Origin of the sequence: Wolbachia endosymbiont of Drosophila pseudotakahashii (assembly GCF_026015925.1) — a bacterium.
In the GTDB taxonomy this organism is placed as follows: domain Bacteria; phylum Pseudomonadota; class Alphaproteobacteria; order Rickettsiales; family Anaplasmataceae; genus Wolbachia; species Wolbachia pipientis.
Genome location: NZ_CP110359.1, coordinates 1,151,417 through 1,205,000, shown reverse-complemented (window position 1 = coordinate 1,205,000; position 53,584 = coordinate 1,151,417). Strand labels below are relative to the sequence as shown.

The window sequence follows — 53,584 nt, the reverse complement described above, 5'->3', positions numbered from 1 at the left end:
TGGCAGATGATAAAGATGCTCCTGATGTTTTTCGTGAGTTAGCACAATATTTAGAAGTAATGAGCTTACTTCACTCCAACGGTGAAAAAATAAATAAAGACAAAATTGATAATTTAGAATCAAGCACAGTATACCCTTATTCAAGCCAAGAAGCCATCGCTATAGTAAAGATACACAATAACGACGTTAAGGGTGCAACTGAAATATTGCGTTCCCTATTAAATGATAGAAAATGCCCTATCCTAATCAAAGCTAATGCACAAGAATTACTCAGGATATATGGGAGTTAACTCATTAGACTTTTTACATAGCTTTTGGCAGCGCATTGGATGAAACGAAAAACTTCCTTGACAAGCCTCACCAGCGCCCTTATCATGATAGTGAAGCTATTGTATTTGCTTTCGCCAATCTGCAGATTAAAAGGTAAGGATTACTTAATGTATCGGCGTCTTATGTTCAATTTTTTGCAGTATATAGATACTGTATGTCTTTACAAAACTTCATCTACATCTAGGTTTTTATCTAAATAAGCTGAACGCGCTTATAAAGCGTTACAAGACATCAAAAAATGCCAATACTCGACAGAGATAGTAAAAGACTAGCTAACTCGGGGATTCTTTGTCTTTTTTTCTGCTTAGTAAATTTCTTAAACATTTGCAGCGTAAGTTAGTTGCAATTAAAAGCGGCTGAATCTCGCTTGTCAAGCGTTTAAAACATAAAAAACGCCAATATTTTAAAGCGGATAATAACCCCAGGGCTTCTTTTGCCTTTTTTTTCATTTGGTAAATTTCTTAATATTTATGGCTAAACGATAATCGTCATCCCGCAGCGGGATCTAGAGATACCGCGGATGAATCGCGGTATGACGTGTTGAAACAATCCGATAAGCGTAAACCTCGTCATCCCGCTGCTTGTTAGCGGGATCTAGAGATACCGCGAATGAATCGCGGTATGAGGGACTGCTGTTATTCCAGTGCTCCTTTTTTTGTCATCCGAGTAGCTGACACTGGGATCTATTTTGCATGTAACTCCAATTGTGTTTTGGCATAAAACGCGACGCGTATTAGACTTATTTGCAAGTAAAGCTTGCTAGATCCCAGTGTCAAGCACTGGGATGACAGGGGAGGGAGGCTACTTGCATGACACCGAAGGGGCTACTGCCCTCTTGGATGAAAACCAGTGTCAGCTACTTTCATGACACCAACAGTTGATATTGGTTTGTTGCTTTACTGGCAGCTACTAGCTATGCCTCAAGTTTCCTATTCAAAACTTTCAATATTAGATCCAATTCATTTGAATTATTATACCGTATCATAACTTTACCCTTAGAATTGTTGTCATTAATTTTGATCTTTAAACCAAGTTGAGAAGATATAGCGCCTTCTATTACCGTCATATCTTGATTTCTAGTATATTTCTGCTCTTTTTGGTTGTTGCCTTGATGCAAATCTTTTATCAATTTTTCAGTTTGTCTAACGCTTAAGCCTTGAGAAACTATTCTTTCTGCAATACCTTCAGCATTTTCAACATTAATCAACGCTCTTGCATGACCCATAGATAGTTTTTTTTCGTTGATCATTGTTTTCACCCTACAGGGAAGTGACAACATCCGAATCATATTGGTTATGTGGCTGCGGCTTTTGCCTATAGCTGAAGCTAATTCCTCATGTGTATAGAAAAACTCATCTATCAGTTTCTTATACGCTTCACCTTCTTCTATTGGATTAATATCTTGTCTTTGTATGTTTTCAATTATGGATACTTCCAAGCATTCCTTGTCGCTCAGATCTTTTATGATAACCGGTGCACTATTAAGATTTGCAATCTTGCTTGCTCGCCAACGACGTTCCCCGGCTATTATTTCATAACCGTCATCATTTGAATCTTTGCGTACCACGATAGGCTGTATAATGCCACTTTTCTTTATCGAATTTGCAAGTTCTCTTAATGACTCCTCGTCAAAATGTTTCCTCGGTTGAAATTTGCTTGGGTGCAGTAATGAAATAGGCAAATGCTCTTGTCGATCTTCTTTATTATCATAATTATCGCCTATGAGGCCGGCAAGACCTCTGCCGAGGCGTCTATCATCCTTCATACTACGCCCTCGCTTACTAGTTTCTTCTCCTTACAACTGCTCGCGTGCTTTTGTAAAATTTCCCTTGCCAAACTTATATATGCTTGTGCACCAGGACACTTAAGATCATACACAATAGCAGGTTTTCCATGAGAAGGCGCTTCTGATAACCGTACGTTACGTGGAATAACAGTCTCATACAATGGGATGATAGTTTTGTATACTTTATCATTTAAATACTGGCAAATATCGTTTTTAATCTGTTCACTGAGTTTGTTACGCCTGTCATACATTGTTAACACTATCCCTTCTATTGCCAAAAAAGGGTTTAGGTTATGCCTTTTTATCAGCTCTACAGTTTTAACTAAATGGCTTAATCCTTCCAGAGCAAAAAATTCACACTGAAGAGGGACAATAATAGAATTAGCAGCAGTCAAAGCATTTATGGTTAGAAGCCCAAGTGATGGAGGGCAATCGATGATTATATACTCATAATTATCGCGTATCTTCTCTAATGCGCTTTTTAGCACAAATTTTCCTCGCTCAAGTTGCGATAATTCAATTTCTGCAGCTGATAAATCAACTACTGACGAAATTAGTGATAAATTTGGAATTTCCTTTATATTGAAAATTGCCGATTCTATCAATTTATTTTCGCTGCTTAGTAGTATTTTGTATATATTTTTTTCTTCCCTACTACGATAAGAAATCCCGAGCCCGGTGCTAGCATTTCCTTGAGGATCAAGATCTACCAATAAAGTGCTTTTTCCCACAGCAGCAAGGGCTGTCGATAAATTTATACTAGTTGTGGTTTTGCCAACTCCACCCTTTTGATTTACTATTGCAATAATCTTGCTCACGCCTTTTATCTTATGTATAAAATAATTCTATTGTATATATGCAAGAAACTTTTGCATTAGAAAATTTTTTTGTTGTTAACCACACTAAAATTAGACTGTCTTTTTTGCTTTGTGTAACACACTTTGAACCTTGTTTCCTAATTCATTCAGAGTGAATGGTTTTGGCAAAAAGTGAAAATCTTCTATATTGATGTCATCACTCTTTAAAAAAGCATCTTCTGCATACCCAAAAATAAAAATAACGTTGATATTTGGCCTATGGATCAATGCTTCTTTAACTATTTCTGGGCCGCTCACCTCTGGCATGATTACATCAGTGATTATAAGATCTATGTGTTGACTTTTTTTACTGATTATTTCTAGCGCCTCGCTGCCTATGCTTGCTTCTATTACATCAAATCCTTTCCTTTTTAGTGCTTTAGCAATGAATTCCCTTACTGAATCTTCATCTTCAATCAATAAAATTATACCATTACCTTTAATTTCACTTACTACCGGTCTTTCTATTTCTTCACTATCTTCCTCTCTCAGATTTTCATCTGATATGTAAACCATGGGCAAAAATATGCTAAATTTAGTTCCATGATTTACTTTGCTAGCAACATAGATGTATCCTTCAGTTTGTTTAATAATGCCATATACAGTAGAGAGGCCAAGACCTGTACCAGAGGTAATATCTTTGGTAGAAAAAAATGGGTCAAATACCTTTCCAATTGTATCACTTGTCATTCCACATCCAGTATCAATTACTTCAATCACAACATAATTTCCATGTTCGATCGTTTCCTTGTCTGGAGAAAACATATCCTGAGATGTAGAATTTAATGAGTCAATCTTTTGATTAAAGGTTCGTACAGTTAATTCCCCGCCCTTTTCCATAGCAGCACTAGCATTGACTGCTAAGTTAAGTATAACTTGCTCTAATTGCCCTTGATCAGCCCTAACAGCACCCAAGTCTCTACCATAATAAATGTTAAATTTTATATTTTCACCTATTAATCTTTTTATCATTTCATAAAGATTAGCTATAGTTCTATTTACATCAATAATTTTTGGCTGCAAGGTCTGTCTTCTTGAAAAAGCAAGCAATTGTCTTACTAAATTTGATCCACGCTTTGCATTTTGCTGTATCTGTATTATATCTCCAAAAGATGGATCACCAGCTGAATGCTGGAGTAAAAGCAAATCGCAAAATCCTATTATCCCAGTCAATATATTGTTGAAATCATGCGCAATACCACCTGCTAACTGCCCTATAGCTTGCATCTTTTGATAATGCTCAAGCTTTATCTCTAGGTTTTTGTGTTCAGTATTGTCAATAAAATAACAAAGTATGAAGATCATTTTATTATGAAGAAACTTATTGAAATATATTTTTATGTTATTACCGCCGTTGAGCTGTAGATCAAAAGACGCATTATTTATTCTATTACTCGAAAAATATTCACGTATTTTCACATGATAACTATCCAATATCAACGTAAAGATTGAATTATTATCTGACCCTGCAAGCTTTATTAGTGCCGTATTTTTCTTTACAAAGTTGCCGGTTATGTCACATTGTGCAATAGCAATTGATGAATTTGCAAAACAAGGGTGTAATTGATAATCAACAATATTTGATTCGGTTGGTGTTATAAAGCCATATATATAGCTATGGTTGTATTTATCACAAAATATAGCAGTGCTCATATAAGCCTTGAATGGAATACCACTTATAGTAAAAAACAAAATTTCATTATCGGTTGTTGTATTGTTATATTTAGATTGAGATATAAAATCACTGATTGAGCTACCTTTTTCCAGTTTTTTTAGTTCAAATATGTCTAAAAATCTTTTATTTACAGATAAAATCACCCCTTTGGCATTTGCAATGTAAGTTCCTATGCTGTGTTTTTCTATTAACTCTTCATATATCTGCTCCTTGTTTATCTGTGTTGCTTTTAATACAAAATACCCATCTGGCCTTGCTATTGGCACTAATGATAAATTTAAAATCTTATTACTATTTATAGCAATTTGGGGATTATCTGGTATCGGCTCAAAGAGCAAAAGAAAGTTAGATACTCTATTCTTCTTGTTTAAGGAAATGCATACCTGTACAGAAGAGTTATTTTTTAGTGCATGATAGAGTACTTTTTTGTCTGCTTCTGAAACATCTCCTATTTCAAGAATCTTGCCTAACGTAATGTCATTATCTATTATATGATCTTTAAACCTTTCGTAGAACCTTGCATCAGCATAAATAACACCCTCATCTTTATGTAAAATAAGGCAAAATTCTGTATTATGATTTAGTGCATTTGCAAATGTTGCATTTTGAAATTCTATAGTATTAAGCAGGTATCTGTAGCGTTTTACATTATATATCATAAAGAGAGTTGTTAGAATGCTAACTAATAAATTAATCTCTATATTAATATGCTGACTATATATATCAAAAAAGTAGAGTATCGATATTGCTACTGAAGGTAAGAGCATAATAACTGCCATCACAACAATTGACATTCCATAATTTCTTAGTATGAAGTCAACCCTGTTCTCTTTTTTGTTATCTATGTATCTTTTATTCATTATTGTTACTTGGCATTGTTGTACATACGAAAATGTTCTATTATATTGATTTAATTATTATAGATTTATTAACGTCTTTGATAGATAATTACCATCCAAATCTAATTAAGTTCCTTAAGTATCAGATATAACAATGTTAATAAGCTAGCAAGAGGATATTATGGAAAAACAAAAAACACAAGCACTTAAATGGTTCTGTGCACTAAGAGATAAGATCATAGAATCTTTCTTATCAATTGAAAAACAATCATCCGCAGAACCAAAGATCGAAAAGAGAAAGTGGGATCGCCCAGGTGGTGGAGGTGGTGAATCTACAATTATTTTTGGTAATGTTTTTGAAAAAGTTGGAGTAAACGTTTCAAAAGTACACGGAAAATTTGCAGATTCAGCCATTAATGAGATTCCTGGTGCAAGTGAAAGTAACGGAGAGTTTTGGGCAAGCGGTATATCTTTAGTGTCTCATATGCAATCGCCCCTTATCCCTGCAGCACATATGAACACAAGGCTGATATATACTTCAAAACAATGGTTTGGTGGAGGAATGGATTTTACGCCAATATATAAAAATGAAGAAGATTGCAAGTATATCCATGAATCAATCAAAATGACATGTGATAGATTTGACACCGGATATTATCCAAAATTTAAAGAGCAATGTGACAATTATTTTTTCTTACAACACAGAAAAGAGCCACGTGGTATTGGTGGCATTTTCTATGATAATCTGAGTTCTGGCAACTGGGAAAACGATTTTGAGTTCACAAAAGCAGTAGGTGAAGCCTTTTTGGAAATTTATTCGCACGTCATACGTAAACATATGCAAAAATCTTGGACAAAAGAACAACGAGAAAATCAATTAATAAAACGTGGCAGATATGTAGAATTCAATCTGTTATACGATCGTGGCACAAGGTTTGGTTTAATGACTGACGGCAATCCAGATGCAATTATGATGTCAATGCCACCACTTGTTAAGTGGTTATAGAGAGCTGCTATTAGTAGAAAATAAATCATCATAGTTTAAAATTGTACCATGGTAGTGAGCTTTTATATAGGGGGTATAATCGTGGGCATAATAGATAATTTTTTAATTAAATCTGTCAAAAACAATGACATAAAAGGTGTTAAACTGACTCTAATTCTCTATGATGCATTAAATAGTTTTAGAAAATTCTTTTCAAAGACTATGTCTTTCAAGAATACAGGATCATTTGATATAAATAATAATCAAGCTTTAAATCAGGCTTTAGGACATGCTACAGATCACAAAATAATGGAATTGCTGATTAATCGTGGAGCTGATATCCACTCAATAGATGAGAATGGAAAGAATGTTATAATTCGTGTTATTGAGAGTTTAGCAGAATCAAAAAATCTAAAATTGGATAGTGAGAAAAACTTACCAGCAGAGATAATTCTTCACCCCACAGTTTCCTTTTTACTAGGAAAAGGCGCAGAGTATTATTCTACAGATGATTTGAATATTGAAGCTATACAACAAAAACCTCCTAGAACTTTTGAGTATAAGTCAAAGAATACTAGCTATGATGCTTTGCCTTCAAAAGAGCCCATTTACGCTGAGGTGTATGACACTAAAGTTAGTAATTCATTAGGGGAGAATGGTTATTTGAGTGTATCAGAAGAATCTATTTATGCTGAAATATATGATTCACATAAAAAATCCACTGAAAATTTATCATTGGAAGATAGTGGTTATTTGAGTATATCAGAAGAACCTATTTATTGCACTATAGATGATCTTTCAGAACAAAAAAGCCTACTAGCCTAAAACAGAAAGAGCCAGAACAGTCGTCAGAACCTATTTATGCTAGGGTAGATTTGTCCAAGAAAAGAGCAGAAAGAAAAGCAAAAGACATAAAAGCTAATTCTGGAACTTGCCATGGGTTAGTGCAAGATAAAGTGAATGATTGGCAAGTGAAGCTAAATGAGCTAAGTGCTAATAAGTCGATAAGTCAGCAACAGACTAATGATCAAAAAATTAAGACCAAGGCTGGCTTTAGTGTAGAAGAAATAAGGCAGAAATATGAGCGTAGAGATTCTGGCTACGATTCTGGCTATGATTCCGATACAAAAGTTGAACAACAATTAGAATTAGCTCCTAAATCTGAGATAGGTTCAGTGAGTATTGAGCATGGAGTAATAGGAGGCTGTCGATATAAGATTACTGATATATCCCTCTAACTATGTGATTCAAAATAATTGAATTGACTTTATATATGTAATCGATATAACCTAGTTAGATTCAAGTTGACTCTTTCGTCTAGTGGTTAGGACACCACCCTTTCACGGTGGTAACACGGGTTCAAATCCCGTAAGAGTCACTCAAGTAGAATATAATTAAAGTTTTGAATGGGAAAAATTAGGCTCTATGTTGAAGAAGCTTTATCAAAAGGCGTGAGTTTAGCACTTAATCCACAACAAAGTCACTATATTTGCAATGTAATGCGGCTTAAGAAGTATGATAATCTCTCTCTTTTTAATGGAAAAGATGGAGAATGGTTGTTAGGAGAAGTAGTTAATATATCGCGTAAATTGACAGAAGTTACACCCAAAGAATGCACTAAACAACAGCAATATGAGGAAAATTTATACCTGTATTGTGCCATGGTAAAAAGTGCTGCTTTGAATAACATGGTAAGACAGGCAACTGAAATGGGAGTAATCTGCATTCAATTTATTTCAACAGAACGTACAGTGGTAAAAAATATTAACCTAAGTAGAGCAAAATTACAAGCAATCGAAGCAGCGGAACAATCAGGTAGGATAAGTATACCAGAGATTTTGCCTCCTATTAACTTTTGTGAGTTACCTGATTCCCAAAGTAAAAATTTTGTTTTGTGTGATGAAACAGGTAAAGCTGACAAAGTGCTGAAAGGCAAAAAAAATGTTGCTATTATTGTTGGTCCTGAAGGTGGTTTTTCATCTTATGAACTTGATCTTGCCGATAAGTTTTGTCAAAAATTGAGTCTAGGAAAAAGAATTTTAAGGGTCGATACTGCTGTAGTTGCTGCACTCACTTTCACCAATTGGTGTAGCTAGATTTTTAAATATGGCTAAGGTTTGGGTCATAAAGAAATCTGGTTCAGTGTTGCGCGCACAAAAACCCTGTAGACTTTCTACGAAGCAGTCTGTTGTTAAAGAGGAGCTAATAAAAAACATATTCTAAGATAATATTAAATCTCATATTATATTTTTTCTAAAGTAAACAAATGAATCTTGCATTTTGCCTGAGTTATTGATACTCTGAGTAAAGAAGTCGGGGCGTAGCGCAGCCTGGTAGCGCATTTGGTTTGGGACCAAAGGGTCGGGAGTTCAAATCTCTCCGCCCCGATGTTAGTATAATTGTAAGAACGCTGTAACATAAGAGCAATCTCCATCAGTAAGCAAGTAGCTGACACTGGAATGACATTATTTACCATGTAAATTATGGCATATTACATTTTAACGCTCAAGTTTATAAAATAATTGACAATGTTAATTTTCTAATTTATAAATAGATTTTGAAATGATTACCGAAGGAGGTATAGAGTTTGATAGAAGTATCAGTCCATTATGGTGATGTAGACAGAGCTCTTCCAGTATTGAAAAAAACAATTCAAAAGGAAGGAAGAGGGTTGAAAATGAAAAAACAATATCATGAAAAAAAATCAGAAAAAAGAGCTAAAAAGAAAGCTGAAGCTAAAAAAAAGAGGTACCAACAAGAGTGCAGAAGGCAACGTTATGGTTGGTAGTTTGTACTCAAGTTAATAGTTTATCATTGGTTATTTTATGAATATTCACGAATATCAAGCGAAAGAAGTTTTGCATAAATTTAATGTCCCAGTGCCAAAAGGTTTTGTTGCTACATCTGCAGAAGAAGTAAAGACTCAAGTAAGTCAATTAAAATCTGACGTGTTTGTAGTTAAAGCTCAAATTCATGCAGGTGGTAGGGGTAAAGCCGGTGGCGTAAAGCTAGCAAAGTCAGTTGAAGAAGCTCAACAGTTTGTAAAGGACATGATTGGTATGACTTTAGTTACTCATCAAACAGGGCCAAGCGGGCAGCAAGCAAGAAAAGTGTACGTTGAAGAAGGCTCAAGCATTAAGAAAGAGTATTATTTAAGCCTGGTAATCGACCCGAAGCTCAGTAGGCCAATATTCATATTTTCCTCAGAAGGTGGAATGGACATCGAAGAAGTGGCAAAAAATTCTCCTGCAAAAATTGTGAAATTTGATATTGATCCTGCTACAAGTTTTGATAGCAGCAAGTTAAGCAGCAGTTTTCATTTGAGTCCAGAACAAATAGAGAAGATATCGAACATTGCAAAAAAAATATATGATGCGTTTATTGCAACTGATGCGAGCCAAATTGAAATTAATCCACTGGTTGAAACAAATTCTGGAGATTTTATTGCGCTCGATGCAAAAATTAATTTCGATGATAATGCTTTATATCGTCACCCAGAAATTATGGAACTTCGTGATTATGATGAGGAAGTGAAAGAAGAGATAGAGGCTTCAAAGTATGGGCTCAGTTACATCAAAATGGATGGCAGTATTGGTTGCATGGTAAATGGTGCAGGTCTTGCTATGGCAACAATGGATATAATAAAATACTACGGAGCAGAGCCTGCTAACTTTTTGGATGTTGGTGGTGGAGCGAGTAAAGAAACTGTAACTGAAGCATTTAAAATCATATTGTCTGATAGCAACGTAAAAGGAATTCTGGTTAACATATTTGGTGGTATAATGCGTTGCGATATTATCGCAAGTGGAATTGTTGCGGCTGCAAAAGAAATGAGCATTAAAGTTCCTCTAGTGGTTAGATTATCAGGTACTAATTTTGAAGAAGGAAAAAAAATTTTAGAAGAGTCAGGATTAAATATTATTGCTGCAGATGAGCTAGATGAGGCTGCGCAAAAGATAGTAAAAGAGGTAAAATAAAGCATGTCCGTTTTAGTAAACAAAGATACAAGATTAATATGCCAGGGTTTTACTGGTGCACAAGGCACATTTCATTCAGAGCAAGCAATTGATTACGGAACGAAAATGGTGGGAGGTGTAACTCCTGGAAAGGGTGGGAGCACTCACCTTAATTTACCGGTTTTTAATACTGTAGCAGAAGCCAAAGAAAAAACTGGTGCAAATGCTACAGTTATATATGTACCTGCTAAATTTGCTGCTGCTGCAATACTTGAAGCAATAGATGCAAAAATAGAATTGATAATTTGTATTACAGAGGGCATTCCTATACTTGATATGGTGAAAGTTAAGCGTGCGCTTATCGGCTCAAAAAGTCGATTGATTGGTCCCAACTGCCCGGGAATTATTACACCTGAAGAATGCAAAATAGGAATTATGCCTGGCCATATCCATAAGCGTGGACACATAGGAATTATGTCTCGCTCCGGAACTTTAACTTACGAGGCAGTAGCACAAACAACCGCTGTTGGTCTTGGTCAATCCACATGTATCGGAATTGGGGGAGATCCAGTTCATGGTATGACATTTGTTGACTGTATGGAGCTCTTTTTAAAAGATGACGATACTCATGGTATTGTAGTTATTGGTGAAATAGGTGGAAACGAAGAAGAAGATGTATCACATTTTGTAAAAACAGAAAAAACTAAAAAGCCAATCGTTGGTTTTGTAGCAGGCCAAACGGCACCTCCAGGAAGACGTATGGGACACGCTGGAGCAATCATCTCTTCCAGCGGTGGAAGCGCTGGTGCAAAACTAGAAGTTATGCGGAGCGCTGGAATTGCAATTGCTGAAACCCCTGCAGTAATTGGTAAGAAGGTATTGGAAGTAATGCATCACTAGAATTAGGATCACAAAAACCCTATATCACCGGTCATGAATACGTTATTTGCCCATTCGATTAATAACTTGCCTCCTGGTAAATTTACTGAAGTCTGTTGGGCAACCAGATATCCACGTAGTGTGGATGCAACAAGTGCTGCACAGGCTGCACTACCGCATGATGCAGTAATGCCTGTACCTCTTTCCCAAACTCTTGAAGCTATTTCTCCAGACTTTTCAATTTGTGCAATACTAACATTAATTTTCCGAGGAAATAATGCGTGATTTTCTAGCTTTGGTCCTAAATTTCGCAATGGTATTTCACTTATGTTATCAACAAAAAAAACTATGTGAGGATTGCCAATATTTACTGCAACAGGATCTTTTAGCATTTCAAGCTCTATAGGTAAGTGAAGAGTGTCACACTCAGTAGACAAGGGAATTTCATGCCATTTTAGCAAAGGTTTACCCATGTTAACCTTTATGGATTTATCACCCACTTTAAAACACTCTAAAATGCGTTTGCTTGTTAGCTCAATAATGGAGTATTCAGCACCTTTTTCTGACATTATCAAATATCCAACACAGCGTGCTGCGTTTCCGCACATTTCAGCTCGACTGCCATCAGCATTATAGATATGCATAAAACAGTCTGCAGCATTAGACATTGTTATAATTATCACTTGATCACAACTGCTTTGATCAGCAATTTGTCTATGGTTCCAGTCTAAATTGTTTGTTAAACGTGAGTCTATGATAACGAAATTGTTACCAGTGCCGTGCATTTTGATAAAATTTTCAGAATTTTGGCCACTCATCATAAAAAAATATTTCTTCTATTGGTCTTCTTTTCTTCTTACTTGTTTCAGCACCCTCTTCTTCGTAACCAACCGCTATCACTGACATTACGTTAAAGTCATTGGGTATATTGAACTCTTTCACTATTTTATCTCTATCAAATCCACCCATTTGATGGGCCATTAAGTTCATAATTGCAGCTTGTAACATAAGTCCATAATTTGCTGCACCAGTATCATGATTAGCCCAAAGATTTTCTCCTTTACCTTGTTTACGGAAGTTTTTAGCACTTAAAGATATGATTAACACTTGTGCATCTTTTGCCCATTTTTGATTAGATTCATCAAGGCAATTTAGCAGCTTTTCCCATGCGCTTTGATTGTTCTGTTTGTTGCATATTACGTATCTCCAGGGTTCATCACCAAAACATGAGGGAGTCAGCCTTACAGCTTCCATTAAAATATCCATGTCTTCCTGAGATATTGCTCTTGTAGGATCGTATGAACGTCCGCTGTGTCTTGCTTTCATCAACGATAATAGATCTTGTTTACTCATCATTTTTAATTTAATAGTGCATAAATAATTCATTGTAGCACAATATAAGCAAAATTTAAATTGCAAAACCTCTCATACACATATATTACATTTAATAAGTTATTTTTATTGGGAAGGTATGTTTATAACACAATCTAGCAGCAGATCAACACTGGCTGAAATATTGTCTTGCGTTTTACTTTTATTCTTGATGGCTCAAATAAGTATACCATTGCAGCCTGTGCCTATCACATTGCAAACTTTAGGAGTAATGCTTATTGGGCTTAAATTTAACCGCAGAACAGCATTCTATTCTGTGCTTACATATCTATCACTTGGTGCAGCAGGATTGCCTGTTCTTGCGAATTTTTCTGGTGGTTATCACGCTCTTCTTGGACCAACCGGTGGATATTTAATTGGCTGTTTAGCTGCTGTTATGGTAATGAGCAAAGTAAATGAATTACTGAACTCTAAATATAAATCATTTGTGTGTAATTCTTTAAGTTGTCTGGCTGGTACAGTTGTAATCTTTATTTGTGGTGTTAGTTGGCTTGCTGTTTACTTGGGTCTGGGACAAGCAATAATGGTGGGTGTTTTACCATTTATCCTTCCTGGTTTGGTAAAAATTTTTCTACTTGTAGCAGCTTTGCAATATTTGAAAAAATGATAAAATTCCGCCCTCATCATTTCATGTGCGCCCTCGCGTTTCGGGGATATGGGTATTCTCAGGGTTTTGTAGAAAATTATAAAAGGATAGCAAGTAAAGTAATTAGTACTCAAATCGAAGTAGTTGGTAACCTTGATAATATCTGTAGTGCTTGTCCAAATCAGACTAAACAAGGTAAATGCACCACACAAGCTAAAGTTTTAGAGCTAGATAGAAGGCATATGGAAATTTTAGGAATTAAAATTGGCGAGACTTTAACTTGGAATGAGGCAGTAAAAAAGATTAGGGAGAAAATGTCTTTAAAGAAATTCGAGTACGCATGTGAGGGGTGCAACTGGCAGCCATATGGAATATGTAAAAATGCCCTTTTAAATCTACAAAGGTAGTTGACAAAATGTTAAGATAAATTGAAGCATTTTTGTGGAAATAAAGCGAAATATGGAAGACAAAAGATAAATGCATTCTGAAAAGCTACACAGCATGTTCGTCCCGCTAATTAATAATATCTTTATTATTGTATGAGATAGGTAATTTAGCATTTATGAATTTGTAATGTGTTACGCATAGCTCAAAGAAATAAGGTTTACTGGTTACACGCTGCAGCCAATGCCACAACACTAGGACCTATGTTTATCTGCATGTTAATTTGCGTTGTGATTTTATGGAGGTCTTCTGTTACCTATGCTAGTGAAAATTTGGAGATACAAAAGGCCTTCGATAGTGTTGTCAAGCATATAAAAGCTGATAAAAAATATAAAGATCTTGATGTTATTGAGAGAAAAAGTGACAAATTTAATATCAAAATTTCGCAGAATTCTGGCAAGAGTTTTGACATATACTCTACTTTAAAAAAAGCAAAAGATTCCTTCGAATCAGGAGATAATGAAGCAGCTATTTCTCTCCTTAATCAGATTATCGCAAAGTTTCCTTATCATAAAAATGCTTTAATTGGATTGGGAAATATTTATTACACTAATAAAGAATACAAAAAAGCTGTAGAGATTTACACAAGACTGTTAAAAGAACACCCTAGTAACCCTTACATATTAAAAAATTTTCTGACGATAATCTCACAATATGATCCTGATCTGGCGTTGAGTGAAATGTTAAAATTGTATGATATACATAAAAATTATGCTCCTTTATTAGCAAATTTAGGTCTGATCTATATGAAAAAGGAGGATTATGTAAAAGGTAAAGAGTATATGATAACTGCTATTTCCCTCGATGAAAACAATATTTTTTATACTTATAATTTAGCTGTTATTCTAGATAAACTTTCAGATTTTCAAAATGCTACAATATTCTACTTAAAGTTGTTAAACATGGCTACAACTTCGAAAGATGTGAGTGAAAAAATACCTTTATACAAAGTGACAGCAAGACTAAAATTTATAAAACTTCACAGCACGCACCCAAAGATTTCATAAAAGCTTATAGCTTACCTAAAGCTAATTTATCGTATCTGTTCAAGGGAGTGGCTAATGTGCAAATATTGAAGCAAAGTGTGTGACACACAGCTGTACGAACATTTGTTTGCAAAGGTAATTTGCACAACAAATGCATAACTGTACAAACATTGTGATTTTGGCCCATCAGATCCCAGTGGGCTTTGTTGCATCACACTTTATGAGATGGTGATTTATGGTAAATTCATGTAACTATCTCAAATTTAGCCATACCAATATCAGTGAATTTATTAAGCAAATAGCATTTGATTAGCAGTTCTTTTTCTCGATTTATCTCAGATTTATTCCTAAAACTAAATCCGAATATTTGCTTTAATCTTGAGAAAAACCCTTCAATATAAGATCTTTTCCCATAATTTACTTCTTTTTTCCATTCTTTCATGCCATCTTCACCGTATAATTTTATTAACCTAATAGCAGCATTCCTGTCAGACATATAATCTATTTCTGGATGTTCTGCCGCATTGTTTATTGGTGGAATTTTTGTCTTTATATCATATTTGTTACACAACTTATAAAACTTGTGCCTATCACATGCTCTATCTGCATATAGTGCTTTTATGGCATGCTGAAAATCAACTTCTTTTAGCAAATCACAAGCTCCATAGTGATCAGAGTAGACACCATTACTGTATTTTACAGCTATGGCTTTTTTGTTGTTTATATTCAACATTACGTGCAATTTTCTCGTTTGCTCATAGCCACGATATTTTCTGTCAGTGCTATTTTCCTTGCTGTGACCAGGAGTGTTGTTGTATATACTAATTCCTGTACTGTCTATAGCAATTTCGATATCTTCCATATTATTTTTATCAATTCTGCAATCATTTATCTTAATATTAAGTTTCTTAAACCTTCTTGATGCTTGTGAATAGCTGATAACTGCCAAATCTCTTCCTATTTGTTGCAAGTACCCTTTTATAAACCCGACTGTTTGTCTTAAACCAATTCTAAAGAAACTGACGATTATATGCACCAAAATCACAACTTTATCACTATAAATATAGTTGCCGCCCTGCATTTTTGGACAATTCTCGTACCAATTTTCTACGGCGTCATTGATATAACAAAAAATGCTTCCTCTTTCTTGGAGAAATTTGTTATATTCATGGCAGTTACTGACTCTCATTTTTTGTGGCATATTTTTTCTTCAACAGTTAAATGGCTATTTATAATGAATTTTGTCAGTAACTGCCAGTTCTTTTCACTTGAGCGATGCAACAAAGCCCACTGGGATCCAGGAAAAAAAGAGCATAGATCCAGTGGATGCCAGGAATTGGTGTCATGAAAGTAGCTGATGCTAGAATTTAGCTTTTTATGCAGCCTTATCAATTTAGTATAAGATCAGCTATTTTTCATACTCAACAAATCAGTTTACAAGCAAACTTTCCTGGATCCCAGTGTCAAGCACTGGGATGACACCCTCCTTGGCAAACAATGTTCGTACAGCTATGTGCGTGACGCTGGCGCTGGAATCTAGAAAAAAATAGATCCAAGTAGTCAAGCTACTTGGATGATACTGACTGCTAATTTTTTATGCAAGAGGTCCAATCATTCACCGTTCTTGCAAGTGATAGCACTCTCACTTCTTTTGCACCGGAGTTTAAAATTTCCTGAGAGCAAGATCTTACAGTTGCTCCGGTTGTTACCACATCGTCAACTAATATCACGATTTTATTTTCGATAATTTCTTTGTTGCTTATACTAAAAGCCTTCTTTAAATTTTTTTCACGCTGTTTAAGTGAAAGACCAGCTTGAGGCGCAGTATGGCGAAGGCGTTTTATTGCAAATGGCGTATAGGATAAATTAGACAACTTACTCAATTCTTTTGCAAGCAGTGCTGCTTGATTATATTTACGTTTAAACAAGCGCATTTTATGTAACGGTATAGGAATTATGATCTCTGCGTTCTGAAATGTATCCTGATTAGCTTGGTGTATCCACTTTGCATAGATTTTTACGTAATTCAAATTATCAAAAAATTTGAAATTTATAATCATGTTTCTACTATGTTGATCATAAGCAAAAACTGATCTTAATACTTTAAACGGTGGAGGATTGATGATGCACTTACCACACGTATAAATATTGTCTGAGATTACTACGCCACAAACATTGCAGTAATGCTTAGTTAGAAAATTGATTTTTTTGTTGCATTCACTACACAGATTAAGATTTTCATCAATGATACATTCGCAACTTACGCATACGCTTGGAAATATGAGATTTGTAGCTTTTTTTAGTAAGAGAAGGTTCACAACTCATTAAATATATTATAAAATAATTTATATAGTATAGCTAAAGTAACTTAAGCTTACACTCTTTCACTTTTTATTTCATTTCAATATAGTTCAAACTGAGCCACTGCTGAGTGCTGTAGCTAGTGCAAGTCAGGTTTTCCTACGTCATACCACCGCGGTATCTCTAGATCCCGCTAACAAGCAGCGGGATGACGAATTTGTCGTTTATCAAATCGTCGGTAAACCTAAGTCACTTTAGTTATAGTATCAAACATAAAGGTTGCAATATTATGTTGGCTGCTAAAATAGCACCAAGTGCACACAATGAATACACTTTCTCTGCCCTGTGACCCACGTTTATCATTATCTTGATAATACTTGTTATAATTGTCTTTACTCTCAACTCCACAAATTACATCTTTCACAGGTCCTAGCACATTATCAATGTAACGTACAGATTTATAGAAACTATTTTCTGGAACTAGTGTGTTATCTTCTGCTTTCTTAGCAGGTACAACTCCATATTCAACGTACCTTCTAAAGTATCGATATACTGACATTACCCTCTCCAAATCATAAATATGCAACATAGTCAATAATGATTAAGAAATAGTTTATAATAAATATGTTTTAAGATACCTGCCTGTAACACTTTCTGGAATTTTTACCACTTCTTCTGGAGTTCCAGTAGCAATCACTTCTCCGCCTTTTATTCCGCCCTCTGGTCCGATGTCTATTATATAATCTGCAGTTTTTATAACGTGCAAATTGTGCTCGATAACTATAACAGTGTTTCCCAGATCGACTAATCTATGGAGTATTTTTAGTAAGTTATTTATATCTTCAAAGTGTAATCCAGTTGTTGGCTCATCAAGAATATACAATGTTCTTCCGGTAAATCGTTTTGATAGCTCCTTGGACAGCTTTATTCGTTGTGCTTCACCCCCAGACAGCGTTGTTGACGACTGTCCGAGTTTTATATAGCCAAGCCCCACTTCCTGCAAAGAAATCAACTTTTCTTTTACCATTGGAAGGTTTTCAAAAAAATCACAAGCTTGATCTATCGTCATATCAAGGACATCAGAGATTGATTTTTCTTTATAAGTAACTTCCAATGTTTCCCGATTATACCTTCGCCCTTTACACTGCTCACACTTCACATAAACGTCCGGTAGAAAATGCATCTCTATCTTTAAGTGCCCATCACCTTTACAAGCCTCACACCTTCCCCCTCTGGTATTAAATGAAAACCGGCCTATACTATATCCCCTTGCTTTTGACTCCGAAAGACCTGCAAACCAATTTCTTATATGAGTGAACATACCAACATATGTTGCTGGATTTGACGCAGGAGTTCTACCAATTGGCGACTGATCAACTTCTATAACTTTATCTATATATTCAAGGCCTTCTATTCTATCACACTGACCATACCTTGCAGACGAATGATGTATCTTATGTGCTGAATATTTATATAACGTTTCTATGACTAAACTTGATTTTCCCCCTCCTGATATTCCAGTAACACAAATAAGATTCCCTATAGGAAATTTAACGTTCACATTTTTTAAGTTATTTTCACATGCATTTATTACTTTTATGAACTGAGTTGCTTGCTTTCTTCTCCTTGGAATTAAAATTTTTTTCTCTCCACTCAAATATTGCCCTGTTATGCTCCCCGAATTTCTTTGCACCTGGTCTGGTGTTCCTTCTGCAACAACTTTTCCACCATTTACGCCAGCTCCAGGACCAATATCAATCGCATAATCAGCAGCCATTATTGTATCTTCATCATGCTCAACAACGATTACAGTGTTACCCATGTCTCTCAAGTTTTTCAGTGTAGCAATTAACCGATCATTATCGCATTGATGAAGGCCTATCGAGGGTTCATCAAGCACGTACAGCACTCCTGTTAAACCAGAGCCAATTTGTGAAGCAAGTCTGATCCTCTGACTCTCACCGCCAGAGAGAGTGCTAGATTCTCGATCAAGCGTTAGGTAATTCAACCCTACATTCTTTAAAAATGCTAGCCTCTTGATTATTTCATTTAATATTTTACTTGAGATCTGCTTCTGTTGTTCTGTGAGCTTGTCTGGCAAATTTTCAAACCACTTAAGGGATTCATCGATGCTGAGCCTAGATATTTCACCTATATGTTTGCTATCAATTTTTACTGTAAGCGCTTCTTTTTTCAATCTATAGCCAGTACATTCTCTGCAGTGAGTGACAGAGCAATATCGCTCAACAAGTGTTTCATCATAATCCATCTGGTTCTCCAAGATACTGATCAAACCTTGAAATTTATTAGAGCCAAAGAGTATCATATCTTTTACTTTTTGATCTATGTTCTTCCACGGAATATCAAGGTTAAATTTGTAGTTTTCAGCCAGTGATAGAATTGCACTTTTTAGAAATCCATAACCTGTGTGCACTTGACGGAACATTGATCCCACTGGCTTTAAAGCACCCTCAGATATTGAAAGAGTTTCATCCGGTACTATTAGCTTTATATCAACACTTAGTTTTTTACCAAGCCCATTACACGAACCACATGCACCGTAAGGGCTGTTAAAAGAAAATAATCTTGGTTCTATTTCCTCAAGAGTGAAACCAGACTCGGGGCATGCAAAATTCTCTGAAAAAGTTAGAATTTGACCATTTTTATACTCGGAATTATGGTTGTCAGGTAGGTTTACTACTTCTACATACATTAGACCATTACCAAGTGTTAGTGCGGATTCTATACTACTTGGCAGTCGATTTCCTATATCGCCCAATATTGATATTCTATCTGCAACCACAAAAACGTCGTGTTTCTTGTTCTTATCGAGTTTAGGCAAGTCATCTACATTGTACACTTCACCATCTATTTTGAACCTTACGTAACCTTGTCTTTTAATTTCCAATATCTCTTTAAGATGTTCTCCCTTTCTACCACGCACAACAGGGGAAAGTATATATATCTTAGTTTCTAAAGGTAACGCAATTATAGTGTCTACAATTTGAGACACCGTTTGTTTTGTTATTGGTAATCCAGTTGCAGGTGAATAAGGAACTCCTATTCGTGCATATACTAAGCGCAAGTAATCGTAAATTTCGGTAACAGTTCCAACTGTTGACCTTGGATTTTTTGAGATCGATTTCTGGTTGATAGATATTGCAGGAGAGAGACCTGTAATCGACTCAACATCTGGTTTATCCTGAATGTTGAGAAATTGACGCGCGTAAGCTGACAGGCTTTCAACGTACCGGCGTTGGCCTTCTGCATAAATCGTATCAAATGCAAGGCTAGACTTGCCAGAACCACTTAGCCCAGTTATAACAACTAGCTTATTTTTCGGTATATTGACGTCTACACCTTGCAGATTATGTTCCCTTGCGCCCTTAACTCTGATAAAATCGTCCATATTATACCATATAGCGTATTAACCATTATAGCCTCAAAATACGTGAATTTATAGTGATATATTGATTTTCTATTGATTTTTTCAACTGTTACGGAAAATTAGGCAGCGTTTGATAAATCGTCATTCCGCTACTTGTTAGCGGCTGAGATACCGCGACGGTATGAAGGTTAAGTAGGCCAGTGCCCTGATGATGTCATCCCAGTGTCAAGCACATAGCTGTACGAACGTTGTAGTTTAGGAGCAATTCCCACCAGTGGGCCAGTGCCCAGACACTGGTTCTATGCAACTTAATTAAAAACGTTTGTTTTAGCGTAAGACAACTACCTTTAGCTCATCAGCTCAGTTATAAGCAAAATTTCTGGATTCCAGACTGGAATGACACCATTTGCTGTGCAATTTACCTTCAAAAATGAATGTTCGTACAGCTATGTGTCAAGCACTGGGATGACACCATTCTTTTTTCTGGATTCCAGACTGGAATGACACCCCCCTGATAGGCTCAAATCATAGTGTTTGTACAGTTGTGAGTTTAGGCTACCTATAAATTCTAAACTGTTGTTACGTATTAGGACCACCAAATACACCCCCAGGACCCAAAGTCAGTTTAGCTATATCAGAAAACAGGTTATGTGGAAATCTTAAAATACTTCTTGTTCGCCAAGCAAAATAAATACATTCCTACAAACAAGCAGATGCTCAATACTGACACATAAGAAAACTTAAAAATTAAATCTCTAATGTATATTGATAAGCATTTACCTGCAGAAAATTTGTATAGTAATCCAACACATACAACGGCACTATCAACCACTGATGCTATAATTAAAGTAATGAAATTTGCCATATGAAAATTCAACTTGGACTTCAATTTTTCAAAAATAATTATGCTTGAGAGAAGAGATACTAAAATTGCAGTATATGAAATCAATATCATCAAATTAAAACTTTGCCATTTAAAAACACAACATAGCGCTGTACACACTATTAAGTTGTACGTAGCTTTGCTTCTGCCATAAAATTCAACCATTGAATTTACAACTAAAGCAGCTCCCACAAATAAGGCAGCACATATCATCAATTTATTTGAAGTGTTGAGTAAAGAAAGACTGATAAACAGGAGTATCGATAAAATAGACATAATTACCTACCCAAAATTAATAACATACATTCATTCTAAATAAACATTACATATAGTAAAAGAGTTATTTAGCATAATAAGAAAAATATTCTATATTAGCATGCCACATCTTTCAGATCTACTTTTAAAACATCCTTTATGTTTAGCACCTTTTTCTCTGTTACTTTGCCAATACATGAATAAACTGTACCTTCAAACAATTCTTCAAACCTCTTCTGATTTTGTGGTGCAATAGTAACCAAAATTCTACTTTGCGATTCAGAAAACATTATTATCTTGTTTATTATGTCTGTATTTTGTATTTTTCCTATTGGCACTAGTGAAAGATCGATTTCAGCACCAAGGTCTCCTGCAATTAGCGATTTTGCCAGAGCAATAACTAATCCGCCTAAGTTTGGTGCAATTGCAGAGGCAATTATGCCATCTTTTATTGCCTGGTTGTAACGCTCATACAACTTCCTAGCGCTCTTTGCATCAACTTTTGGTACGTTGTTATTACCTATTCCACTATATAACTGATATTCAGATCTACCAAGTTCATCAAGTGTTTCTCCAAGTACATATATCAAGTCTCCCGGCATTTTCACATCAAGCGATACCGCATTTTCAATATTTTCTATAATTCCAATTGCTGAGATGAGTAATGAAGGTGGTGCGGAGATTATCACTTTCTCGCCATTTTCATCATATCCCTTGAAGTCATTGAACATACTGTCTTTTCCGGATATGAATGGTGTTTTAAATGCAGTTGCAAAGTCGTAACAAGCCTCTGCAGCTCTCTTTAGCTGCCATAGCCTTTCTGGATTATAAGCATCACACCAGCAAAAATTGTCGAGCAACGCTAGATGATTTATATTTCCTCCTGCGGCTACATAGTTGCGTATCGCGGTGTCAATTGCACATGCTGCCATGTGGTAGGTGTCAATTTCTCCATAACTTGAGCCAAATCCTTGCGATTTTACAACACCTTTATTTGAAGAAAGAACAGGCCTTGAGACAATAGCTTCGCTGCACATTCTTCCCTTGCCTTGCAGTGGTTTTAACACTGACGATCCTTGAACCTCATGATCATATTGCACCACTATGAACTCTTTGCTGCAAATGTTTGGTCTGCTCAGCATTTCTTTTAGTTCAGTTTCTTGGCTTGATGTCATGCAAGTAGCTGACACGCAAAGGGTGTCATGCAAGTAGCTGACACTGGAATCCATTTCGCATTCAATTCCACCATTAGATGAGTTTTGGCGTAAAATGTTTGCAGGCTTTACCTGCTGGATCCCAGTGTCAAGCACTGGGATGACAGGAAAGGATACAGCAGACTCCTTAGACCACGGCTTTGTCTGTAAATGCACTTTAGGATTACCATCATGCAGAAATTCAGTTCCGATATCCATTATTACTTTCCCTTTAGGACATTTAACAACAGCTTTACCACTCTCATTGAACTCTCCAATCACACAAACCTCCACATCATGTTTTTTCATGATTTGCTTAAACATAGGGAGATTTTCTTCTGGCACTGCTAAGGTCATTCTCTCTTGTGATTCTGATATCCATATTTCCCACGGAGCCATACCATCGTTTTTAAGGAGAACCTTGCTCAAATCAACTTCAAATCCGTCTTTTCCCATTTCACCAATAGATGATGATAGACCGCCTGCTCCATTATCCGTTATTGCATTATAAAGATCAAGATCTCTTGCTTCCAAGGCGGCGTTGGATAATTTTTTTTGTGTTATAGGGTCACCAATTTGCACAATTGTTGAAGGGCTGTTTCCCGACAAAGCCTCTGAGGAAAACGTTGCACCGTGAATTCCGTCCCTTCCAACTCTTCCGCCAATAATTACGATTTTATCGCCGTTTTTAGGCCCTTTGATGTGTGAAGGTGCGTTATTTATGTTGCGTGGAATAATTCCGACACTGCCAACAAAGACTAACGGCTTTCCACAAAATCTATCGTCAAAATATACCGATCCAAGTTGTGTTGGAATACCAGAGCAATTACCAGCAACATTAACACCGTGAATCACTTCTTTCATTATATATTTTGGCGGTAAGATCTCATCAGTGCGCTCTTTATCCCTATAAAACTTGCCTTTTGCTTCTTTGGCAAAGCAAAAGTAATAGGTATTCATTATAGGCTCTGCGCCTTTACCGAAACCAACTATATCACGATTTACTCCAAGCACTCCAGTCATTGCTCCACCAAATGGATCAAGAGCTGAAGGGCTATTGTGAGTTTCAACTTTATCTACAATCAAGTAATCGTCATCAAAAATTACTCCTCCTGCGTTGTCAGAGAAAACTGACACACATATGTCAGAATTTATATCACGCGTTGCACGCTTGATATAATGTGCGTATAGGCCATCTTTTATTTCATCAATGGGAGAGCAAAAGATATTGTGCTTACAATGTTCAGACCAAGTTTGTGCTAGGGACTCAAGTTCAATATCATATGGATTTCTATTAAGTTTTTTAAAGTGATCCTTTATAGCTTTCATTGCTGCCAGAGAGAGCCCTAAAGTGCCATTACCATCGATTCCATCTCTGCTGATCTTTTCAAGCTCTTGGTCACTTACATTGAGGTCAACGGACTTAGTACTATCCTCTGTCATCCCAACCCTACCTTCTGTCATTCCAGTGCTTGACACTGGAATCCAGTTTTCATTATACAATTGCTTGAAATTTTCTGGATCCCAGTGTCTGGGCACTGGGATGACACCTTTTAATTTACCGTAATGCCTCCAATAGCAATTGCCGTTTTCCTTATAAACAAGAATGCAATACTCAGTGATAGGATTAAATTCTTGTTTTATATCATCTTCAGTTGCTTGACTTAGAATCAATTTTGAACTTCTTGCTTTTATACAAACATTTTCATCAATGTAGTCCTTGTTTATTAAATATTCTCTAACAATTTGTTTCGCTGTGTTGCCTACATTGTCAGTCATGCCAGGTAAAAAGCTTATCTCCAAGCCCCACTTTGCTTGTGGTTCTATGAAGTTATATTGAACTTCTTCAAGGTTTTCATTGTAGGAATAATGACGGCAGTCTTGTATGACTTTATTATAAAATAGCCCACAAATTTCTTCATGTAATTTTGATGGTAATTCTTTGCTTATGTAAATCAAGTAAACATTAACTACCCTTCTGCGGCCAACTTGTTCACATTTATTTAAAACTTCTATTCTGATGTTTGCCATGTAATATTGTGAAAGACTTTAATATATCATAGCATAAGAAACTGCGAGCACATTTATATTTTAAATAATTTCTATACAATAAAAGTATTGTATTAATTGTTACTGTTAGTGGGAAGAGTTTTTACTGTTAATGTGGATGAATCCCTTTTTGATGTGCTGGTTCAGCACATATTTTCTGAATATGAAAGAGAAAAAATTCCCGAGATAAAGGTCATACTTCCTTGCAAGAGGGATGTGATAGCGCTGCTGAGTGCATTCAAGAATTATAACGCTGAAAAATGCATAATTTTGCCAGAGATAGTTTCGCTAGAGAACATTGATGAGGAAGATTTAATATTAAATCTTGATAGAGTTAAAGTTATAAGTCCAATAAAAAGGACGCTGCTACTCATTCAATTCATATTGGAATGGAATAGAAAAAATAATGATAATTTCCCAATTGATTTAGCTTATAGCCTGCCATCATTGCTTGATAAAATTCAATCTACCCAAACAACGGATTGTTATCAATTTGATGAACATTCAAAAAAAATAGAGAATTTCATAAGCTTACTCACTGAGACTTGGAGTAAAACTTTAAAAGATTTAGAAGTAGTAGATATATTAAAACATAAGAGTGATTACATAAACAACATGATAACCTCTTTACAAAAAGACCAACATATAATCTTTGTTGGAATTGGAAAGGATAAGTCGTTAATTAAGGCTATATATGATCTGCCATTTGGAAAAATAATTTTGCCTAACCTGAATTTGAAAATTAAAGAGAAAGACTGGAAATTGCTTGATAAAAAACACTATCAATATTGCCTGAAAGATCTACTCGATTATTTAAAAGTGGATAGAAGGGATGTTAGTTTTCTGCCAGAAGCGTGTTCTGGTGTCATCCCAGTGCCCAGACACTGGGATCCAGAAAACTTAACTTTAAATGAGCGCACCAGGTGGCTGTATAATGAAAACTGGATCCCAGTGTCAAGCACTGGGATGACAGAAGAAAGGGCTGGGATAACAGGAAGTCCTGAGGAATATCTAGATTACGTCTTTGATACAACTGCCGATCTAAGCAAAGTTAGTAGTGGACATGTTGGCAATATTGAAGTCATCACTTGTGATTCCAGAGAGGAAGAAGCACAAGTGACATCATTAATTATAGAAAATGAAGGTTATGAAAACATTTCTTTGGTCGTCTTTGATAAATTACTTGCAGCTCGTATAGCATGTTTATCAAGGCAACACAGTGCCATACCGGAAAATTACCCTTATATAACGCTTCTGCTTTATAGTACCGAAGTTTTGACCTCAAATTGGAGCAGTGTGTCATTACTTTCGCTCCTTAAACATAGGCTAGTGACTTTTGGTTACACTCAAGAAGAGTACACTCGGATTTTATCTGAATTTGAAATAGAGATATTACGCAACTTTAGTACAAATGGCCTGAGCGATATTATAAATGCTATCAATGCCCATAAAAAGCTAAAATACAAAGAAGATATATTAATTATTATCAGTAAGTTAGAGGTTATATTTAATCCTTTACTTCGTTCTATAAATTGCTCTATTTTTGATGTGGTAGCAACTCATTTGCAGTGTATTAATATATTATCTGGTATAAATTTTTCAGAGCTAAATAGTGAAATAGGTAATTTTACCTGTAATTTCTCAAATGCATGTGAGGGTGTAGGAATTAAATGCTCCTTAGAGTTATATAGCCAAATTCTGACCTTATTTTTAGAGAAAGAGTTTTTCTCTGTAGTAAGTGACTTGAATAAATTCAGCTTATATCACAACAAAGTTGTAATACTTGCTGGATTTAATGAAGCGCCAAGCTTTCAAAATCCGCTTTTGAATGCATTTACGAGAGAAAAATTTAATCTTCCTTCCGTGCAAGAAGAGCAGGGGTATTTTTTTTATACTTTACACAATTTGTTTTGTGCAAGTAAGGTTTATATTACAAGATCGCTAAGCCATAGAAAACCAATTCTATTGCAGCGTTTGGAAATTCTACTCAAGGAGGGGAAGCAGCCGTATCGTGATTGGCTAAGGATATTAAATACGCCTGAATGTACTGTTCCATGTACTCAGCCTATGCCAAAACCTCAAACCGAAGTTAGAAAAGAAAAAATGCAGGTGATATCTTGCAGTGCAATAGAAAAGCTAATTCGTAATCCTTATTCATTTTACGTTGAATATATACTGGGCCTTAAACAATTAAGAGACTTGAATTTTAAGCCATCGATATTGGAATTTGGCACTATGGTACACAACATTCTTGCAAGATATTTACGCAACAAAAAATCTCCAATGAGCATTGTACGAGAAGCATTCTCGACTAGTCAGTTTAATTTTTCAAATATGTGGTGGGTAAGACTACAAAAGATAATTCAATCTTTTGTCGAATTTGATGAAACTCGAAGCAATTATGTTGAGTTGGAAAAGAACTTTTCCTGTCCGATATTTCATATTCCAGCGCGTGACACTGGTTCTTGTGATCAGTATGAAACTGCTTGGATGACAAATAAGCCACAAGAAATTTCACTGACAGCAAGATGTGATAGAGTTGAGTATCTATCAAGTGGGCAAGTAGCAATTATAGACTATAAACTTGGTTCACCACCTTCCAATGAAGAAGTGATGTCGGGGTTTTTTCCGCAATTAATTTTACAAGCCTTAGCGGTAGAACATATAACAAAAAGAGAAGTCTCAGAACTTGCTTATTGGAAACTTGATTATGATAAAATAAAAGTTATTTCTATACAAAATTATAGATACAAAATGCAAGAATTAAAAAATGATCTGCCTGATTTTTTATCTAACTATTTAAGTAATTCCACACCCTTTATTGCCTCTCCATATTTTGATAAATTCCTGAGATTTAACAGCTATAAACAGCTAGAAAGGGTAGGAGAGTGGTTGTAAATGGTGTCATCCGAGTACCTGATACTGGTTTCTATCCAAAAGGGTGTCATGCCAGTGCGTGACACTGGGATGGCTTTGTTGCATCACACTTTATGAGATGGTGATTTATGGTAAATTCATGTAACTATCTCAAATTTAGCCATACCAATATCAGTGAATTTATTAAGCAAATAGCATTTGATTAGCAGTTCTTTTTCTCGATTTATCTCAGATTTATTCCTAAAACTAAATCCGAATATTTGCTTTAATCTTGAGAAAAACCCTTCAATATAAGATCTTTTCCCATAATTTACTTCTTTTTTCCATTCTTTCATGCCATCTTCACCGTATAATTTTATTAACCTAATAGCAGCATTCCTGTCAGACATATAATCTATTTCTGGATGTTCTGCCGCATTGTTTATTGGTGGAATTTTTGTCTTTATATCATATTTGTTACACAACTTATAAAACTTGTGCCTATCACATGCTCTATCTGCATATAGTGCTTTTATGGCATGCTGAAAATCAACTTCTTTTAGCAAATCACAAGCTCCATAGTGATCAGAGTAGACACCATTACTGTATTTTACAGCTATGGCTTTTTTGTTGTTTATATTCAACATTACGTGCAATTTTCTCGTTTGCTCATAGCCACGATATTTTCTGTCAGTGCTATTTTCCTTGCTGTGACCAGGAGTGTTGTTGTATATACTAATTCCTGTACTGTCTATAGCAATTTCGATATCTTCCATATTAGAGGTTGTCCACAAACCAAGGAATACGTAGTATATAAAGAAAGAATATTGAGGTAAGAGATGAGGAAAAAATATCCAACAGATTTAAGTAAAAGGGAATGGGCAAGAATAGAAAAACACTTCAGAGTATCGTACAAGAAAGGAGGAAGGCCACCAAAATACAGTAAGTGTGAGATAGTAAATGCAATTCTTTATATACTGCGCACAGGATGTCAATGGCGCTATTTACCACACGATTTTCCGCCGTGGAAGGCTGTGCATGAACAGTTTAGAAGATGGAAAAAGCAGGGAATTTTTGAGAAAATGAACTATGATATCACTAAATATAGTAGGTCAAAAATGGGAAGCCGAGCGCATGCATAGTGGACAGTCAATCGGTAAAAACCACGGAAAAAGGGAGGTCAAAGGTTATGATGGTGCGAAAAAGGTAAAGGGGAGAAAAAGACATATAATCACAGATACTCAAGGATTTGTGCTTGGTTGCTATGTAGGAGCTGCAAGCGAAAATGACAGAGATGGGGTGAAGATGGCATTGGACAATATGAAGCAAAAATACAGCAATATTAAGAAAATGTGGGCTGATATGGGATACCAAGGAAAAGATTTAAGGATTACGTAAAGAGAGAATATGGGATAGATATTGAAATTGTCAAAAGGCCTCCATGTAGGTTTTGGGTGCATAAAGATACACCACTAGAACTATTGCCACAACGGGATCCTGGATTTTCAGTACAGCCGAGAAGGTGGGCGGTAGAGAGGACTTTTGCTTGGATCAATAGAAATAGAAGGCTATCAAAGGAGTACGATTTACTTACAACATCTACTGAAAGTTTCATATATCTGGCTATGAGTAAAGTTATGTTAAGTAGGGAATATGCTTGATTTACTGGTTTGTGGACAACCTCTTATAGCTCTTTCCATAAAAGTCCGGATGTGATAGGATAAGGATAGATGATGATGAGGAGGTTGAATGCCAGCAGCATATAGTTATGATTTAAGAAAAAAAGCAATGGAAGCGCTAGACGAAGGAGAAAGCAGAGAAACAGTGGCAGCAAGATTTAAGATTGGACGAACTACTTTATGGGAGTGGCAGCAAAGAAGAAAAGAAACAGGAGACTTTCAATCAAAAAAACTTGGAAATGGGGGTTACAATCACAAAATTACCGACTGGGATACCTTTGCCAAATTTGCCAGAGAACACGGAGGAAAGACTCTATCGGAAATGGCTAAACTTTGGAACAACGTTAGTATCCAAACGATCTATCGAGCCCTTAAAAAAATTGGATTTACGCGCAAAAAAAGACATATGGATACAAGGAAAGAAACGAAGAAAAACGTGCTGAATTTTTGAAAATTATAGCGACAAAAGAACCTAAAAACTTAGTGTATATAGATGAGTCTGGCATTGATAACACCGAAGACTACCCCTACGGATATTGCCAGAAAGGACAGCGGTTTTATGCCTTAAAATCTGGAAAGAAAACTCAACGAATCAGTATGGTTGCAGCCTTAAGTGGAAGAAAGATAGTTGTTCCGTTAACCTTTGAAGGCCACTGTAATATGGATGTTTTTAATGGATGGTTTGAGCAATTTTTGACACCGATCTTGGAACCTGGACAGACTGTCATTCTTGACAATGCTACTTTTCATAAGTCTGATAAGATTATCGAGCTTGCTAAAGGGGTTGGTGCAGAAATTTTGTATCTGCCGCCTTATTCTCCAGATTTCAACAAAATTGAGCATCATTGGTTTGCTATAAAAAACAGAGCCAGGAAAAACATTCCTCTATTCGAATCCTTTCGTCGTGCTGTTGATTCTGCCTTCCTATGACCTGTTTGGACTATTATGAGAAATGCTATACTACATAAGGCCTAATTTCCGGAAGATCAACTTTTTGGTGAACATAAGGTTTTTCGCATATTACAAGCTCTCCTCCGCATTCGCAAATATTAGGCAACTCTATTTTTACTACTTTATCCGCTTCCATTGTAGCATGAAAATTTCCTTTATGCCCAACCTGATCGCCAACATTCCTTTCGCTTTTTGGCTTGTCCTTTTTTGTTTTGTACAATTCTTTAGAGCTCGGTAGAGATGAATTTTTCGAGTTTAAACCAAGCCTTTCCTTTAATTCAGCGTTCTCTATCTTTAAAGCTTTATTTTCTGCTTTTAAGTTTTCTATCTCTGCTTTCAGTTTTTCTATTTTTTGCTGTAAATTTTTGCAAAGTTCTAAAAGGTTTACCACATTACCTCACTTTTGCTCTATGATTATCTTTTTAGATCACTTTGTCTACCTTATTCTACCACTCCGCTGAACGGATACCTTGGGTTAGCTATAGCTAACACCACAATTGTACTAACATTGTGATTTGAGAACAACCTTCACCAGAAAGGGTGTCATTCCAGTGTTAAGCACTGGAATGACGAGAGGTAACGCAAGAAGTTTACTCTTAATAAAAACCTGATGATGAATCATTATTACCAAATTTCGGCCTATTTCTGTTGCTGAAACCAGAACGAGGACGAGGAGGCCTCTTATGGTGACTTCCTCCAGGTTTTCTACTAAATGAATTATTGTAATAATTATCCCTGTCATTTGGACCATCTTTCCTTTCCTCGTTGTAAAGCTCACCTTCAAAAAACTCTCCCGTCTCTTGATCAACCCGACGTCTTGACAACTTTGGACACCCACCTTTTTCGAAGTCAATTACTAGTGCTTTGAAAGTATCATCTTGTTTAAGTACGCTCTCTATAGAATCTATATGTTCATTAGCTACTTCACTTATGTGCATTTTTCCTTTTCTGCCATTAAGAAATTCAAGCTCTACAATAGACTTCTCTATTCTTACAACCTTGACATCAACTATAGAACCTTGTTCTAGTTCTGTTATTGAATCAATCATCATACTCTTTGCAATTTCAGCTTCAGTGCCACTCGTAGCAAAAACAGAAACTTTACCATCATCTCCTATTTCAATTTTTGCATTACTTCTTTCACACACACTGCGTATATTTTTCCCCTTAGAACCTATAGCAGCAGAAATTTTGTCTTTATCTATGTAAAATGATAACATCCTTGGTGCATGGTCTTTGACATCATCACTGTGTTCTGAAATCACTGCATTCATTTTTTCTAAAATATGTAATCTTCCAGCTTTTGCTTGTTCTAAAGATTTTTCAACAATTTCAAAGCTTATACCAGAAATTTTCATGTCCATTTGTAGCGCCGTAACCCCTTCACTAGTTCCTGCTACTTTAAAGTCCATATCACCAAGATAATCTTCATCACCAAGTATATCGGAAAGTATTACATACTCGCCTTTATCTTTGATGAGACCCATAGCAATTCCAGCAACAGGGGCCTTTATTGGCACACCCGTATCCATTAAAGCAAGAGAAGTCCCACAAACTGTTGCCATAGAAGAAGAACCATCAGACTCCAAAATTTCGGACACTACTCTTATTGTATAAGGAAATTCAGACTTATCGGGTAAAACAGGATGAATTGCTTTCCAAGCAAGTTTGCCATGACCGATTTCTCTTCTTCCTGGTGCACGCGCAGCAGAAGTTTCTCCAACAGCAAATGAGGGAAAGTTATAATGCAACATGAAATGCTCACGTCTATCCCCTTCAATATCATCCACAATTTGCTCATCTTGAGTGGTGCCAAGAGCAGTAACAACCAGTGCCTGAGTATTGCCTCTTGTAAATAGTGCAGAACCGTGAGTTTTGGACAGAATATCAACTTCAACTTCTATCTGACGTATCTCATCATGCTTACGACCGTCTATCCTTACACTTTTCTTCCTAATTATTTCACGTACTAAAGATCTTTCAAAGTTTTTTACTGCATACGTAATTAACTTTTCGTCTTTTCCAGTTTCTTTAAGAGTATTCAATATATTCTCTCTGATCGCTTCTAGAGCTTGAACTCGCTCTTGTTTTACTGTTTGCGAATATGCTTTTTCAAAATCTTTACCGTATTTTTCGAGCTCTTGTGTTATATCTGATGCATCAATAGGGGCAAAGCTCTCAGGTTTATTGCCAATTGTATCAGCAAACTCTTTTATGAGCTTAATGACAGACTTAAGGTGTTCATGGCCAAATTTTATTGCATTAAAAACGTTTTCTTCAGAGAGCTCTTTCACTTCTGATTCAACCATTAAAATTGAATTTTCATCACCAGACAAAAACAGATCCAAGCTGCTTGCTTTCATCTCTTGAACAGAAGGGTTGAGTATATAGTTATTATTTTCATCACAACCAACCATCACTCCAGCTATAGTAAAGTGAAAGGGAACACCAGAAATTGCAAGAGCTGCAACAGCACCAATCAATGCTGGCACTTCAGGAGGATTGACTGTATCATAAGTTAATAGATTGCACACCACACTAATTTCATCATGAAATCCTTCTGGGAATAGTGGTCTTATACTTCTATCTATTACTCTTGAGATTAAAGTTTCTCTATCAGATGGCTTGCCTTCTCTTTTAAAAAACCCGCCAGGGATCTTACCCATGGCATAGCTTTTTGCGATAAACTGCACATTTAAAGGTAGGAAATCAACGCTTTCTTCCTTCTTTTTACGTACAACAGTTACTAAAACAGAAGTATCACCGTAATTTACAACTACTGAACCATGAGCTTGGCGTGCTATTTTTCCTGTTTCTAAAGATAAGGCACGACCACCCCACTCTATAGATTTTTTTATAATTTTAAACATATTAAATTCCTCGATTATTTTCTAATGCCTAACTTCTCTATTAATTCCTGATAGGCTTCATTACCAAATTTACGCTTTATATAATTTAAGTGCTTGCGTCTTCTACCTATCAATATAAGTAAACCACGCTTAGAGTGATAGTCATGCTTGTGCACTTTAAAATGCTCAGTTAAGTTACTGATCCTCTCGGTCAAAATTGCACATTGTACAAAAGATGAGCCTGTATCATCTTCTTTAATTGCATATATATTCATCAAACTCTTTTTCTTTTCGGATGTTATCGACATCTAAACCTCATTTTAAATATTAAAAACACGAATAGGTTTCACATAACCATAAATAAAACTGCAGATTGCAATAGGTACACTACCCACCACCGTACAACAAATATCATGATTCTTTAAATTATGCAAGTTATTTAATACAACTTCCTGACCTTTTCTGATTTTCCCCGCATCTTCTAGGGAAATTTCAACTTTGAACATCGATTTTAAAGCCGATTCAATGGGGATGACGAAACTTTTTGTATTACTCCCTGTCACTCCATCATCTTCTGTCATCCCACCCCCCTCTGTCATCCAAGTAGCTGACACTGGGATCCAGCCTATTTCATCACGAACATTGTTTTTGACATATGCTCCTAGAATCTTTTGTCCATTACATGATTTGTAAGTATTTGTATATCTGGATCCCAGTGGGCTTTGTTGCATAGCAACTGAAAAAATCTGGTGGTTACTGACAAAATTCATTATAAAATAGCCATTTAACCTTGAAAGAAAAAATATGCCACAAAAAATGAGGGTCAGTAACCATAGCGAATATAACAAATTTCTAGAAAAAAGAGGAAATATTTTTCATTATATCAACGAAGCCATAGAAAAGTGGTACGAGAATGGTCCAAAAATACCAGGTGGCAACAATATTTATAGCGATAAAGTTGTAATTTTGGTGCACATAATAACTTGTTTATTTAGAATAGGCCTGAGGCAAACAGTTGGGTTTATAGCAGGATACCTTGAGCAAATTGGGAAAAATTTGCAAGTTATCAGCTATTCACAATCATCAAGAAGGTTTAAGAAACTCAATATTAAGATCAATGATTGCAGAATTGATAAAAATAATATGGAAGATATCGAAATTACTATAGACAGTACAGGAATTAGTATATACAACAACACTCCTGGTCATAGCAAAGAAAATAGCGAAGATAGAAAGTATCGCAGCTATGAACAGACAAGAAAATTGCATGTAATGTTGAATACAAACAGCAAAAAAGCCATAGCTGTAAAATACAGTAATGGTGTCTACTCTGATCACTATGGAGCTTGTGATTTGCTAAAAGAAGTCGATTTTCAGTATGTCATAAAAGTACTATATGCAGATAGGGCATATGACAGAGAAAAGCTCTATAAGCTGTGTAATCAATATGGTATAAAAACGAAAATTCCTCCGAAAAACAACGCAGCAGAGCATCCAAAATTGGATTATATGCTTGATAAAAATGCCGCTATTCAGTTAATGAAATTACATGGTGAGAATGGTATAAAAAGATGGAAAGAAGAAGTAAATTACGGAAAAAGATCGTATATTGAAGGATTTTTCTCAAGGTTGAAGCGAATATTTGGGTTTAGTTTTAAGAGCAAATCTGAGATTAATCGTGAGAAGGAACTGCTACTCAAGTGTTATTTGCTTAACAAATTTACTGAAATAGGCATGGCTAAGTTTGAGATAGCTTCATGAATTTATTGTACGTTACCTACTATCCGAAGAGCGATGCAACAAAGCCCACTGGGATCCAGGAATTTTATTAAGTTGGTGAGCATAAAAATAGCTGTTTTACGTTAAAATACAATGTTTTGATGATTATGGAAAGGCTGAATTCCAGTGTCAAGCACTGGAATGACACCATAGGGGCACTGCCATCATAAAGGAACCAGTGTCGGCTACTCGGATGACATCATAGGGGTGCTGGGATGACACCCTGACAATCGTCATCCCGCTACTTGTTAGCGGGATCTGGAGATACCGTGACGGTATGATGAGGGAGAACAGTTAGCGGATGAGATAACGCGAATGAATCGTGGTATGACGGTTCGCGGTGGCATGATGTAGGACTGCTGTGACACCATTATAGAATGAACCAGTGTCAGCTACTTGCATAGAAAATGTTTATGACTAATTTTTAGATCAAACATGGAATTTCGACAAACTTAACTTTTTTGTGAGACTGTTCAGCAATAATAAATAAATTGAGAGGAAAGGTTATGGCAATAAAAAAGGAAAAGTTTTTTGAAATAATAAATGAGGTAAGCAAGAGTGAAGGTTTAAATGAGAATAATTTACTTGAAAGAATAGGGAATAAGCTAAAAGGTGTAAACTCAGGAGTATATGACACTTATAACAAATTGAAGATAGGTAATACAAGTAAGACATTCAGTACATTTAACAAATTGAAGATAAATGAGATAAATAAGATGTTCCGTGTATCAGATTCATACAAAATTGTAAATTATACATTGTTACATCTTGCTGTGGAATGTAACAGTGTACCAATAGTAAAACTCCTACTAGCAAAGGGAGTAAAAGTTAATAAACCAACACATGAACTTGATGGAGTTAAGTCTCAATTAACTGCTTTGCACATTGCTGCTTTGCATGGTCATCAAGAGATAGTTCAGCTTTTATTGAATAATGACGCAAATCCTTTACTAAAAGATAGTCAAGGCCGAACTCCAAGGGATATTGTCGGTGATGTAAAAGGTAAAAAGGCTATAATAGAAATGTTAGAGGAAGGAGAACAACGTTATGCTGAGGCAGGAGCTACGAGAAGACAAAATAGACAAGGCACTTTACCGCAGCCTAATAATAAAACTCCAGGAAATTTAGCTGTGAACGGAAATAACGCAACTGCTGCAGTGCAAGCATGTAATGCAAGAGATCAGGAAGAGAACAACGGAACTACACCAAACAACAGAAAAATCTATGTACAAGATGAGGATGAACAGACTTCTTCAAACTCAATCGTTAATGAAAACAATACAGACAAAGTAGATGATACATTAGAAAGAGAACAGGCTATAAGAGAAAGAGATGCTATGTTGCAAAAGTTGCGAGAGGCAGAGCAACGACTTGCCAATAATCAGAAGCGCATAGAACAAGATTACTTGCACGATCAACATCTAGAGCAGTATACTATACATAATGGTGAACAGACCTTTTTAAATAAAAGTAGTAGTGACGACAGTGGAATATGTTTTGATGGAGATGGATCTGAAGCTTTAGGCCAATCTATATTAGAAAATGGAGAAGACATTGATTCACAAGATAAAGATGGCGTGACCCCTTTACATTGGGCTGTTGCAGATAACAATAAAGAATTAGCAAAACTTTTGATAAAACATGGAGCAGATGTTGATGCACGAAATAGAGATAAACATACCCCTTTACATTATGCTGCTGTGCATGGTTATGTAGAGATTGCAAAGTATCTAATAGATAATGGAGCAAATGTTAATGCACAAGATCAAGATGAACATATCCCTTTATACTTTGCTGTTACAAATGGCAATAAAGAATTAGCAAAACTTTTGATAAAATATGGAGCAGATCGCTCATTGATAAAGGATGAAGACCTAATAGATAGACTAAACAGTATGTGTGATCAGCCATCTGAGGTTGTACCTAGTACCTTTTCTCATTCCAAAACACACAACGCAACGGAAACTCCAGAAAAAGCAGAAAAGGTTGAAAAACGTAAAGCTAAGTTAAAAGAATTACGTACTCAGCTAAAGGATGAGCAGAAAAAGAATGAATTGCTAAAACAAAAAATACAAGATCTAGAAAGTAAAAATACAACACTTAATAGCGAATTAGAAGAAAACGAAAATAAGCATTATAAAACAAAAGTGTTGTTAGAAAAAGCGCAAAAGGAACTAGCAGAATCAAAAAGTTGCATAGTTGGACATGAGACTAAGTTGAAACAATTCAATAAAGAGAATGAATCACTAACACAAAAAATAAAAAGTCTGGAGAATGAAAACACACCACTTGAGGGTGAACTTGGCAAAACTAAAACTAAAACTAAAACAAATGAAGTGTCGCTAGAAAAAGCAGGAAAAAGACAAATGAGTTTCTTAAAAGTTGCTTCTGTGAATCTTGTAACTATGTTAACAGTAGGTGCTACTCTCAGTATTGCTTTCGACTTGTCTGTTCTACCAATAATTGTAGTTTTTGTAACATCTGCTGCATTGCTAGCTAGTTGCGTTACATACGCAATATCAAAACCCATCGCTGAACCAAAACCTACCACTGAATTGAAAGAAGTGGATATTCAAGGTTCAGCACAACGGTGTTTGTAAAACTTAGCACCTATATCTGTACGAACATTGCAGTTTGCAGGTGGCAGATGCAAGTAGCTGCACTGGAATCCCAAAAAGGATGATGTCATTCCAGTGCTTGACACTGGAATCCAGCCTTGCCGTAATCTCATCAAGAACGTTGTGTTTTAACATAAAACGGCTACTTTTATGCTTACCAACTTAATAAAATTCCTGGATCCCAGTGTCAAGCACTGGGATGACAAGAAGAGAGGGTACTTGGATAAGAGTCATTGCCCTCCTGGTAGGCCCAAATTGCAATGTTCGTACAGTTATGAGTTACACAGTAGTGCGAATTTTTTACTTTGGTAGTTTTTTTATTACAGTTATAATCATAAAAGTAGTTGAGTTTAATTAATATGAAAACTTTTACGAAAAGCTCTAAGAGTAAGGGAAAAAAGCTGGAGGAGTTTGATAAGGAAATTGAAGATATAACAACTATAGCTCAAGATAAATTTGCACATGAACTTGAGAACATCGCATATGACAGTGTGCAAAAATTTCGCAGTCTGCTTGCTAAAGAGTTAAACTCCACCTTCAATAATATTCATTCTCAAAATGTCAATCTACTAAAATCCAGCCTAGTTGAATATGCTATAAGTTCAAATTTTATCAACAAAAAAGGAGAAACAGCTTTAATACGTTCTCTTCTTAATATATTCATACGATAAAGCACTCAGAGTTGTTGCTGCGCCAATTTAACTTAATGTTGCATGCAAGCTGCATAGCTAAGGTAAGTAAGATTTGCCCCACGCTGTCACGAGGTAAACCTTACTTATTTTAGCTATATCAAAAAGGAGGGTTATTATGTCAATAAGATCTACTTCACCAAGAATATCTGTGCAACGTAAATCTAAGCCTGAATCTTTTCCAGTTACTTTAGAAGAGGTTAAATCTTTTTTACGCATTGAGAACGACCAGGATGATAAGTTGATTTCAGATCTAATTTTTATGGCAACTGATTACGCTGAATGGCATATGGAAAAGTCACTAGTGAAACAAACATGGCAAGTTTCATATGAAGATTATGTACCTCGTAGGATCTATTTAAGCTATGGCCCTGTGAGTAAGATAGTATTGGCTACTGCAATGATGTCTAAAAATCAAGAGAAGAGTACACTTAAGTATTATTTTAGTGATGTAGGGGGCTACGTTGAGTTTTTCAATTGTTTGAATGCAATAAGAGTTGATGTTGTATACGAAGCTGGTTATGACAATGTTCCTGAGCAGATAAAACTAGATATTATGCGGCATGTTTCTGCTCTTTACAAAAATCGTGAATCGGAGGTAAGTAGCCATTTATCTGAAGTGAAGAAGGTATATTCTCCATTTCGCGAACCAAAGGTTGTTTTGTAGCTCTTTCTGGTCATTCAAACTGGGCTACTACGTCATACCGTTACGGATAGATCCCGCTAACAAGCAGCGGGATGACGAGTTTCTATATATCTTTCGAGGGTTAATCATGGAAAAAATTCAAGCTATAAACGAGTTGTACAATAGCGTTTATGCAGCACTAAAAGCAAATTCTGATTTAAGGAAATATGTTACTAACATTTATGACTACTTACCTAAACAGGTCACCATTCCTTACTTGAGATTGCGCGCAGTGAATTATAATAACCTGCATATGCTGTCCAATTTTGCTACAAAGGCAAGATTTTCATGCGACATATATACTTATCATATAGACAGTATGTTTGCCATTATAAGGCATATTAACTTGATACTTAAGAGCATTGAAGGTTTTAATAATGAGGCCAGTTTAGAAAGTAATTGTGCTATGGATCAGCACGATGAAATTTTACATTCAACAATTAATTTTGATATTTTAATAAAAGGAGGTGATAATGAGCAAATTACAGCTAAAAATTAAAGATCATGACAATAATTTTATTGTGTTAAATAATATAAGAAACCTAAGGTTTACTTTGCGTAATAACAGAGAAGAGGTGAAAGATATTTCTTCTTTTGGCTGGAGGAAAGTGCTCGATTGTGCTGGAAGCAGACACATTACGATAAAAATTAATGGAATTTTAGACTCTGTATTAGCTGATGAATTATTACGTAATTCTGCTGTGCTAAACTCTAATAATGATTATGAAATTAGTTTTAATGCTAAGGAAAAGATAAGGCTTAGGCTTAGATGTTCAGTTGAATTGTATGAGAGGTATTATGATCCTGTTACTTTTGACAGCTTTACTGTAGTTTTAACTAGTGCTGAAGTTGTAAACGCTTTTCATTAATGTTAATTTAATTTTTTCATATACAATAGTAACTGGTGAGAATTTTAACTAAATTAAAAAAAATCATGAACGACAAAGACCTTTTCGAGGAAGACGGTGATGATATTGAAGAAAATAACGATGATAAAAGAGAGAAAAGTTTAGAAAATGAAAATCAGCAAAATCAAGAAGAACAACACAAAGAGGAGGATAAGCAATACATAATACAGTATATTCAAGACTATTTGAAAGTTTTTGAGGATATTCTAAATCAGATCGACGAAGGAATTGATAATTCGGATAGTTACGAAAGGACTATGCAAATAAAGCGAAGCATAGACAGGCTCATAGAGACTTTATATAGTCAGGCTGCGTCCGAAGATATTGATGCAGAATTTGAAACTACCAAACACACTCGCGATAAATCAGAATCTATGAAAAGAGTTAGAGAGAAGAGAAGAAAGCAAGTGATAGAAGAAGTATTAAGTAGCATGTTTGCCCAGCAACAAAAGGAGCTAATGAACGCTAAACACTTAAGTCATGGACATGAAATAGCAAAAGATGGGGATGTCCACGAAGCAAAGGAAAAAGTGAAGTCTTCAATCAGGGGAGTGTTGTTTTCGGTGATTGCTCATAGGATGGATCCAAGAAGGAGGGCAGGGGAAACTGCTGACGGTAACGAAAAGCAAGCTCATATATATGGCAGAGCAGTTGGTGGAGCTTTAGGTGCATTGTTAAAAACGTTTTTAACAGCAGTTATTGCCGTTGTGCGTGAAATTGCTAAGCCACTTCAGAAACCGGAAACATCTTTTGCAAAACAAGTTGAAGAAAGCAGAAACGCAGATTCACAAAAGGGTCGATCTGTGTAGATTTCTCCTTGTAATAATCTTTCGATTCTACTGTCTGTTAATTCAAATTAGGGTTATAAAATTTTAGAAGCCAGCTCTTATATAACCAATTTATAGCAAGAAATTACGATACAAAAATCAGCGTCCGTTAGAAAATAAACATAACACAGGGTGATAGAGTTGCCCCTATCCATAAGCGTCAGTTAAGCTCAAAATTGTAAGCTTAAAATATGGTTGAATAATTATTAATAATAGTATATAATTATTAACGTTTTTCAGGCATTTTTGTTATGGGTGCGCCAAGTAAGCGTTTAGAATACAATTGGTGAAAATCCAACTGACCTTACCCAGAAAAAGTGGAGAGAAAGTGTGGAATGTTTTTTACAAAAAGAATGATGCATCAAATTGTTCTGGAATGCAATAGTTAATAGTGACGTTGTTTGTTATAAAAAATTTCTATGTATTCAAATATTGCAGTTCTAGTTTGTTGAGCAGAGTGTTGTGAAGTATCAATAAGTATTTCTCTTTTCAATGAGCTAAAGAAGCTTTCTGCAACAGAATTGTCGTAACAACAGCCTTTATTACTCATCTATATTCTTTACAGCTAAGAGATATTGATACCCTTGCGCAGTATATTGTGAACCTTGGTCACTGTGCAGCAGTAGATTTTTAACAGGTTTACACCTATTAATGGCCATTAATAAAGAGTTCATAACCAATTGTTTATTTATTGCACTACTCATTAACTACCATACGTGAGAATTATTGCTGCCAAATATAGCCATCCCTCCTTGGTTTTGATGTAAGTAATCCCATACTTTATTTGGTTGATCAACAATAAAGTTTTGATCTAGTATATTGGGAGCTACAGCTCTATTATCTGTTTGTTGTTTTTTAATTTTAAACTTTCTTCTCAGTATAGCCCTGATGTCATTTTTCTGCATAATACTTTGCACCGTTTTCAAATTGCAACTTTTACCCAAAGCCTTCAATTCAGCATGAATTTTAGGAGCTCCATATCTACATTTAGAAGCTTGATATATTTTTTGAATATCTGCTAATAACTCTTTATTTGCTGATTCTCTACTGCTTATTTTTCTTGTGGTCCACTTATAGTAGCCACTAGCAGAAAATCCTACATAATTCCTGTACTTTATAGCAGTTACTATATAAAAAAATATTTTACTCTTTTTGACTGGCCAGGGCTTTTTTTAAAATGTCTCTTTCTCTTGTTACTTTTGCTAACTCTTTCTGTAAATCAAATCTCTCTTTGTCGTAAGGAGCCATGTTACCTCTACCTGGAAATGCATTTGCCGCTGACTTTTTTTCGTTATATTTCTTCATCCATTTTCCTAATACACTATCCCTTATTCCTAGATCTCTTGCTACTTTTGCAACTGGTTGACCTACCTTTCTTTGTTCATTTGCCAGCTTAACAGCTTCCAATTTGAATTCTGCCGTATATTCTCTTACCATTTCTAATCCTCCAAAATTTTATTTTACCCAAAAAAACTCTTTTCTTTCTCTCCACTTTTTCTGGGTAAGGTCAGTCTTTAGGCACCCAAACAAAGGGAAATGCTGGATAAAAAGAAAATACTTTAAAAAGTATAATAACGATAACTGGCGTTTTATGACAAGTAACAAGATACATCTTATTATACACAGCGATCATGATATTAAACGACATATCAAAGTGCAAAAAACCAGATCTCCATATGATGGTGATTGGGTATATTGGGGTAACCGTCTGAGAAAAATACCAGATAAGCCATTAAGAGTAATAAAACTATTGAAGTTACAACAAAGTAAATGTGATAATTGTAGACTATGGTTTAAAAGTGATGATACAATAGAAATACATCACAAAGACCGGAATAGACGAAACAACATGATCAAAAACTTATCTTTGTTACATGGACATTGTCACGATGAATTACACAGGAGGTGTGCATGAAAAGCACCAAATTGGAGAGAAGCCGTATGAGGCGCAAAGTCTCACGTACGGTTTTGAAGTCGAGTGAGGAGGGGCGACCTTCTTCACTTAGACAACAATATGCAGATGAAACTACGGAAGAAGACTTAAGGAAAATAGCAGAAAAAGCACCAATAATAAAGTTAGCCTACGATGAATTAGACAGGTTTAGCTGGAATGAAAAAGATTTAGTAGCATATGAAGAAAGAATAATGGATCTGCGGAAAGAAGAAGGCATCCTCGCTAAAAAACTTGATGAGGGAAAGATTGAAGTAGCAAAAAACCTACTTAAGGCTGACATCTCTATTGATATTATCTCTCAGACAAACGGCCTTCCTCAAGCTGAGATTAAACGACTTCAGGAAGAAATCACCTAAAAGGCTAATGATCAACGAAAAAATTGTAAGAGAGAACTTAAAAAAAGTCATAGAGCAAAAAAGCGGTAAAGATGTGACCGCTCTTGGCATAATATCCTCAATTATTATTAAAGGTCAAGATGTTGGTTTTGTGCTTGAAGTTGCCGGTAACACGCAAGCAAATGAAGAATTAAGAAAAAATTGTGAGCAAGCTGTTAAAGCTATACCGGGGGTGACAAAAGTGACCGTGGTTGCTACTGGTCAAAAACAAACTGGGCAACAAAAAGCTAAATTACATATCGAAGGAGTGAAAAATATAATCGTTGTAGCCTCTGGTAAAGGCGGTGTGGGCAAGTCCACAGTTGCGCTAAATCTTGCTCTCTCATTAGCAAAGTTGAAACATAAAGTTGCGCTGGTTGATGCAGATATATATGGTCCTTCAATTCCTAAAATGCTTGGCGCTGAAAAATTAAAGCCAGAAATACAGGATAGTAAAGCAATGCCTATAGAAAAGTATGGACTGCATACTATTTCAATTGGCTATTTTATCGATAAAGATCGTGCAGCAATATGGCGCGGACCTATGATTACAAAAGCACTTTATAGTCTGCTAATGGGAACAAAATGGTCCGATATAGAGTATTTGATAATTGATACACCACCTGGAACTGGCGATGTGCATTTAAGTCTTATGGAAAATTTTAACTTAACTGGAGCGATAATAGTTTCAACTCCACAGGAGCTCTCTTTAATCGATGCTCGCAAAATTTATGATATGTTTACAAAGCTCAGCGTACCGGTTATTGGCATTGTAGAAAATATGAGTTATTTCATTCAAAGCGGCTCAAAAATATACATATTTGGAAAAGACGGTGCAAAAAAAATGTCTGAGGAGCTGGGCATCAAACTTCTAGGCAGAGTTCCTCTAGATCCACAAATATGCCATGCTTCTGATTGCGGAAATCCTTTAATGCTAAGTGAGGATTTGGCAGAGATTTATGAAGACATTGCTCAAAGTATAGTTAAACAATAGAATAAGCGTGAGAAACATGCGAATCAAAGTCCTCTTTTGTTAGTTACACAATAGACTGCTTGCATAACCATTATTTACATGAAAAATTAGCAGCTTTTGTCATTCCAGCGCGTGACGCTGGAATCCAGAAAAAAAGAAGAATGGATCCCAGTGGGCTTTGTTGCATCGCTAGCTATGATGGATTAAAGATAAAAAAGATGGAGAATATCAGTAGCTTATTATTCTGGTATTTATAACAAGAACGGTCAGTGAATACCTAAATTTGAGTAAAAGAAATTTCACTACCACTCACTAATCCGGCTAAAATTCAAGAATTTCAATGCTTTAGCTATTTTCAATAGAATTAAATTTATTAATGTAAATAATAAATTACTATTCTTAAATTTGATCAGATTGATTGCAAAAAAACAAGATTTTCAATAGGTTACTTATAATCCTAACTATAGTTAGCCTTTCATAAGTAGCGATGCAACAAAGCCATCCCAGTGTCAAGCACTGGGATGACACCTTTATGTTTGAGGCAAAACCGGCCATAGCATTTAACATACTGCCTTCGCAAAATGTTCGTACAGTTGTTCGTTACGTGCTGGAATGACAAGGTGGAGTGTCTTTAGATGTCATCCAAGTAGCTGACACTGGGATCTAAAAAATTTAATTTATATATAAAGTTTGTTTAAACTATTTTCAAAACAGATAAAATATAATTTTACAATTAGCGTAAATAAAATGAATTATGATGTAATCATTTCAGGTGGTGGGTTACTTGGTCTTATTACTGCCATTGGCCTCAGTTGTGACTCTGTGTCTGTAGCTGTGATTGAAAAAAATAGTCTACCACGTGTAGTAGATGATAATCGAGCATTTGCTATTTCTCAAGGCTCGAAAAAAATATTGGAAAAGTTAGGGATTTGGCAGTTTGTGGAAAGTGAAGCTGAGCCAATACTTGATATATGCATATTAGATGCGGTTACTGTGCATTACAATCATAAAATGGTTAGCGGAGAGCCAATGGGTTATGTTATCAACAATGCTACTATATGGAATGCAATCAACAATAATTTTCTAAATAAACTGAATATATACTCTCCACATTCCTATAAAACAATTGCTTGTGATTCAGGATATGTGGAAGTGATTCTTGATAATAACCAGGAATTAATATCATCGCTACTTATCTGCGCTGAAGGCAAAAACTCTAAATTACCAGAGTTATTTTCTATACCGACAGTGAAATTTGACTATAAACAAAGTAGCATAGTATTTAATGTAAAGCATGAACTGCATCACCAAAACTTAGCTGTGGAGCGTTTTTTCTCTGGCGGTCCATTTGCAATTCTACCGATGAAGGGTGGCTATACTTCTTCGATAGTTTGGACAGAAAAATCTGAAATTTCAAAAATGCTAATGGATCTGTCTGAAGAAGAATTTATTATAGAGCTTAAAAAAAGATTTGGTTCTTATTTAGGAGAGATAAAATTAGAGGGTGAAAGAAAACTTTATCCTTTAAGTTTTGCTTTTGCAAAAAAGTTATATAAGGGTAGAGTTTTGCTTATCGGCGATGCAGCACATTCAATTCATCCAGTTGCAGGTCAAGGGCTTAATCTTGGAATTAGAGATGTAGAAAGTGTTATAAAGCACGTAGTTGCTGCAAAAGCGGCTGGTACTGATGTTGGCAGTAGTTATTTATTAAAGAAAATTTCACGTAACAGATACTTTGATAATTTTACAATGGCGCTTGCAACTGATGGATTAAATAGGATGTTTTCCAACAGAATATTCTGCGCTAAAGCACTAAGAAATCTTGGCTTGATTGCAGTTGAAAATTCAAATTTCCTCAAAAAACGCTTCATTCGGCATGCTATGGGATTTATATAAATCACTATTTTATAGCTAATGCAAGTCAGGTTTCCCACGTCATACCGCCGCGGTATCTTGGCCGCTAACACGTAGCGGGATGACGAATGTATCTGTTCAGCAGTTGTCTTAAAAGTCAATAGAAAAATTGATGTAGCTGTGGATAAGTACTTTTATCTGTATAAACGTGCTTATCCACAGCTATGCTGGCTCTTAGATAGAAACAGACAGAGAGTTATATTCCTCAGTAAAAACCCTGTCATCTCTGACTAAAGAGTTAGCAAGAATAAGCAATTTCCTCATGGCAGCAGTGGAAGCAATTTTATATGGCTTTTTATATTGACTATATAATCTAGTAAAGAAAGGTTTGATATAGGAATTAGGGGGGGAGGGGGGGATGTATGGTCCCAGAGTGTGATGGTATGATAAAATATGAGAAAACAATGCCATCAAAGGAGGAATTATGGGACAAATATTACATGGGTGCGCCAAAACAACAGAGACAATTCGTAGAGCAATACAAAATAGTAAAGAGAGCATAGCAAAACTCTCCAGGTACTATAACCTTATCCAAAAACTATCATTAAATGGAGAAAACGGTCTTTTGCCAAAGACGCTGATATGGGTCCGAAGCATGCAAGATCAACTGTTTTAACTTTAGAAGAGGAGGCTGTAATTGTTGCATTTCGTAAGCATACTCTATTGCCATTAGATGATTGTCTCTACGCTTTGCAAACCTCAATCCCACACTTGACTCGCTCTAGTCTACATCGTTGCTTACAGAGGCACAGCATTAGCAGACTACCAGATGTTGATGGCGAAGTTAAACCAAAAAAGAAATTCAAACAATATCCTATAGGCTATTTCCATATTGATATTGCAGAAGTCAGAACAGAAGAAGGAAAGTTATATTTGTTTGTTGCAATAGATAGAACATCCAAATTTACGTATGTTGAGTTGCATAAAAGTGCTACAAAACCTATAGCTGCTGAGTTTCTACGTAATTTGATTAAAATTTTACCATATAAAATCCACACTATTTTGACAGATAACAGTGTACAATTTACCAACCAAAAACGCCATAAATACGCTTTTCAACATATATTTGATAGAGCTTGTGAAGAAAATGACATTGAACACCGTCTAACAAAAGTTAGCCATCCTTGGACAAATGGGCAAGTTGAGCATATGAACAAAACTTTAAAGAATGCCACTGTTAAGAAGTATTACTATCAGTCTCACCAGCAACTCAAAGAGCATCTTTATGACTTTGTTATGGCCTACAATTATGCTAAAAGACTCAAAACTCTTAAGGGTCTTACACCTTTTGAGTTTATATCTTTACAGTGGACAAAATCTCCTGAATTGTTCATACTAAATCCACACCATCACACTCTGGGACCATACACTCCCTGTGTTTCGTAATATTATACAATCAAATTGATAAAAGCTGTATTATCTCCTTGCAGCATTAAGTGTATATTTTTTGCTATTTTTTCCACTAAGGGAGTAACATTATCAAAATTTGAAAATTTTGATAACACATAATCTGCTAAGCTTCTTTGATCTTCAGGTCTACCCACTCCAAATCTCAAGCGCCAATAATCGTTGCCAATAAAACTATCTATGGATTTAAGTCCATTATGTCCAGCAGAACTACCACCTTTCTTTACTTTTATTCTTCCAAGTTCCAAATCAGCGTCATCATGTATGACAACGATATTATCTAGCGATAATTTGTAAAAGTTTCGTATTTTTGCAACAGGGATGCCTGAATTATTCATAAATGAATAAGGCTTTATTAACATGATTTTATTATCATTAATCATGCCAGAGGTTATCAGATAATCGGCTTTTTTAGAGAACAACTGAAAATCCCAATATTTGCAGATTGCATCAACGGTGATGAAGCCGATATTATGATGAGTTAGCTCATATTGACTGCTAGGATTACCAAGCCCAACTATCAGGTGCACTATTCCTCTGTTTCTGCTTGAGGTTCTTCAACGTCACTATCGGCAGCAGAAATTGTAACAATGGTAAAATTTTCTTCTTCATGAGCTACAAACTTAACACCTTCTGGTAATTTTACATCATTAATATGTATAGACTGGCCAATCATTTTACCGGATAAATCAACTTCAATAACCTGAGGTATTTTATCAGGAGAGCATTTAACAGCAATAGAACGACACAAAACATTAAGCACTCCACCTAATTTGATTCCTGGAGCTTTACTTTCATTCACAAATGATAGAGGTATGTCTATTTTAATTTCACTGCCTTTATCAACAAACTGAAAATCAACATGTTGCACAGTATCCTTTACTACATGCAATTGGATATCGCGAACAAGAGCATATTCCTTTTTGCCCGAAATATTCAGCTCTATCAAATGTGCAGAAAGAGAGCCTGACTTATATTGCTTTGTGAATTCCTTTGCAGACAATGTCAAATTTACATTATCATGGCCCTTTCCATATATGATTCCAGGGATGTTTCCTTTCTTCCTTAGAGAATGCATCGCTTTTGTTTTTGTTATATCACGTAACTCTGCATTAATTGTTACTATTTCCTGTTGCGTCATCGGTTACTCCTATTCAGCTAATCCTTTTAATATAATTTAATAATAATATAACATAAAAATATTTATTTCAAACTTCATTCTTTCATACTAATTGTTTGTGAAAGGATTTATTTAGATATATATTTAAGCTTATTTAACAAGAACTATGGGCATTGACGATAAAGTAGTTTTTAGGATTTATAGACCAACAAGAACTGCAACACAATCTGGTTTAGGTAATACAAATTTCTGGCACCTGAAAATTGAATCTGGCTCTTACTACATTGAACCTTTAATGGGGTGGGTTGGCTCAAAAGATCCAAAAAAACAGATTGTATTAAAGTTTGATTCTCTTGAAAAAGCAGTATTCTACGCAAAAAAACGCAACGTTAAATACATAATTGAAATGCCAAAAAATGTTAAGAGGCTGCCAAAATCTTACGCAAGCAATTTCATACTAAAGTAAGTTGCACAACAAATGGTGTTATGCAAGTAGCTGACACTGCTTTCCTTTGTCATCCCAGTGCCCAGACACTGGGATCCAGGAATTTTATTAAGTTGGTAAGCATAAAAATAGCTGTTTTACGTTAAAATACAATGTTTTTGATGATTATGGAAAGGCTGGATCCCAGTGTCAAGCACTGGGATGACACCATTTGTTGTAAACTCACTTTTACTCTATGGTTATACTACCTTGCCGCTATCCTGAACGGATACAAAGTAAGTTTTATTGTGATGTGCTCATCTGTAAAAAATAAGACTTAATCTCACTGTTGATCATGGATTTTAAGTTGTGCTAGCACACTGCGGCCATTTAAAGAGTCAAGATTTTTAACCTGGCTAGCCAGTATTAAAGAGTTATTTTTCAGGTATTTCTTTACAAGGCTTGCAAGTCTTTTTGGATTATTCAAATAGCTCCACTCTGCTTGTAAAACTTTTATATCACTTTGTACTAAATTAATTTCACTTTTTATTTTTATTAGCTCTCTATTTAACGACTGAACATGTAATTTTACCTTAAATAGTCCTACAATGCTAAGAAAAAACATAACTATTGAGATGATGCAGAAAGTTCTCACGACAACCTCTGTATAGCTCTTAGTTTTGCTGAGCGTGAACGCGGATTTGCACTTACTTCTTCTATACTTGCTTCGATCACTTTTTTATTTAGCAGAGAGAATGTCTTGCAATCAGTAGCACATAAATCTTTAAAAAAAGTTTTGACTATACGATCTTCTAAGGAATGAAAGGTGACGACAATTAATTTGCCATTCTCACTTAAAATCTCAGATGCAGCTTTAATACCCTTTTCAAGTTCTCCCAGCTCATCGTTTACCCATATTCTGATTGCCTGAAATGTTCTGGTTGCAGGATCAATTTTGCTTTTTCCACGAAATACCACGGAACGTACAATATCCGCAAGCTCAAATGTAGTTTTGATAGTTTTCTTCTTCCGTGCATTTATTATTGCTCTTGCAATTTTGCGAGAATGACGTTCGCCTCCGTAGTTATATATAGTATTTGCGATTTCTTCTTCGCGTAAAGCGTTAACAAACGTTGAAGCGTTTATATAAGAAGAGTTATCCATGCTCATATCGAGTGGACCATCATGTAAAAATGAGAACCCTCTATCTCCGTTATCAAGCTGCATAGATGAAACTCCGATGTCAAAGACCACTCCATCCACCCCGTTTGATGTCATTCCAGCGCGTGACCAGTTATTTTTTCCAGTATCAAGTACTGGGATGACAGGAGATGGCTCAACGCTGCTTAGTATACTTTTAATATTACTAAACTTCTCAATGAATAGTTTTATTCTATCTGGATATCTAACGCTTAAATCATCATAAAACTTAGTTACCGTTTCATCTCTATCAATTGCATATACTTTGCAATCAGCTGACTCCAATATTGCTTTGCTATACCCTCCAGCTCCAAATGTGGCGTCCACGTATATGCCACCATCCTGCGGTGATAGTAGTGATAGCATCTCTTTTAACAAAACTGGAGTGTGTGTCATATCAAAAAATTTAAGTACAGTTGGTGTAGATATCCTACTCTACTCTACTCTTCACATCAATTTTATTTATGTACATAGATTTTCTTGCCAAAATATGGTATCTTATCGGAATATATGAGCAATAATATTAAAATCAAGGTTTAATATTGTTAATATAATATTCACATAACGTTCACATTTTTTTTTATATATAAGATCAAACAGGCTATAGGGAAATTATGCAGCAAATAACAAAAGTAATATTTTCAAGTTTGATTTGTAACACTTTATTGTGGTATGACCACATGCTTTTTGGCCACTTAATAAACATAATAGGTGGTGTGTTTTTTCCATCGGATGATCAACTAACCAGCGTATTGAAGGCTTTTGGAGTGTTTGCAGTGGGTTTCTTAATGAGACCAGTCGGTGCTGCTATATTTGGTCACATTGGTGATAAACATGGCAGAAGAGTTGCCTTATTGCTCTCGATTATATTAATGACTTTATCAACCGTATTAATTGCTTTTGTTCCAGGTTATCAAAGCATTGGAATACTAGCGTCAATGCTGGTAGTGTGTTTAAGATTATTGCAGGGTATATCTCTTGGAGGAGAAGCAGGAAATGCACCATTTTTAATAGAACATGCTCCTAAAAACAAAAAAGGATTTTTTGGCAGCATTGAGGTATTAAGTGCAATTCTTGGTTCAATATTAAGCCTGATAGCGGTACTCATATGCAAAAAAGTATCTGATTTTGAATCTTGGGGGTGGAGATTACCTTTCATTTTCAGTTTAGCAATGGGATTAATTAGCATATATATGAGATATATACTTGATGAAAGCCCAGAGTATAAAAGACAAAAAAATCCGTCTAAATTGCCACTAAAAGAGTTATTAAACAATTACAAAAAGCCTGTTCTAATATCAATAGGTATTGACTTGGTTGAAAATGCGTCTCTCTATATATATTTGGTATTTTTCAATGTGCTTACGAATAAAATATTAACAGTAAATACTCATTTTAATCATATAGTGGAAATACTGAGTCAAATTGCGCTCGGAGGATTGACAATATTATTTGCTATACTTTCTGATAAGGTAGGAAGAGAAAAAGTTATGAAATTTGCATTTATAGCTTTTGTAATAGTAAGTTATCCAGTTTTTTCAATGTTATGTAGTGGCAATTACTTGCTGGCACACATTCTTTTTATAATTCCAATAGCTGCATCGCTTGGTCCTGTCAGTGCACTTATGTGCGAATTATTTCCAACAAAGGTTCGGTACAGTGGATTTGGTTTATCAAGAAATATAGCTGCTGGATTTTTTGGCGGCCTTGCACCATTTATATGCACAACAATTATCAAGGTTACAGGACAAGAGACTTCAGCTAGTTTTTACATGATTTTCTGTGCATTAATTGGGCTAGTTGCTATATCGCAAATTAAGGGTGAGCTTTCTTCAAAATTACCCAAAGTAAACCAAGTATAGTTGCAGTATAGCAGAATTTAAAAAAATCTAATTATAAGGCGGGAAGTGCCAATTTTTAGGTGATAATGTGAATATTTCAGCACCATCTTTTGTTACTCCGAGCGTATGTTCAAATTGAGCAGAAAGTGAAAGATCGCGTGTTGTCACTGTCCAATCATCGAGTTTACTGAGCAGAGTCTCATGTTTTCCAGCATTAATCATTGGCTCTATTGTAAAGAACATACCTTCCTTCAAGACGAGATTTTCATCTTGATCATAGAAATGCACTACATTTGGTGGAGCATGAAAGACTTTTCCTATACCATGTCCGCAGTAGCTGCGTACGATAGAATATCCAAAATCTCTAATATATTTCTCTATAGCAAGCCCTATTTCATTTAACTTATTGCCGGGCTTAACTTGTTTGATTGCTTCCATCAATGCATGATAAGTAGCGTCACACAAGCGTTTTGCTTTTATTGATGCCTTGCCAATCCAAAACATGCGACTTGTATCACCATGCCAGCCATTTAAAATCACCGTGACATCAATATTTAAAATATCTCCATCTTTAAGTGGTTTATTATCGGGAACACCATGGCACACAACTGCATTTTTTGAAGTGCAAATCGATTTTGGATACCCCCTATAGTTTAGTGGTGCTGGAACTGCACCTGCATTAATTATAAAATCATGACATAGATCATTTAACTCATTAGTTGTCACCCCTACCTTTACGTATGGTGCAATGAAATCAAGAGTTTCAGCAGCAAGCCTGCCAGCCTTGCGCATAAATTCAAAATCTTCTTGTGAGTGTATAGTTATGTTCATATTTTCCATGTCTTATTGTAATTGGTACGCTTACTCGCAAGTACATAAACATAATAATTTTACATATTATAAAAATAAGTCCTATGGATCCTAGTGTCAAGTCATTTGTATGAAAGGTGGTAAAACAGAAATCTAGACTGTAACTTTTGATTTAACCCAATTATACAATTTACTCATTTTACCATCCTGACCTAAAATACCAGAATTATTTTTATAAAAAGTGTCAACTATTAGCTTTATAGAGCCTATAGCAGCAGAAAATACAGGATTTTTATCATATTCGCCATCAAGACCGCTACAAGACTCAGGGCACCCAATTCGAACTTGCTTATTGAATATATAGCCTGCAATTTCCTTCATGCTTGTGAGTTGACTAGTTCCACCTGTGATCACTACTTTATTAATTGGATCTTTCTGCTCTTGAAATTGCTCTCTGACCATTTCAAGTATTTCTTCAACTCTTGGTCTTATGATGTTAATAAGCTCAGATTTGAATACTTGAGTAGGTTCATCATTTTCGTTGTTTTGCATTGTAATGTACTCATTCTCATCTATTGAAGTTACGATAGTGCTGCCATACAGTATTTTTATATACTCTGCACGTTCTATGCTTGTGCATAGCCCGTAAGCAATATCTCGAGTGATATGAACACCACCAATTGGAACGCTGCTTGCATACACAAGTTTCCCTCTTTTGAAAATTCCAATTGCAGTGCACCCACCGCCTATATCAACAATAGCAGTCCCGAGCTCTTTTTCATCTCCACTCAGACAGGCAAGACCTGCAGAATATGCAGAAGCAATACAACCTGCCATATTTAATCCACCATTATTGGTAATACAGTTTTCAATATTGGTAAGCGCTGGACGCGAAGCAGTGACAACATTAACATCAGCAGATAGTCTTTTTCCGTACAATCC

The 53,584-nt window shown here is 35.6% G+C and carries 50 protein-coding genes, 2 tRNA genes and 6 pseudogenes (2 of these 58 cut by a window edge); 31 read left to right on the top strand and 27 right to left on the bottom strand.

Annotated features, from left to right (window positions below; all coding sequences use genetic code 11):
* Positions 1-290 carry the 3' portion of a hypothetical protein gene (locus ONI09_RS06295; protein WP_265013984.1) on the top strand. It extends 325 nt beyond the left edge of the window, so the window shows 290 of its 615 coding nt (coding positions 326-615); its start codon lies beyond the left edge, outside the window; the stop codon is at positions 288-290.
* Positions 291-1,243: 953 nt separating this feature from the next.
* Here ONI09_RS06295 and ONI09_RS06290 read toward each other — a convergent pair.
* The 3 genes from ONI09_RS06290 to ONI09_RS06280 all read right to left on the bottom strand — a co-directional run bounded on the left by ONI09_RS06290 (position 1,244) and on the right by ONI09_RS06280 (position 5,508).
* The gene (locus ONI09_RS06290) at positions 1,244-2,095 is read right to left on the bottom strand and encodes a ParB/RepB/Spo0J family partition protein (protein ID WP_182321205.1); all 852 of its coding nucleotides are present in this window, start codon (positions 2,093-2,095) and stop codon (positions 1,244-1,246) included.
* Complete coding sequence (locus ONI09_RS06285) at positions 2,092-2,934, bottom strand: ParA family protein (protein WP_265013983.1); 843 nt, start codon at positions 2,932-2,934, stop codon at positions 2,092-2,094. Before ONI09_RS06285 ends, ONI09_RS06290 begins: the two co-directional genes overlap by 4 nt.
* Before the next feature lie 90 nt (positions 2,935-3,024).
* On the bottom strand, positions 3,025-5,508 hold the full coding sequence (locus tag ONI09_RS06280) for an ATP-binding protein (RefSeq protein ID WP_265013982.1): 2,484 nt from the start codon (positions 5,506-5,508) through the stop codon (positions 3,025-3,027).
* 160 nt (positions 5,509-5,668) lie between these two features.
* Here ONI09_RS06280 and hemF point away from each other — a divergent pair, with 160 nt between their 5' ends.
* From hemF to sucD, 9 genes are all read left to right on the top strand, one after another.
* Positions 5,669-6,493: an oxygen-dependent coproporphyrinogen oxidase gene (gene hemF, locus ONI09_RS06275; RefSeq protein ID WP_264707465.1), complete on the top strand. Its 825-nt coding sequence runs from the start codon at positions 5,669-5,671 to the stop codon at positions 6,491-6,493.
* 81 nt (positions 6,494-6,574) lie between these two features.
* Entirely contained in the window at positions 6,575-7,297 is a 723-nt protein-coding gene (locus ONI09_RS06270; protein WP_264707464.1) for a hypothetical protein, read from the top strand.
* A 50-nt stretch (positions 7,298-7,347) separates the two neighbouring features.
* Positions 7,348-7,710: a hypothetical protein gene (locus ONI09_RS06265; RefSeq protein WP_223823129.1), complete on the top strand. Its 363-nt coding sequence runs from the start codon at positions 7,348-7,350 to the stop codon at positions 7,708-7,710.
* Positions 7,711-7,778: 68 nt separating this feature from the next.
* Positions 7,779-7,850 (top strand) — tRNA-Glu (locus tag ONI09_RS06260).
* A gap of 28 nt (positions 7,851-7,878) precedes the next feature.
* Positions 7,879-8,568, top strand: coding sequence for a 16S rRNA (uracil(1498)-N(3))-methyltransferase (locus tag ONI09_RS06255; protein WP_265013981.1), 690 nt, complete (start codon positions 7,879-7,881; stop codon positions 8,566-8,568).
* A gap of 218 nt (positions 8,569-8,786) precedes the next feature.
* A tRNA-Pro gene (locus ONI09_RS06250) sits at positions 8,787-8,860 on the top strand.
* A 199-nt stretch (positions 8,861-9,059) separates the two neighbouring features.
* Positions 9,060-9,260 (top strand): 30S ribosomal protein S21, encoded by a 201-nt coding sequence (gene rpsU, locus ONI09_RS06245; protein WP_006279819.1) that lies wholly within the window; start codon positions 9,060-9,062, stop codon positions 9,258-9,260.
* Positions 9,261-9,297: 37 nt separating this feature from the next.
* Positions 9,298-10,449 carry an ADP-forming succinate--CoA ligase subunit beta gene (gene sucC / locus ONI09_RS06240; protein WP_265013980.1) on the top strand — a complete coding sequence of 384 codons (1,152 nt, stop codon included), beginning with the start codon at positions 9,298-9,300 and terminating at the stop codon, positions 10,447-10,449.
* A 3-nt stretch (positions 10,450-10,452) separates the two neighbouring features.
* Complete coding sequence (gene sucD / locus ONI09_RS06235; protein ID WP_006279821.1) at positions 10,453-11,328, top strand: succinate--CoA ligase subunit alpha; 876 nt, start codon at positions 10,453-10,455, stop codon at positions 11,326-11,328.
* An 8-nt stretch (positions 11,329-11,336) separates the two neighbouring features.
* Here the strand turns inward: sucD and dapF are convergent, their stop codons facing one another.
* Entirely contained in the window at positions 11,337-12,125 is a 789-nt protein-coding gene (gene dapF, locus ONI09_RS06230; protein ID WP_265014446.1) for a diaminopimelate epimerase, read from the bottom strand.
* Positions 12,106-12,693 carry a nitroreductase family protein gene (locus ONI09_RS06225; RefSeq protein WP_265014445.1) on the bottom strand — a complete coding sequence of 196 codons (588 nt, stop codon included), beginning with the start codon at positions 12,691-12,693 and terminating at the stop codon, positions 12,106-12,108. The genes dapF and ONI09_RS06225 overlap by 20 nt, the downstream gene beginning before the upstream one ends.
* Positions 12,694-12,778: 85 nt before the next feature.
* On the opposite strand from ONI09_RS06225, the gene ONI09_RS06220 reads away from it, so the two are divergent.
* The 3 genes from ONI09_RS06220 (at position 12,779) to ONI09_RS06210 (ending at position 14,736) form a co-directional block, all read left to right on the top strand.
* Positions 12,779-13,306: a biotin transporter BioY gene (locus tag ONI09_RS06220; RefSeq protein WP_006279824.1), complete on the top strand. Its 528-nt coding sequence runs from the start codon at positions 12,779-12,781 to the stop codon at positions 13,304-13,306.
* A complete protein-coding gene (locus ONI09_RS06215) occupies positions 13,303-13,692 on the top strand; it encodes a DUF1284 domain-containing protein (RefSeq protein ID WP_320109946.1) in 390 nt (129 codons plus the stop codon). The genes ONI09_RS06220 and ONI09_RS06215 overlap by 4 nt, the downstream gene beginning before the upstream one ends.
* A gap of 168 nt (positions 13,693-13,860) precedes the next feature.
* Positions 13,861-14,736 (top strand): tetratricopeptide repeat protein, encoded by an 876-nt coding sequence (locus tag ONI09_RS06210; protein ID WP_265013978.1) that lies wholly within the window; start codon positions 13,861-13,863, stop codon positions 14,734-14,736.
* Between the two features lie 223 nt (positions 14,737-14,959).
* On the opposite strand, the gene ONI09_RS06205 is transcribed toward ONI09_RS06210, so the two are convergent.
* The 8 genes from ONI09_RS06205 to ONI09_RS07020 form a co-directional block, all read right to left on the bottom strand.
* Complete coding sequence (locus ONI09_RS06205) at positions 14,960-15,916, bottom strand: IS5 family transposase (protein WP_265013977.1); 957 nt, start codon at positions 15,914-15,916, stop codon at positions 14,960-14,962.
* 228 nt (positions 15,917-16,144) lie between these two features.
* The gene (locus ONI09_RS06200) at positions 16,145-16,279 is read right to left on the bottom strand and encodes a hypothetical protein (protein WP_265013976.1); all 135 of its coding nucleotides are present in this window, start codon (positions 16,277-16,279) and stop codon (positions 16,145-16,147) included.
* A 22-nt stretch (positions 16,280-16,301) separates the two neighbouring features.
* Positions 16,302-17,033, bottom strand: a complete 732-nt coding sequence (locus ONI09_RS06195) for a ComF family protein (protein ID WP_151807656.1) — start codon at positions 17,031-17,033, stop codon at positions 16,302-16,304.
* A 227-nt stretch (positions 17,034-17,260) separates the two neighbouring features.
* A complete protein-coding gene (locus tag ONI09_RS06190; RefSeq protein ID WP_265013975.1) occupies positions 17,261-17,575 on the bottom strand; it encodes a hypothetical protein in 315 nt (104 codons plus the stop codon).
* Positions 17,576-17,629: 54 nt separating this feature from the next.
* Positions 17,630-20,425 (bottom strand): excinuclease ABC subunit UvrA, encoded by a 2,796-nt coding sequence (gene uvrA / locus ONI09_RS06185; protein ID WP_265013974.1) that lies wholly within the window; start codon positions 20,423-20,425, stop codon positions 17,630-17,632.
* A gap of 425 nt (positions 20,426-20,850) precedes the next feature.
* Positions 20,851-21,000: a hypothetical protein gene (locus tag ONI09_RS06180; RefSeq protein ID WP_186809131.1), complete on the bottom strand. Its 150-nt coding sequence runs from the start codon at positions 20,998-21,000 to the stop codon at positions 20,851-20,853.
* Between the two features lie 50 nt (positions 21,001-21,050).
* A complete protein-coding gene (locus ONI09_RS06175; protein WP_006279733.1) occupies positions 21,051-21,563 on the bottom strand; it encodes a hypothetical protein in 513 nt (170 codons plus the stop codon).
* Between the two features lie 95 nt (positions 21,564-21,658).
* On the bottom strand, positions 21,659-24,766 hold the full coding sequence (locus ONI09_RS07020; protein ID WP_265013973.1) for an AIR synthase-related protein: 3,108 nt from the start codon (positions 24,764-24,766) through the stop codon (positions 21,659-21,661).
* 108 nt (positions 24,767-24,874) lie between these two features.
* Here ONI09_RS07020 and ONI09_RS06165 point away from each other — a divergent pair, with 108 nt between their 5' ends.
* Entirely contained in the window at positions 24,875-27,682 is a 2,808-nt protein-coding gene (locus ONI09_RS06165) for a WPE palindromic element domain-containing protein (RefSeq protein ID WP_265013972.1), read from the top strand.
* Between the two features lie 116 nt (positions 27,683-27,798).
* On the opposite strand, the pseudogene ONI09_RS06160 reads toward ONI09_RS06165, so the two are convergent.
* Positions 27,799-28,422: pseudogene (locus ONI09_RS06160) on the bottom strand (transposase); the annotation flags it as partial.
* Positions 28,423-28,479: 57 nt separating this feature from the next.
* Here ONI09_RS06160 and ONI09_RS06155 point away from each other — a divergent pair.
* Positions 28,480-29,301, top strand: a pseudogene (locus ONI09_RS06155) (IS5 family transposase).
* Positions 29,302-29,389: 88 nt separating this feature from the next.
* A protein-coding gene (locus tag ONI09_RS06150) for an IS630 family transposase (RefSeq protein WP_264705388.1) occupies positions 29,390-30,249 on the top strand; the annotation gives its coding sequence in 2 pieces (ribosomal slippage) (positions 29,390-29,714 and positions 29,714-30,249; 861 coding nt in all).
* Between the two features lie 28 nt (positions 30,250-30,277).
* Here ONI09_RS06150 and ONI09_RS06145 read toward each other — a convergent pair.
* The 4 genes and pseudogenes from ONI09_RS06145 to ONI09_RS06130 form a co-directional block, all read right to left on the bottom strand.
* A pseudogene (locus tag ONI09_RS06145) lies at positions 30,278-30,661 on the bottom strand (IS66 family transposase); the annotation flags it as partial.
* A 205-nt stretch (positions 30,662-30,866) separates the two neighbouring features.
* Positions 30,867-33,140, bottom strand: coding sequence for a polyribonucleotide nucleotidyltransferase (pnp, locus tag ONI09_RS06140; RefSeq protein ID WP_265013971.1), 2,274 nt, complete (start codon positions 33,138-33,140; stop codon positions 30,867-30,869).
* A 14-nt stretch (positions 33,141-33,154) separates the two neighbouring features.
* Positions 33,155-33,427, bottom strand: a complete 273-nt coding sequence (gene rpsO / locus ONI09_RS06135) for a 30S ribosomal protein S15 (protein WP_265013970.1) — start codon at positions 33,425-33,427, stop codon at positions 33,155-33,157.
* A 12-nt stretch (positions 33,428-33,439) separates the two neighbouring features.
* Positions 33,440-33,889 (bottom strand): hypothetical protein, encoded by a 450-nt coding sequence (locus ONI09_RS06130; RefSeq protein ID WP_265013969.1) that lies wholly within the window; start codon positions 33,887-33,889, stop codon positions 33,440-33,442.
* A gap of 34 nt (positions 33,890-33,923) precedes the next feature.
* Between ONI09_RS06130 and ONI09_RS06125 the strand changes: the two genes are divergently transcribed.
* Together ONI09_RS06125 and ONI09_RS06120 are read left to right on the top strand one after the other, a co-directional pair.
* Complete coding sequence (locus ONI09_RS06125) at positions 33,924-34,880, top strand: IS5 family transposase (protein WP_265013968.1); 957 nt, start codon at positions 33,924-33,926, stop codon at positions 34,878-34,880.
* A 524-nt stretch (positions 34,881-35,404) separates the two neighbouring features.
* Positions 35,405-37,498, top strand: a complete 2,094-nt coding sequence (locus ONI09_RS06120) for an ankyrin repeat domain-containing protein (protein ID WP_265013967.1) — start codon at positions 35,405-35,407, stop codon at positions 37,496-37,498.
* Between the two features lie 3 nt (positions 37,499-37,501).
* On the opposite strand, the gene ONI09_RS06115 is transcribed toward ONI09_RS06120, so the two are convergent.
* Positions 37,502-37,651, bottom strand: coding sequence for a hypothetical protein (locus ONI09_RS06115; RefSeq protein WP_265013966.1), 150 nt, complete (start codon positions 37,649-37,651; stop codon positions 37,502-37,504).
* Between the two features lie 224 nt (positions 37,652-37,875).
* Between ONI09_RS06115 and ONI09_RS06110 the strand changes: the two genes are divergently transcribed.
* The 5 genes from ONI09_RS06110 (at position 37,876) to ONI09_RS06090 (ending at position 40,607) form a co-directional block, all read left to right on the top strand.
* Positions 37,876-38,187: an ECH_0659 family protein gene (locus ONI09_RS06110; RefSeq protein WP_264707050.1), complete on the top strand. Its 312-nt coding sequence runs from the start codon at positions 37,876-37,878 to the stop codon at positions 38,185-38,187.
* 136 nt (positions 38,188-38,323) lie between these two features.
* On the top strand, positions 38,324-38,872 hold the full coding sequence (locus ONI09_RS06105) for a head-tail connector protein (RefSeq protein WP_265013965.1): 549 nt from the start codon (positions 38,324-38,326) through the stop codon (positions 38,870-38,872).
* Between the two features lie 106 nt (positions 38,873-38,978).
* Positions 38,979-39,389, top strand: coding sequence for a tail completion protein gp17 (gp17, locus tag ONI09_RS06100; protein WP_265013964.1), 411 nt, complete (start codon positions 38,979-38,981; stop codon positions 39,387-39,389).
* Positions 39,364-39,759: a phage tail protein gene (locus ONI09_RS06095; protein WP_265013963.1), complete on the top strand. Its 396-nt coding sequence runs from the start codon at positions 39,364-39,366 to the stop codon at positions 39,757-39,759. The genes gp17 and ONI09_RS06095 overlap by 26 nt, the downstream gene beginning before the upstream one ends.
* 65 nt (positions 39,760-39,824) lie before the next feature.
* On the top strand, positions 39,825-40,607 hold the full coding sequence (locus ONI09_RS06090; RefSeq protein WP_265013962.1) for a hypothetical protein: 783 nt from the start codon (positions 39,825-39,827) through the stop codon (positions 40,605-40,607).
* Between the two features lie 360 nt (positions 40,608-40,967).
* On the opposite strand, the pseudogene ONI09_RS07140 reads toward ONI09_RS06090, so the two are convergent.
* Positions 40,968-42,062, bottom strand: a pseudogene (locus ONI09_RS07140) (IS3 family transposase).
* Positions 42,063-42,216: 154 nt separating this feature from the next.
* Here ONI09_RS07140 and ONI09_RS06065 point away from each other — a divergent pair.
* From ONI09_RS06065 to ONI09_RS06055, 3 genes and pseudogenes are all read left to right on the top strand, one after another.
* Complete coding sequence (locus tag ONI09_RS06065; protein WP_265013961.1) at positions 42,217-42,540, top strand: hypothetical protein; 324 nt, start codon at positions 42,217-42,219, stop codon at positions 42,538-42,540.
* Positions 42,541-42,635: 95 nt separating this feature from the next.
* Positions 42,636-42,935, top strand: a pseudogene (locus ONI09_RS06060) (hypothetical protein); the annotation flags it as partial.
* Positions 42,936-42,942: 7 nt separating this feature from the next.
* The gene (locus ONI09_RS06055; RefSeq protein ID WP_236515147.1) at positions 42,943-43,947 is read left to right on the top strand and encodes an Mrp/NBP35 family ATP-binding protein; all 1,005 of its coding nucleotides are present in this window, start codon (positions 42,943-42,945) and stop codon (positions 43,945-43,947) included.
* Between the two features lie 378 nt (positions 43,948-44,325).
* Here ONI09_RS06055 and ONI09_RS06050 read toward each other — a convergent pair whose 3' ends face one another.
* The gene (locus tag ONI09_RS06050) at positions 44,326-44,493 is read right to left on the bottom strand and encodes a hypothetical protein (protein WP_264705535.1); all 168 of its coding nucleotides are present in this window, start codon (positions 44,491-44,493) and stop codon (positions 44,326-44,328) included.
* Positions 44,494-44,673: 180 nt separating this feature from the next.
* On the opposite strand from ONI09_RS06050, the gene ubiH reads away from it, so the two are divergent.
* The 3 genes and pseudogenes from ubiH (at position 44,674) to ONI09_RS06035 (ending at position 47,226) form a co-directional block, all read left to right on the top strand.
* Entirely contained in the window at positions 44,674-45,822 is a 1,149-nt protein-coding gene (gene ubiH / locus ONI09_RS06045; protein WP_265013959.1) for a 2-octaprenyl-6-methoxyphenyl hydroxylase, read from the top strand.
* A gap of 380 nt (positions 45,823-46,202) precedes the next feature.
* The gene (locus ONI09_RS06040) at positions 46,203-46,343 is read left to right on the top strand and encodes a hypothetical protein (RefSeq protein WP_265014460.1); all 141 of its coding nucleotides are present in this window, start codon (positions 46,203-46,205) and stop codon (positions 46,341-46,343) included.
* Positions 46,307-47,226: pseudogene (locus ONI09_RS06035) on the top strand (IS481-like element ISWpi4 family transposase). Before ONI09_RS06040 ends, ONI09_RS06035 begins: the two are co-directional and overlap by 37 nt.
* Positions 47,227-47,228: 2 nt before the next feature.
* Here ONI09_RS06035 and pth read toward each other — a convergent pair.
* Both pth and ONI09_RS06025 read right to left on the bottom strand, forming a co-directional pair.
* Positions 47,229-47,777: an aminoacyl-tRNA hydrolase gene (pth, locus tag ONI09_RS06030; RefSeq protein ID WP_265013958.1), complete on the bottom strand. Its 549-nt coding sequence runs from the start codon at positions 47,775-47,777 to the stop codon at positions 47,229-47,231.
* Complete coding sequence (locus ONI09_RS06025) at positions 47,777-48,388, bottom strand: 50S ribosomal protein L25/general stress protein Ctc (RefSeq protein ID WP_010962412.1); 612 nt, start codon at positions 48,386-48,388, stop codon at positions 47,777-47,779. Before ONI09_RS06025 ends, pth begins: the two co-directional genes overlap by 1 nt.
* Positions 48,389-48,533: 145 nt before the next feature.
* On the opposite strand from ONI09_RS06025, the gene ONI09_RS06020 reads away from it, so the two are divergent.
* Positions 48,534-48,833: an NADH dehydrogenase ubiquinone Fe-S protein 4 gene (locus ONI09_RS06020; protein WP_065094969.1), complete on the top strand. Its 300-nt coding sequence runs from the start codon at positions 48,534-48,536 to the stop codon at positions 48,831-48,833.
* Between the two features lie 301 nt (positions 48,834-49,134).
* Here the strand turns inward: ONI09_RS06020 and ftsL are convergent, their stop codons facing one another.
* Complete coding sequence (ftsL, locus tag ONI09_RS06015; protein WP_007548286.1) at positions 49,135-49,446, bottom strand: cell division protein FtsL; 312 nt, start codon at positions 49,444-49,446, stop codon at positions 49,135-49,137.
* On the bottom strand, positions 49,443-50,387 hold the full coding sequence (rsmH, locus tag ONI09_RS06010) for a 16S rRNA (cytosine(1402)-N(4))-methyltransferase RsmH (RefSeq protein WP_006279684.1): 945 nt from the start codon (positions 50,385-50,387) through the stop codon (positions 49,443-49,445). Before rsmH ends, ftsL begins: the two co-directional genes overlap by 4 nt.
* A 218-nt stretch (positions 50,388-50,605) precedes the next feature.
* Here rsmH and ONI09_RS06005 point away from each other — a divergent pair, with 218 nt between their 5' ends.
* Positions 50,606-51,853: an MFS transporter gene (locus ONI09_RS06005; RefSeq protein WP_264705539.1), complete on the top strand. Its 1,248-nt coding sequence runs from the start codon at positions 50,606-50,608 to the stop codon at positions 51,851-51,853.
* 27 nt (positions 51,854-51,880) lie between these two features.
* Here ONI09_RS06005 and map read toward each other — a convergent pair whose 3' ends face one another.
* Positions 51,881-52,663, bottom strand: coding sequence for a type I methionyl aminopeptidase (map, locus tag ONI09_RS06000; RefSeq protein WP_265013957.1), 783 nt, complete (start codon positions 52,661-52,663; stop codon positions 51,881-51,883).
* Positions 52,664-52,795: 132 nt separating this feature from the next.
* Positions 52,796-53,584: the 3' portion of a cell division protein FtsA gene (gene ftsA, locus ONI09_RS05995; protein WP_010962406.1), read on the bottom strand. 450 nt of this gene lie beyond the right edge of the window; 789 of the gene's 1,239 nt are visible here — the last part of the coding sequence; its start codon lies off the right edge, out of view; the stop codon is at positions 52,796-52,798.

What these genes read in the sequence shown, in the direction of transcription:
- hemF (WP_264707465.1), top strand. Translation starts at nt 5,669, where the DNA reads ATGGAAAAACAAAAAACACAAGCACTTAAATGGTTCTGTGCACTAAGA.
- ONI09_RS06025 (WP_010962412.1), bottom strand. Translation starts at nt 48,388, where the DNA reads ATGACGCAACAGGAAATAGTAACAATTAATGCAGAGTTACGTGATATA.
- ONI09_RS06090 (WP_265013962.1), top strand. Translation starts at nt 39,825, where the DNA reads ATGAACGACAAAGACCTTTTCGAGGAAGACGGTGATGATATTGAAGAA.
- ONI09_RS06215 (WP_320109946.1), top strand. Translation starts at nt 13,303, where the DNA reads ATGATAAAATTCCGCCCTCATCATTTCATGTGCGCCCTCGCGTTTCGG.
- ONI09_RS06105 (WP_265013965.1), top strand. Translation starts at nt 38,324, where the DNA reads ATGTCAATAAGATCTACTTCACCAAGAATATCTGTGCAACGTAAATCT.
- ONI09_RS06120 (WP_265013967.1), top strand. Translation starts at nt 35,405, where the DNA reads ATGGCAATAAAAAAGGAAAAGTTTTTTGAAATAATAAATGAGGTAAGC.
- ONI09_RS06125 (WP_265013968.1), top strand. Translation starts at nt 33,924, where the DNA reads ATGCCACAAAAAATGAGGGTCAGTAACCATAGCGAATATAACAAATTT.
- dapF (WP_265014446.1), bottom strand. Translation starts at nt 12,125, where the DNA reads ATGAGTGGCCAAAATTCTGAAAATTTTATCAAAATGCACGGCACTGGT.
- ONI09_RS06005 (WP_264705539.1), top strand. Translation starts at nt 50,606, where the DNA reads ATGCAGCAAATAACAAAAGTAATATTTTCAAGTTTGATTTGTAACACT.
- ONI09_RS06040 (WP_265014460.1), top strand. Translation starts at nt 46,203, where the DNA reads ATGGTCCCAGAGTGTGATGGTATGATAAAATATGAGAAAACAATGCCA.
- ONI09_RS06050 (WP_264705535.1), bottom strand. Translation starts at nt 44,493, where the DNA reads ATGTTAAATGCTATGGCCGGTTTTGCCTCAAACATAAAGGTGTCATCC.
- ubiH (WP_265013959.1), top strand. Translation starts at nt 44,674, where the DNA reads ATGAATTATGATGTAATCATTTCAGGTGGTGGGTTACTTGGTCTTATT.
- ONI09_RS06280 (WP_265013982.1), bottom strand. Translation starts at nt 5,508, where the DNA reads ATGAATAAAAGATACATAGATAACAAAAAAGAGAACAGGGTTGACTTC.
- ONI09_RS06020 (WP_065094969.1), top strand. Translation starts at nt 48,534, where the DNA reads ATGGGCATTGACGATAAAGTAGTTTTTAGGATTTATAGACCAACAAGA.
- ONI09_RS06055 (WP_236515147.1), top strand. Translation starts at nt 42,943, where the DNA reads ATGATCAACGAAAAAATTGTAAGAGAGAACTTAAAAAAAGTCATAGAG.
- ONI09_RS06225 (WP_265014445.1), bottom strand. Translation starts at nt 12,693, where the DNA reads ATGAATTATTTATGCACTATTAAATTAAAAATGATGAGTAAACAAGAT.
- ONI09_RS06115 (WP_265013966.1), bottom strand. Translation starts at nt 37,651, where the DNA reads ATGTTAAAACACAACGTTCTTGATGAGATTACGGCAAGGCTGGATTCC.
- sucD (WP_006279821.1), top strand. Translation starts at nt 10,453, where the DNA reads ATGTCCGTTTTAGTAAACAAAGATACAAGATTAATATGCCAGGGTTTT.
- sucC (WP_265013980.1), top strand. Translation starts at nt 9,298, where the DNA reads ATGAATATTCACGAATATCAAGCGAAAGAAGTTTTGCATAAATTTAAT.
- map (WP_265013957.1), bottom strand. Translation starts at nt 52,663, where the DNA reads ATGAACATAACTATACACTCACAAGAAGATTTTGAATTTATGCGCAAG.
- ONI09_RS06095 (WP_265013963.1), top strand. Translation starts at nt 39,364, where the DNA reads ATGAGCAAATTACAGCTAAAAATTAAAGATCATGACAATAATTTTATT.
- ONI09_RS07020 (WP_265013973.1), bottom strand. Translation starts at nt 24,766, where the DNA reads ATGGCAAACATCAGAATAGAAGTTTTAAATAAATGTGAACAAGTTGGC.
- rsmH (WP_006279684.1), bottom strand. Translation starts at nt 50,387, where the DNA reads ATGACACACACTCCAGTTTTGTTAAAAGAGATGCTATCACTACTATCA.
- pnp (WP_265013971.1), bottom strand. Translation starts at nt 33,140, where the DNA reads ATGTTTAAAATTATAAAAAAATCTATAGAGTGGGGTGGTCGTGCCTTA.
- ONI09_RS06220 (WP_006279824.1), top strand. Translation starts at nt 12,779, where the DNA reads ATGTTTATAACACAATCTAGCAGCAGATCAACACTGGCTGAAATATTG.
- ONI09_RS06290 (WP_182321205.1), bottom strand. Translation starts at nt 2,095, where the DNA reads ATGAAGGATGATAGACGCCTCGGCAGAGGTCTTGCCGGCCTCATAGGC.
- ONI09_RS06255 (WP_265013981.1), top strand. Translation starts at nt 7,879, where the DNA reads ATGGGAAAAATTAGGCTCTATGTTGAAGAAGCTTTATCAAAAGGCGTG.
- ONI09_RS06065 (WP_265013961.1), top strand. Translation starts at nt 42,217, where the DNA reads ATGACAAGTAACAAGATACATCTTATTATACACAGCGATCATGATATT.
- ONI09_RS06130 (WP_265013969.1), bottom strand. Translation starts at nt 33,889, where the DNA reads ATGAATTTTGTCAGTAACCACCAGATTTTTTCAGTTGCTATGCAACAA.
- ONI09_RS06110 (WP_264707050.1), top strand. Translation starts at nt 37,876, where the DNA reads ATGAAAACTTTTACGAAAAGCTCTAAGAGTAAGGGAAAAAAGCTGGAG.
- ONI09_RS06190 (WP_265013975.1), bottom strand. Translation starts at nt 17,575, where the DNA reads ATGTCAGTATATCGATACTTTAGAAGGTACGTTGAATATGGAGTTGTA.
- ONI09_RS06205 (WP_265013977.1), bottom strand. Translation starts at nt 15,916, where the DNA reads ATGCCACAAAAAATGAGAGTCAGTAACTGCCATGAATATAACAAATTT.
- uvrA (WP_265013974.1), bottom strand. Translation starts at nt 20,425, where the DNA reads ATGGACGATTTTATCAGAGTTAAGGGCGCAAGGGAACATAATCTGCAA.
- ONI09_RS06175 (WP_006279733.1), bottom strand. Translation starts at nt 21,563, where the DNA reads ATGTCTATTTTATCGATACTCCTGTTTATCAGTCTTTCTTTACTCAAC.
- gp17 (WP_265013964.1), top strand. Translation starts at nt 38,979, where the DNA reads ATGGAAAAAATTCAAGCTATAAACGAGTTGTACAATAGCGTTTATGCA.
- rpsO (WP_265013970.1), bottom strand. Translation starts at nt 33,427, where the DNA reads ATGTCGATAACATCCGAAAAGAAAAAGAGTTTGATGAATATATATGCA.